The organism is Streptomyces geranii, assembly GCF_002954775.1.
GTDB lineage: Bacteria > Actinomycetota > Actinomycetes > Streptomycetales > Streptomycetaceae > Streptomyces > Streptomyces geranii.
Map to the genome: position 1 here is coordinate 1 of NZ_PJME01000041.1, position 56,927 is coordinate 56,927.

Below are 56,927 nucleotides of genomic sequence, written 5' to 3' on the forward strand. Positions count from 1 at the left end.
GTTTCGGTGGTCATAGCGTGAGGGAAACGCCCGGTTACATTCCGAACCCGGAAGCTAAGCCTTACAGCGCCGATGGTACTGCAGGGGGGACCCTGTGGGAGAGTAGGACACCGCCGAACAAATATTGGGAAAAGCCCCGTACCGGGAAAACGGTACGGGGCTTTTCTGCTTTTCCGGGGTGCTGTCGGGGGACTACCGTGATCCCCATGAGCAGCTTTGTGATTCGCTCCGTGCGGGCTGATGAGTGGCGTGCCGCCAAAGAGCTTCGGCTGGCTGCCCTGCGGGATCCTGTCGCGAATCTCGCCTTCCTGGAGACGTACGAGCAGGCCGTGGGCCGGCCCGACTCCTTCTGGCAGGAGCGGGTTCGCGGTGGGGCCGAGGGGGCGACCGGGGCCCAGCAGATCATCGCCGAGGGGCCCGACGGGGAGTGGGTCGGGGGACTTGTCGTGCTGGTCGAGGAGGCCGGGGCCGTCGACTGGGCCGGGTTCACCGTCGAGAAGAAACAGGGGCACATCGTCGGGGTGTTCATGCTGCCCGAGCACCGGGGGTGCGGGCTCACCGATGTACTCTTCGACGCCGCCCTGGAGTGGGCCTGGGAGGCCGCCGGGGTCGAGCGGGTGCGGTTGATCGTGCATCAGGACAACGCGCGGGCACAGCGCTTCTACCGGCGCGTGGGATTCGTACCCAGTGGGGTCACCGTGCCGCTGCCCGGGAGTTCCGACGACTCCGAGCTTGAGTTCGTGCTGGAGCGGGAGACCGCTTCCTAGGAGCTGGGGCTGCTACGGCTACATCTGTAGGTCGTGGTGGGGCCATCTTGCTCGGAGTTGTTCTCTTGACCGGAGCAGGGCCAGGGTCGGCATGCCCCGGTCCGCTCCGGTGGTGAGGAGTTCCGGGAGCTGGGGGAGGGGGGCGACCGCCGCGACGTCGTCCAGGACGAGGGTGAGTGGTGGGTCGAGGCGACCGGAGGATGACCGTTCGGCCATGCGCCGGCCGCGCTCGACCACGCTTGCGGCCAGTGCCGTCAGGAGGGGCATCGCGCCCGGGTTCGTCCTGGGGTCCTCGATCGGTTCACCGACCACATAGAGCGTGCCCCCTTCGGCGATGAAGGAATCCAGTGCGAGGGCGTCATTTCTGTTCGGTGTGCATGCCTCGCGGATGTTCACCGTCGAGAGTGCGGAGAGGGCTCGGATCGTCAACTCCTGCGCGATGTCCCGGCGTTCGGGGTGCGCGGTGAGGGCGGCTTCGAGTTCGCCGGCGGCGCCGGGGGCTGCCTTGGGGTTGGTGCGGAGGATGCGTACGGCTTCCTGGACGTTGGTGCCCTGCGCCCAGCGGTGTACGTGGCGGATCGTGCGGGCGTCTATGGCGGCGGCGTGCAGGTAGCTGCGTAGGAGTGTTTCCGCGGTTTCCGCTGTTGTCTGGTCGATCTTCGCTGTGGGGCGGACGGGGGTGAGCAGGGCTGTTGCTCTTGCGGCTGCTGTGGGTCTGTCTTCGCAGCCTGTGGTGGGGGGCCAGTGGAGGCGGGCCGGGGTGTCGCAGAGGTGGGTGGGGTCGTAGAGGAGGGTGGGGCCGAGTTTGGCTCGGGCGTCCTTGGTTTCCTGCCAGAGGGTGGGGTTGGAGGTGAGGATCAGGGCGGGGCCCTCTGCGTCCTGGATGGCCTGGGTTGCGGGTTGGGTGCGGGTGTCTTTGGTGCCGAAGAAGAGAGTTTCCCGCCCACCCGCCCGTTTGCTGTCTGCTGCCAAGGCCGACGTCGAGGGTGTTTGTGGCGGAGGAGTTTTCTGGGGGACCTTCTCCGGCTCCCGTTCCGCCTCTACCGGCTCCTCCGTCCGCTGCACCGGCACCTCGTGGCGCGTCGGTGCCGGCGCCGACTTTCTTGCCGCCCGTACCGCCTTCCAGCGGGCCAACGTCCCCAACACGAAGATCGTCAGGACGGACAGGATCATCAACTGGCCGATGAACAGGCCCCAGAAGAGCCCCCAGCCCGACAACTCGCCCGCCGGTGTTCGTGGCCAGGCAGCCGGTACGTCGGTCGGGGCCGTGATCAGGTGGCGCAGGGCCTCCGGGGTGCGGGTGAAGGTGACGCCCGTCGGCCAGGTGCCGTGGGAGAGGAAGCCCGCGATGCCTGTCGCCGCCCACACCAGGACCGTAAGGCCCAGGAGGAAGGCGATCAGGCCGACCAACAGGCCGTCGGAGACGCCGCGTTCGCCTTGTCGCTGGTCGCCCCGACGGCGTTCGTCCGGTCTCATCGTTTCTCACGCCACCGTGGACTCGGAGGAGTCGTCGAGGTCGGCCAAGTGCTGTTCCACGAAGGCCGCCGCGCGTTCCTCGGCCTCCAACTCCGCGGCTCTCAGGGCGTCGTCGGTCAGCTGGAGGTCGCGGTCGCGGGACGACTCCGTCATCGCCCGGTCGGTGAAGACGAGGGCGCGTTCCGTCTCCGTGACCAGGTGTTTGACGACCTGGACGTTGCCGTTCACGTCCCAGACCGCGATGCCGGGGGTGAGAGTCGGGATGATTTCCACCGCCCAGCGCGGTAGGCCGATCACTCTGCCTGTTGCCCTTGCCTCGTCCGCCTTCTGGGCGTAGATCGTTCGGGTTGAGGCCATCTTCAGGATCGCCGCCGCCTCCTTTGCCGCCGCTCCGTCCACCACGTCTGATAGATGGTGGACGACCGCTACGAACGACAGGCCCAGGCGGCGGCCGAACTTCAGCAGGCGCTGGAAGAGTTGGGCGACGAACGGGCTGCTGATGATGTGCCAGGCCTCCTCGACCAGGAAGATGCGCTTCTTCCGGTCGGGGCGGATCCAGGTGTGCTCCAGCCAGACGCCGATGATCGCCATCAGGATCGGCATCGCGATCGAGTTGCGGTCGATGTGCGAGAGGTCGAAGACGATCAGGGGGGCGTCCAGGTCGATGCCGACCGTCGTCGGGCCGTCGAACATGCCTCGTAGGTCGCCGTCGACCAGGCGGTCGATGACCAGGGCCACGTCGAGGCCCCAGGCCCTTACGTCGTCTATGGCGACGTTCATCGCCTCCGCCGACTCCGGTTCGGGGTGGCGGAGTTGCTCGACGATGTCCGTCAGGACGGGCTGGCGGTCGACGATCGTCTCGTTGACGTAGGCGTGCGCCACCTTCAGCGCGAAGCCGGAACGCTCGTCCAGGCCGTGGCCCATCGCGACTTCGATGATCGTGCGGAGCAGGGCCAGTTGGCCTGTTGTGGTGATCGCGGGGTCGAGCGGGTTGAGGCGGATGCCCATGTCCAGGGCGGCCATGGGGTCCAGGCGGATGGGGGTTATCCCCAACTCCTCCGCGATCAGGTTCCATTCGCCGACGCCGTCCTCGCCCTGCGCGTCCAGGACGACCACCTGGCGGTCCCGGAAGCGGAGTTGGCGCAGGACGTACGTCTTCTCCAGGGCAGATTTGCCGTTGCCCGACTCGCCCAGCACCAGCCAGTGCGGGGCCGGGAGTTGCTGCCCGTACAGCTGGAAGGGGTCGTAGATATAACCCTTTCCGGAGTACACCTCGCGGCCGATGATGACGCCGGAGTCGCCGAGGCCGGGGGCGGCGGTGGGGAGGTAGACGGCCTGGGCCTGGCCCGTGGAGGTGCGGACGGGCAGGCGGGTCGTCTCGATCTTGCCGAAGAGGAAGGACGTGAAGGTGTCGGTGAGGGCGGTCAGCGGGTCCCGCATCAGCGCATCAGCCCTACCTTCGGATTCCGGTGGCGAACGGGAGTGTGTTGACGAACGCTCGGTGGTGCTCTCGGTCGCACCACTCCAGCTTCAGGTACGACTTGCCCGCCGACGCCCTTATCGTGCGCTTGTCGCGCGCCAGGGCCTCGGGGGAGCGGGAGGAGACGGTGATGTAGCCGACCAGGTTCACACCGGCCGCGCCGCTCGCGAGGTCCTCGCCGCGCTGGTCGATGCGGTTGTGGGAGGCCACGTCGCGGGGGTCGACCGTGCGGTTCATCTTGGCCGCGCGGCTCGCCTCGGCGTCGTCGTTCGTCTTCTCCGTCAGCATGCGCTCGATGGCCACCTCGGTCGGCTCCAGGTCCATCGTCACCGCCACCGTGCGGATCACGTCCGGGGTGTGGACCAGGAGCGGGGCAAGGAAGTTGACGCCGACCGGGGTCATCGGCCATTCCTTCACCCACGCCGTGGAGTGGCACCAGGGGGCGCGGGTCGACGACTCGCGGGTCTTCGCCTGGAGGTACGTCGCCTCCATGGCGTCCAGTTCGGCCGGCCAGGCGTTGCGCTTCGTCATCGCCTGGATGTGGTCGATCGGGTGGTCCGGGTCGTACATGGAGTGGATCAGGGAGGACAGGCGGCCCTGGCCCAGGGGTTGGCGGACTCGGATGTCCGCCTCCTGCAACCGGGAGCAGATGTCCGTCAGTTCGCGGGCCATCACCACCGCCAGGCCCGCGTCGCGGTCCACCTTCCTGCCGTGCTGGGGGCGGGCCGCGCGGGCCATCGCGTGGGCCTCTGCGGCCAGTTCGCGGTTGAAGTGCATGCAGGCGACCAGATACGCGCGGTGCTGTTCGCTGCTCGTCGACACCATCGACTGCAGCTGCTCGTACGAGTGCTGCAGCCACGGCGGTGACTTCTCGTCGCCGCGTACGGCCACGTCCTTGGCGTGGGCGTCAGGGTCGGCCGGGAGGGTGCGGGCGAGCATCTGGAGGCGGGTGACGAAGCCGTCGCCGTTCGCCACGTGCTTGAGCAGCGTGCCGAAGCGGTCCACCAGGGCTTCCTGGTCCTCGCTGTCGCGCAGGCCGACGCCCGGGCCCTCGATCTCGATCGCGGCAGTCACCGTACGGCGGTCCGCGTGCAGGAGTACGGCGATCTCGTCCGGGCCGAACGGGGCCGCGAGCCAGTTGATGCGGCCGATGCCGGGGGGCGGGCCGATCTCGACCTCGCGGCCGTCGATCTGGGTGCCGGCCTCCATGACGGAGCTGCGGTAGGCGGTGCCCTGGCGGAGGCTGCGCTTGTAACTGCGGTTGATCTCGAACCACTTGTAGATCGTGCGGCGCTTGTACGGGACGTACACCACCGCGAGGGCCAGCATCGGGAAGCCGGTCAGCAGCACGATGCGCAGGGCGAGTACGGGGACGATCAGGCCGCAGACCATGCCGAGGAAGGCGCCCACGATGATGAGCGCGATCTCGCCGGACTCGCGGTTGCGGCCGACGATCGCGTTCGGCCGGGCCCGGCCGATCAGGTACGTACGGCGGGGCGAGATGGCATGGGACACATGGGCCATCTGGGAATCCGTCGTCAACGCCCGTCACCTCCAGGGCGGTTGGATCGGTTGCTGTTGCCGGCGTGCGGGCCGCTGCGCGGTGGGGGTGCGGCGGAGGGGACAGATCCGCCGCCGCCCGAGGGCCGCGAGCTGTGTGCGGCCACGCCGCCGGACGCGGGGTTGGCCGGGCGCGGCGCGGAGGACGACTGGCCGCCGGCTCCGCCGCCGTTGTTGTCGGCCCTGGTGCTGTGGGTCTTGATGCCCTGGGCGACGAGGGTCGCCGGGGAGCTGATGACCGCGGCGGCCTTGCCTTCGGCGCCCTGCATGATGCGGTTGTTGCGGGAGTTGGCGATCTCGTCGCCGAAGCCGGGCACGAAGCGGTAGATCATCGCGCTCGCGAAGATGGCGAGGAGGATGATGGAGAGGCCGGAGACGACCGCCGAGAAGGCGTCCGGGCCGTCGTCGTTCGTGGCCAGCGCGCCCGCGAGGCCGAGCACGATGGCGATCACCGGTTTGACCAGGATGACCGCGATCATGATGCCGGCCCAGCGGCGGACGTGCCCCCACAGGTTCTTGTCGACCAGCCCCGCGTACACGACCGTGCCGAGCAGGGCGCCGACGTACAACAGGGCGGCCCTGATGACCAGTTCGAGCCAGAGGACGCCGGCCGCGAGGATCGACACCATGGAGACCACGATCAGCATGATCGGGCCGCCGCCGATGTCCTCGCCCTTGGCGAGCGCGCCGGAGAAGGTGCCGAAGAACGTGTCGGTCTGGTCGCCCGTCGCGCTCGCCAGGACCTCGGTGACGCCGTCGGTCGCGGAGACGACGGTGTAGAGGATGAGGGGCGTGAAGGCGGAGGCCAGGACGGTCAGCCAGAGGAAGCCGATCGCCTCGGAGATGGCGGTGGTGAGGGGGACGCCCCGCATGGCCCGCTTGGCGACCGCGAGCAGCCACAGCACCAGGGTCAGCACGGTGGACGCGGCGAACACGACCGCGTACTGCTGGAGGAACTTGGTGTTGGTGAAGTCGACGTTGGCGGTGTCCTTCACGGCCTCGCTGAGCTTGTCGACCGTCCAGGAGGCGGCGTCGGCACACCCCTTGGCGAGGGAGGACAGCGGGTCGAGGGTGGAGGTGTTGTTGGTGACCGAGCCGGAGCCGGCGCCCTGCTGGCCCTCGCAGACCGCCTTGGCCGCGTCGGGCAGGAGCGCGCAGTCCGGGTTGCCGGCCGTGGACGAGGCCGACGGTGAGGGCGTGGGGGACGGGGTCGGAGCCGCGTACGCCTGGGTCGCCAGGAGTACGGCGGTCGTCTGTACGGCGGTCAGCGCGCCGGCGAGTTTGAGCACGAGGTAGGGCCTGCCTGACGTGCCTGGCGTGTTACCGGGCATAGGTGAACCCTCCGTACTCGTCGATGGCCTTGCTGATCTCGTCCGAGGCGGCGGCCCTGGAGTCGCCGGGGACCGGGTTGGGGCCGTCCTTCTCCGCGTAGGAGACGACCTTCCAGTCGCCGCCCGACCAGCGCAGGTTGTAGGTCAGCGTGTTCCAGGACGAGGTGACCGGGCTGGTGGAGGTGTCGCCCGCGATGCCGCTCAGGCCGACGTACCAGACCTCGACGGTGGCGGTGGAGTCGCCGTACGCCACGGTCTTCGTGCCGACCGGGGTCACGCGGGAGACGAACGTGCTGCCCTCGGGGGCGTTGCCGTTCGCGTCGAGGCCGAGTCTGGCGAGGAGGCTCGCGGAGTAGGCCTTGTCCAGGGGGCCCTTGAGTTTGGCGGCGGCCTCGGTGGTGAAGAGGGCGTCGACGAGCTTGTCGCGGGTGTCCTTGCGGTACATGCCGGTCGAGCCGAGGGAGACCGCGTAGTTGGCCGCGGCGGACTGGGCGCCCTGCCGGTCGTGCGCGAAGCCGGCGGGGAGGCCCGCGGCCTTCTTCGTGACCGGCTGCTCGCCGGAGGCCGCGGTGGCCGCCGTGTCGGGGCCGCTCGCGCTGCCGGAGCCGGAGCCGCTGCCCGTGGTGGACGAGGAGGACGACGTAGAGGAATCGTCTCCTCCGCGGTTCGCGAAGGCGATGGCGGCGATCAGCAGGACGACCACGCCGACCGCGGTCACCATGCCGCGCGAGGACCTGGTGCGGCGCGCGCCGCCGTAGAGGCCGCCGTTTCCCTGGTCGTGGTAGCGGGTGCGGGTCTGGCCCGTGCCGCCGTAGCCGCCGTCGTCGGGGCGCGCGGAATCGCCGTTGCCCTGGCTGTGTCCGTCACCGAGACTCATCCGGCGTCCGTCCCCTCGACCTTGTGCCGCATCCACGTGTGTCGAATCCACGTGTACGGGGACCCGAACACGTGACAGTACGACGGTAGCCGTGCTGGTTCCCGCGCGGGCGCGGTGTGGTGACTCGACATCAGGGAGACGCAACCTCAGTCGGTGGGCACGACGGGTGGGTGGGTGGTGGGAGGGGAGAACCGGGTTCGCCCGGCGACCGACTGGAGATGCGCCGCGCGCGGGTGGCGTCGGCTACACGGCCATGCCGTACACGATGGTGAAGAGGGTGCCGAGCGAGCCGATGATGAACACGCCCGTCAGGCCCGCGATGATGAGGCCCTTGCCCTGTTCGGCGCTGAAGGTGTCGCGCAGGGCCGTCGCGCCGATGCGCTGTTTCGCCGCCCCCCAGATCGCGATGCCGAGGCACATCAGGATGGCCACGGCCATCACGACCTGGACCATCGTCTTCGCCTCGGTGCCCAGGCTGCCGAAGGGGCCCCAGTCCGGAGCGATCCCGCCGATGATGGTGTTGATGTCGCCTTTTTCGGCCGCAAGCCACTGGTAAGTCACCTAAGTCACCGCCCCTGTCGGGTAGTTCCGCGCGGCCCCTGCCGCAGCGCAGAGGTCAGGCCCATTCTCGCCGACAATGACACTGTCGTATGTCGACTTGAAGTCATTGATTGGCGGGATTCGTACGAATACCTTTATCGTCACTCTGTGTATCACGGCTGGTCACGCCGGGCAATGAAGTAGTAGCGAAACCTGTGGTGTGGTTCCGTCGTTGTGCAACCCCGTGTTCAGTCCCGTTTCTGACGGTCCGTCGCAAGGCCGGGGTCAGGGGCGGTGTCAGGGTCAGGTTATCGCGGACCCCGGACATGGCGACGGGCCGCGGCTGGCAGCCGCGGCCCGTTCCCCAGTGCCCGCCGGTGATCCCCACGACCTCCGGTGGCGTCTCTTTGTGTTGGGTCAGCCGGTGAAGGCGTCCAGGCCCTCCGGGGTTCCCCAGCCGGTCGGGCCGTCGTAGCCCGACTTGGCGGTGCAGTAGTAGCTCGTGGTGCAGGTGCCGTTGTTGCCCGAGGTCACGTCGTTGAGGGCGGAGGTGCCGGCCGCCGCGTAGGGGTAGGAGGCCGGGTAGTCGCTGCTGCCGGGGGTGCCGGCGAGGGCGTAGACGCCCGCGATGATGGGCGCGGAGGCGCTGGTGCCGCCGTAGGTGACCCAGCCGGTGCCGTCGCCGTAGGTGTCGTAGACCGAGACGCCGGTCGCGGGGTCGGCCACGGCGGAGACGTCGGCGATCATGCGCTTGGTGCAGGTCGCGTCGGTCTGCCAGGTGGGCTTCGCGTCGTACGAGGAGCAGCCGGAGCCGGTGCCCTCGGTGCTGCTGGTCTTCCACACGCTCTCGGTCCAGCCGCGGGTGGTGGAGGAGGTGGAGAGCTTGGTGCCGCCGACGGCGGTGACGTAGCGGGAGGCGGCCGGGTACTCGGCGCCGTAGCCCTCGTCGCCCGCGCTGACCGTGATGGCGACGCCGGCGTGCTTGAAGTACGAGGTGTCGTAGGTGGTGTCGGAGGAGGACTCCGAGCCGCCGTAGCTGTTGGAGACGTACTTCGCGCCCAGGGTGACCGCGCGGTTCACGGCCGTGCCGAGGTTGGCCATCGAGGCGGACTTGGCCTCGACGAGCAGGATGTTGCAGTTCGGGCAGATCGCGCTGGCCATGTCGAGGTCGAGCGAGATCTCACCGGCCCAGCCGCTGTCGGCGGTGGGGAGGGAGGTCGTCGAGCCGGTCTGGCTGACCTTGGTGAAGCAGCCGTTGGCGACCGTGCAGGCGGAGAGGCCGTAGTACGAGCGGTACGCGGCGAGGTCGGACGCGGCGTTCGGGTCGTCGTACGCGTCGACGATCGCGATGGTCTCGCCGGAGCCGTTGGAGTCGGCGGCGTCGGTGAGGCCGTAGGCGTCCTGGAGGTCGCTGGGGCCGTAGCCGGTGGGGGTGGCCGAGGTGGCGTTCGGCTTGATGGTCCTGGCGGCCGAGCCCTTGAGCGCGGCCTGCTTCTCCAGGTACGCGGTGGTGCCGCCGGTGACGCGCAGGGCGTTGCAGGACGCGAAGCCCTTCGCGGGGGTCGCGTCGCACTGGTTGGTGTAGCTGACGTGGGCCTTGGCGACCTGTGCGGCGATGGTCTTCGCGGTGACCTTCTGCGGCGCGGGCGCCGCGCTGGCGTGGGCCGCGGTGCCGAGTCCGGCGAGGGCGAGCGCGGCGGTGGCGACGGCCGCGGTGCCTATGCGGCGCCATCTGCCGTGCGTGGACTGGCTGCTGGGGGGTGACGTACGCAACGTACAGCCTCCTGTTAGGGGGTTGGCAGGGGCAGTGCGGGTGGGGGGTGTACCGCCGGTGCGGTTTCCCCGGCGGTGGGTTGGCGGCCCGCCGACGACCCTCGCTTGTTGGGTACGTGACAACAAGATGGGTTGCGGAATCCTGACTTCCGCGTGACTGAAGGGGGGTTGGGGGTTACTGATCGCTTACGGGGTGATGGGTGGGGGGTGGGGGTGGCTTGACTGGGGGCACAGGGGGTTCACAGGTTTCCGGCGACCTCTGCGAAGTGGTCGAACTCGCCCGCCCGTACGCCCAGGACGAAGGCGTGCCACTTGTGGTGGTCGGTGGTGACGACCGTGCCGGGGGTGGTGGTCGAGCGGAGGTGGACCGGGGCGTCCGGGGTTTCGCCGAGGGTGACTTCGATGCCGGGGGGTGTTGTCTTCGGTGGGGGTGTGGACGTCTTGAGGGTGGTGAGGAGGGTGCGGAAGGCGGTGGGGGTGGTGGTGAGTACGGCTCCGGTGGGGTCGGAGGATTCGGTTAGGTGGACTCCGTCGGGGGTGGTGGATATGTGGACGCAGGAGGCGCCCTCGGAGCAGTACGACGACTTCTGCCAGTGCGGAGTCATGGGGATCCGTCCCTTCACAGGTCTCGCATCACGTTGTGGATGAGGTCCCGGGTCTTCTCCGGGGGGAGCGCGAGAGCCTCGATACGGTCGAACAGCGTGCGGTATCTGCGCAATTCCGCGTCGGCGTCCACGAAGGCGAGTCCGTGCGCCTGGTCGAGATAGACGGTGTCCAGTTCCGGCACCGGGCCGTGTGCGTAGTGGATCGACTGTCCCGAGCCCGGGTAGGCGCCGGCGTCGAACGTGATGGCGCGCAGGGTGATGTGGTCCCGGTCGCTCATGTCGAGCAGGTGCTGCAGCTGCTGCCGGGCGACCTTGGCGCCGCCGACCTTCATGCGCAGGGCGGCCTCGTGGGTGATCGCCTCGTACGGGGTCGGTTCGTCCTCGCGGAAGAGGATCGCCTGGCGTTTGATGCGGAACGACAGGCGGTGCTCGATGTCCGGCGGTGGGAGTTCTGTGACCGCCTGGCGGAAGATCTCCAGTGCGTACTCGCGGGTCTGGAGCAGGCCGGGGACGCGGGCAGTGGTGGAGTCCCGCAACGACCGGGCGTGGTGCTCCAGTTCGGCCAGGCTCTTCCAGGTAATGCATTACCTGTCGGTGGCTAGTTTACAGCTGGGCAACCGTTCAACTCCCGCGCGATCCACGCTCACCGGGTATCGGCCGCGCGACCGTACGGACCGTTCTGGACGCGCGCGGGCTCGCGGAAGCCGTCCCCGTTGCCGAACTCGTCGCCTCCGAGCTGCTCACCAACGCCCATCGGCACACCGAGGGGCCCTACGCCCTGCGTATCGTCCAGCTCCGCGAGGCGGACCGGTTCCGGGTGGCCGTCTGGGACACCGATCCGCGGGTGCCGGCCGGGTTCGGGGGTGACGGTGAACCTGTCGGCGTGGCTCCGGAGGACTGTGTGGGCGGGCGGGGGCTGCAGTTGGTGCGGGCCTGTGCGGAGGCGTGGGGGGTGTCCGTGCTGCGGGAGTTGGGGGCCTCGAAGGGCGGGAAGGTGTTGTGGGTGGAGTTTCGGTGGGGTGGCCTGGGGTGATGGTAGGTGGGCGGAGTGTGATGGAAGGGGCGGTATGACGCAGCTCGAACAGCGGCGCAAAGGGGCTCCATGTCCACGTACGGGCGCTGAGGCCGAGGCCGCCGAAAAGGTCGAGGCCGCGACAGGTCTGCGGGTGCAGATCTTGGGAGGAAAGTTCGTGACGTCCCCTACTCCGCGTGGCAAACACGCGGGTGTGGTCAAGCAGTTGCGCCGACAGTTGGAAGCGGCGGCTCTGCCTGACGGACTGGACGTGTATGAGGTGTCCTCGATCGCCCTGCCCGATGATCCGGACGACTACGCGACTCCCGACCTGATCGTGCTGCCCCTCGAATGGGAGGAGGACGACGACTGGCTGGCCGACGCTGCGGACGCCGCACTGGCCGTTGAGGTCATTTCCCAGTCCGAGAAGTCCCGGGACATCAGGGACAAGGCCGATTGGTACGCCGTCGCCCGTGTCCCGTTCTCTTCGTCATCGACCCCAGGAAGGGCACCTGGGCTCTGCACACCCACCCGGACAACGGTGCCTACCGCGATGTGCTGCCGGGCAAGTTCGGGGAGGGGGCGGGCGCGCCGGTAGTGCGGGTAGTACGAGGTGACCTGGAACGGTGTGGTGTGGAGCGGCGGCAGCGATCACGCTCAGGCTCGCCTCACCCGAACATCCCGATGCACACGGCCTGCAGTGGCACCAGGACCCACGCCCCTTTGCGGATGACGTTGCGCAAGCAGCTTTCTTCCCGCTGCTCGAAGTAGTACTCGACAGCCCGAACAATGAGCGCTGGGAGTACCACCCCGAAGAGTGCGCCATCCAGAAAATCCGTACGAGACTCCGCTGAGCGTTGCATTCCCCAGTGCACCGCCAAAATGCCCAGCAGGATGCACCGGAAGGGAAGGTCGGTGAGCATCTTCTTATTGGCGAGGGAAAGCCCGGCAACGCCAATCAACTCGACCACAATGACAACGAACAGGGTAAATTCTGACACGCTGACGACGAACCTTTCTTCAGTGGTCGGATCTGCGGTACGGGGATTCAGGTGGACGGTCGGCAATGGGGTGTGGCAACCGGCGGGGGCTACGAGCGATGGTTCTTTTCCTTTCGGTCCCGGATCTCATTGAAAATATTTCCTCAGAGAAAGCTGAATGCAAGGATTGCGATCGAGGCAGTCAAGAACCCGAAGGTCAGCTTTCATGTCTTCGTCGAAAAGATGGTGTGCATCAATTTCTTCCTCTCCTTTCGAGGGTTACGGATATGGGGCAGAGGCCTGAAGCTCTAAATTTGCTTGCCTGCCTGATTCCTACTGATCCGAGGGTGTGCCGTGAGCCGGACTTGGCGTCTGGTTCCCAGGCCGCGAACGTTCATGTTGCTCCATAGATCCAAATCGCTGCACCCAATCCTGCAAGGACGCATGCCACCTCCGATATTTCTGTGATCAACCTATGTGGCCATTGAATAATTCCCTTGCGTTCCTTATCGTTCGCAGTGCGGAGTTTTTCACGCGAAGCCCTTTGAGGAATTGCTTAGACGCGTCAACTGCCTTGGGTCATTCTTTGCCCCGGCCAGTCGTACTGCTGTCGCAAGCTTGGCACTCATTTGAATCGAGAGTTACTTCATATTCTTGGAAACAATGAGTAGCGCTATAGAGAAGAATGTGAAGCTCCATCCTCCTTTGAGGAGCAGTGCCGCCATTTCCTGACTCCCTATCCAGCCGACACGCACCCCTCCCCAAAGGGAGAAATTAACCACTGCCAAGAGGGCGCAGAGCTTAAAGCCAATCGAAGAAGCGGAAGCCAGAAATTCCATGACACTCCTATTGTCGACGTTCAACTTTATGATTGTCTCGCGATGAAGGTTTTTGAATCCAATCGACGCCAGGCCCAGCGATGCATCATTTTGAATGCATCGCTGGGCCTGCGCTCGAAAATTTCGAGTCGTTGAGAAACCGTCACGGCGCGAAAATGATCTGATTCGCGCTCGGGCTACCAGAGGTGTGGAACTCTGGAAGTCACTGGCTCCCCAAATAGAATGGGATCTTTCCGTACTTCGTATATTTTAGCTTGATGCCCTTTCCGCCGTTCTTCTTGTCGAGCCAGCCGATGTAGGACGCCATGGCCTGAGCGGCACCCCCGACGGCCGCGCCGATAATTGCGACCGCGCCGCCAATCACTTTGCATTGAGGAAGCGGACAGTAGTGGACAACTGCTGCCGCAATTGCAACCACTCCTGTCATCACTCCGACAAGCATTTCGAAGAAATCTACCAACTTCTGCGTGTTCTTGTGATTGATGTATCGCGTACAGGTGGCGATTCCACAGGTTGTCTTATTGAGATTCTTCTTCCGTCCGGAGATGTCATTGAAATTGACCGGATCTCCGGGGTAGAGGTATGGGTTATTGTTTCCGCCGTATACCGGGTCTACCTGAAGGAAACGTCCTGTAGCCGGGTCGTAGGCGCGGGCGCCCATGAGGGTGTAACTGCTGAGTGTTGCCGAGGAGCGCTGGTGGGTGCCCAGCCAGCCGTATGTCGTGGCGGCGGTGGCGTCGAGTACGTTGCCATATTCGTCGTAGTGCTGGACGGTGCTGTTCACGCTGGTGTCCAGCGGCTGCTGGACCATCAGATCGCCGTGGATGTTGGCGAGTTGCAGAATTGTGCCGCCACTGGCCGTGGTGGTCGCGCTCAGTCCGCCTGTGAGGTCGTGCACGTTGCGGCTGACGGTGTCGCCGCTCTTGGTCCAGGTGGGGCTGTCGCTGCCGTCGCCATAGTGGCTGGTTGTCGTGCCGCTGGTGCTCCAGGTGCCGTCGGTGGCCTGAGTCTGGGCGGTCTGGGCGGCAAGGCGTCCGGCTCCGTCGAACTCCCATACCTTGCGGCTGGTGCCGACGGTTTCGGTGCGTAGCAGGTCATTGGTGTAGTAGCCCAGGGTTGTGGCGCCGCTGGTGGTGGTGCGGCCGAACGCGTCGTACACGTAACCGGAGTTCACCAGACGGTCGGCAGAGTCGTACGTGTACGACTTCGTGGCCGTGGCGGCGTCGTCGGTCGTGGTGGCGTCGCAGTCGTCCGAAGTGGCCGTCAGGGCCGTGCGGTTGCTGTTCGCGTCGAAGGTGTAGGCGCGGGTGGTGCAGCCGCTGGCGGTGGTGTCGGTGGCCTGGGTGAGGCGTCCGGCGCTGTCGTAGGTGTAGTCGGACTCGGTGGTGGCGCCGTCGGTCTGGGTGTGGCCCGCCTGTCGTCCGGTGGCCGTGTAGCCGGCGGTGTCGGAGGCGATGGTGGTGCCGTCCGAGGTGGTGTACTCGCGGCCGGTCTCCTGGCCGGTCGGGTCGGTGGCGATGGTCAGGGTGTGGCCGCCGGGCAGAGTCTCGGACGTGAGGGTGCCGTCGGCGTTGTACGTGCCGGTGAAGGCGCCCGCGACCGAGTCGGTCAGTGTCGTGAGGGTGCCGGTGGTGCCGTAGGCGTACGTCACCGTGGACGGGGCCGAGTCGGTCGTCCTCACCGGCCGGTCCAAGGAGTCGTACGAGGTGGTGCTGGTGTTGCCCGCTCCGTCTGTGTAGGTCAGTCGGCGCCCGAGCGCGTCGTAGCCGTACGCGATGGTCTGGCTGTTGGCCGCCCGGGTGGCGATCCATCCGTTGGTGGTGTTGTAGGTGAAGGTGGTGGCGGGGGTAGCCGTGCCCGTGCCACCGGTCACGGTGATGCCGGTCAACCGGCCTGCGGTATCCGCTGTGTTGGTGGTCGTGCGGGTCATGCCGTCGGCCGTTTCCGCCTTGGTCGCGATCTGGCCCCAGCGGTCGTACGTGTACAGCGTGGTGACCGCGGTGTCGGGGTTGGTCCCGCCACCTGTGATCGTTGCGGCCGGAGCCGTCCGGCAGAGCAGCCCGGCCCAGACTGCCGAAGAGCAGGTGCCCGTGGCGTCTGCGCTGTAGTAGGTGTATGCCAGCGTGCCCGCGTCCGAGCCGGACGAGGCGGCGGTGCGGGTGGTGGCCACCCGGCCGGTGCTGTCGTACGTCGTGACCACGGTTCCGGGTTCGCCGCCCGAGATCCCCTTCTCCGCGCCGGTGGCCCAGTGATAGGTGGTGGTCGTCGTGCTGGTGTCGGCGTCGGTGGCGTAGCCGGGGATGGCCGCGCCGGTGACGGCGGAGGTGACCAGGCCGGAGACGACGGCGTCGCTGGTGCGGTTCTCGTCGTAGGTGTACGAGGTGTGCGTGCGCGCCGGGATCGACGTGCCCGCCTCCAGGGTGGACTCGGTGGTGGTGCCGGTGAGTTCCTTGGTGAGGGTGATCTCGTGCAGGGGGCCGTACTCGTCGGTGAGTTGCGTGCCGTCGGCCGTGTACTCCGAGACCGTGGCCAGCAGTTGGGCGCGGTCGGCGGTGGACAGGTCGGTCAGGCCCAGCTCGGCCAGCTCGTCGGCCGCGCCCGAGGACGTTCCGAGCGCCAGCTCGCGGTTGGCTGCGGTCAGTTCGGCGACGGTGTTGCCGTAGTCGTCGTATTCGGTGGTGGTGATGGCGCCGCCGGGTCCGGCCTGGTTGGTTTCCGCGCCGTCCGCGTTGATGTAGGTGATGCTCGCGCGGGTGTACGAGGTGGCTGTCAGGTCGCTGCCGGTGCTGGAGGCGGGGACGGAGTCGGCCGGGAAGATGGCGGTGGCGTCGGTGGGTGCCGCGTCCTGCGCCCATGTGGCGACGGTCGTGGCGTCCATCTGGTAGGGAGCCGTGGTGCCGGAGAGCGGTAGGTCATAGACGACCGTGGTGGCCGCCGTGCCGGACGTGGTGCTCGCGCTGCCCTCGGCCAGGGCGGCGCGGGTGGCCTTCAGGAGCATGCCCGAGCCTGCGGTCAGTGCGGAGCCGGCCTTGCCGTAGGTGAACGTCCAGGGGAGTTCACCGGGCTGGGTGTACGTGGCGATCCGGCCGTCGGTGTCGTAGGTGTACTCCGTCTTCAGCGCGGGGCTGATTCTCGGGTCCCACACCTGACGCAGTTGGCCGGAGGTGTTGTACGTGTACGAGGCGATCGTCTCGGCCGTCGCGGCGGAGGCACCGGGAGTGGTGGCCCACAGCTTGATGGAGGTGACCTGGTCCGCGTAGTCGCCGAGCGCCGAGCTGGTGGCGGTGGTGGCCGTCGCGTAGGTGTACTCCAGGACGCGGCAGCCCTTGGTGGCCGGGGTGGCCTGGCAGGTGGCGGCCGTGACCGCGCCGGTCGGGGAGATCACGTACTTCGGGCGGGCCAGCGTGTTGTTGCCGACCGTGACGGTCTCCGAGGCGACGGTGACCGTGGTGTCGTCGACCGCCGTCGCCGAGGAGGCCAGCGGCCAGGTCGTCGCGGCGGTCGCCGCCTTGGTGAACACCGTGGTGTTGGCGTCGGTGTCGGTGAGGGTGAAGCTCGTTCCGGACAGGGCGCCCGTCAGGGTGAGGGACTCGGCGCCGGTCTCGGGCTGCCAGCCGCCACCGCTGGTCGCGGTGAAGGCGACCGAGCTGCCGTCCGCGGACAGCAGTTCCACCGATGTGTCGGAGGTCTTGCGGATCTGGGTGTGGTCGTTGCCGGACCCGGTGACCGAGGAGGTCCAGCCGGGTCCGAAGATCGCGGACTGGCCCTCGGTGTCCGTGCTGTTGGCGCGCGAGGAGTACGTACGGTCGACGCTCGCGGCGAAGGCCGCGGCGTCCGTGGCCGACAGGGTGTAGTCGCCGGTGAGTTGGTTGACCTGGCCAGGGCCGACCTGGGCGGAGGGGGCGGTACCCGCGTCGCGGTCCAGGGTGACCTCGGCGGTCTGGGAGTAGCCGGTGGTTGTGCCGTCGGTGAAGGCGGCCCGCAGCTCGATCGCGCCGTCCTCGCTGAGCGAGGAGACCGTGTTCCAGACCAGCTTGGTCGCGGTGCCATTGGTGACGGTGACCGGCCAGGCGGAGACGGCGGCACCGGAAGCGGTCACGTCACCCACCGGCACGGTGTGCCAGGAGTCGGTCTCGCCGCGTCGGTACTGCCAGGTCACGCCCGTGTAGGTGGTGAGGCCCTTGGCGGTCAGCGTCGCCCGGCGGGCGGTGGTGTCGCCGTCGGCCGGGGAGAGGATCGCCGCTCCGTCCGCGCCGACGCCGAAGCTGTAGGCGGTGGTTGTGGTGGAGAGGTTGCCGCCGGAGTCGACCGTGCGGGCGTACAGCGTGTGCCAGCCGTTCGCCGGGTCGATGCTGACGGTCTGCGCGTCGCCCCCGGTGCCGTTGGTGGTGTCCAGCTTCTTGTTCGGGAGGCTGCTGTTGTCCAGGCCCCAGTGGTAGCCGGCGCCGTCGGACGAGGAGGCGTCGATGGTGCAGGAAACCGCCGAACTCGCCCTCGCCGTCCAGCCGTTCTCCGTGTACGTGTCACAGCTGACCGTGGGGGCGGCGGGCAGGCCGGTGTTCGTCACGAACGTGGTGTAGCCGGTCCAGGAGCCGTAGTCGGTGCCGTCGTAGGCGCGCACCCGGTAGCGCAGGTGCTTGTCCGCCGGGAGCGCGTTCGCCGAGGGGACGGCCAGTTTGGCCGCGGAGCCCGAGGTCACCGACGAGCTGGTCGCGGTGTACGTGTAGGTGGTGTCCGCGTACGCCGGGTCCGCCGTGATCTCGAACTGGCCCCTGGTGGCGGAGCCGTCGGGGTCGGTCACCTTCGCCGAGAGGGTTGGCGTGAGTGAGGTGACGTACCGGCTGCCGTTGTAGGAGTTGACCTGCGACGGGGCTATCGCCGCCGAACCCGGCTTCGCCGGGTAGGAGTTGTAGGTGACCGTCAGCTTCGGGGCGTAGCCGGTGGTGGTGTAGTTGGCGGAGCGGAAGCGGCGCCAGGTGGTGGAGTCGGTTTCGCTGGTGCCGTAGACCATGAGGCCGTAGTTGGGGCTGCCGTCGGCCCAGGCCTGGACGATGGTGTCGATGTCCCAGTTCGACCAGGCCGCCGCACAGTCCGAGGAGTAGCCGCGCGGCACCAGGTTGTTCACCGCGCCGGTCCCGGTCGACGACGGACGGGTGTCCCACGTCAACGAGGTCGACGACCAGGAGGACGTGATACGGCGGACCGTGGTGCCCGCCCCCTCCCGCGAACACGTCGAGGACCAGTACGAGTACAGGGCGAAGTTGGTGTCGGTGATGTGCTTCCCGGTGAACTTCGACACGTCGAACTTCAGGTACGAACGTGCCTTGTCCGTACCGGCGTTGTACGTACCCGACTTCAGCTCCTGCGAGGAGACCTGCGAGTCGGGGTAGGTCGGGGTCTGGATCCAGGTGTCCGTGGTCACCGCGAGGGTGGACGTCGGGTCCACCGTCACCGGGTAGGTGAGATCGGGGTCGGCGAGGAAGTCGGCGTCCGGGGTCAGGACCAGCGTCTGTCCGCCGTCGGCGGCCGACTCGATCGTCGTGGCGACCGGTGCCTGGTGGTCCGATTCCCCTGAGGAGTCGTTCCTGCCGGAGTCCCACATCATGGGTGCGGGTGCCTCGGCGACCAGCTTGCCGTCGCTGTCCTTCAGCAGCAGGTGCCCCGACTCGGCCTGGGACAGCGCCAGTCCGTCCAGGTACAGCGGGATGCGGTACGACACCGCGCTGTCCGGTGCCTGGTCGAGGATGACGTTCTGGGAGAAGCCCTGCGCCAGCGCGCTCACCGTCAGGGTCTGGCCGTCGCCCAGGTCGTAGGAGGCGGTGTTGTCCGTGACCGTCGGGGTCGGGAGTCTGTCCTCCCAGCCCATCCCGAAGGACGTCTCCCCCTTCGACACCGACGCCAGCGCTGTGTCCCCTCCGTCGGACACAGTGATGTCGGCGGCTGTGGCCTCCGGGGTCAGACTGGAGCCGGTGTCCGACAGCGACGTGTCGATGTCCTTCCAGGTTCCGTTCCGTTCCACCCGGACCGGGCCGGCGAACGTCTCCGTCTGCAACTCCCCCGACGGCAGCGCGTACGTCGTCGAATCCGCCGCCCGCTCCGACAGCACCTCGATCCTGCGGCCCTGCAGACGGGCCATCAGCAACGCCGCAGCCGTCGAGTCCGCGGACGACGCGGCCGAACCCGTCTCGTCCGCGGCTGCCGAGACGCCGGCGGTTCCCGTGTCGGCGGCGAACACCGCGCCCGACTCCAGAGACACCAGCGCCGTCTCCGCCGCCAGCACCGCGGCGACCGCCAGCGCGGTTCGTCTCAGCGAGCCAAGTGGCCGTCTCCTCCGTCCCCTTGAACTCGGGACCTGTCTCCCCGTAAGCCTCAAAATCCACCCCTGTGATCAGACCGTCACGCCGAGTGCGTCATGGGTGCGGAATTACACCGGGGGGAGCTGTGAATGACATATGGAGAAGTTTTTGCTGTTACCGCAAGGTGACCCGGAGTTGCGGCAGTCCGGCTTGACGTCCCGTATCGCCGTGCGCATTCAGGGCGCCCGGCTGCTGAACCTGCCTGTATATCCGTCCAAATCGGTCGGATCGCCTGCCGCGCATATGCCGCTGCCTCCGTTGTCGCGTGGGGGTTGTGATGAAGTTGTGATGCGGGTGTGTGTCGGCCGGGAAACGGTGCCAGGAGTTTCTTTCTTTTGGGAGGGACAGTGTCGGGGTGATGAAACGCCCCACTCGTCCCCCCGGCAACCGGCGGCACGCGCTGCTTGTCGTCGTCGCGCTGCTCGCCGTCACCTCCGTCTCCGGGGCGGGGCCCGGGAGTGCGGCCTCGGGGGTCCTCGGTGGGGCCGCCGTCGCGCAGGCGGCTCCTGCCGCTCCCTCGGTGCCTCGTGGTGCTCGTGTCGGGGCCCTGTTCAACGGGGATCTGGAGGGTGGGCACTTCTGTACCGCTTCTGTCGTGCGCAGTGGTGGGCGGGATCTGGTTCTCACCGCCGCGCACTGTCTGAGCGGGGACGGGGACACCGACGTCGTCTTCGTGCCCGGGTATCGGGACGGGCGGGCGCCGTACGGGGTGTGGCGGGTGGTCAGGACCTTTGTGCCCAGGGCCTGGAGTGATCGGGCCGATGAGGACAGCGACTTCGCCTTTGCCCGGCTCGCCGCCGGGAGGGGTGGGCGGGAGGTTCAGGATGTTGTGGGGGGCAATGTCCTTGTCACGGGGAGAGGGACCGGGGTCAGTGATCTCGTTGTCACCGGGTATCCCAATGTTCGTGAGTCGCCTCTTACCTGTGTCAATCGGCCTACCGTGCACAGTTCCACGCAGCAGCGCATCGAGTGTCCCGACTTCACCGACGGGACCAGTGGGAGTCCCTGGGTGGACGGGGCGGGGGATGTCGTGGGGGTGCTCGGGGGGTTCCAGCAGGGTGGGGCCACCGATGACGTGTCCTACAGCGCCGTGCTGGGGAGTGCGGCTGCCGCTCTGTATCGGGAGGCCGCCGGCGCTTCTTGAACGCTTCCTGAAGTGCGGCGCGTTTCGTCATGATCACCCTGTGGATCGGGTAGCCCCCTTACACTGACGTGGGCGTAATCCCTGGCGGTGAGGGGCGGTTGACGGTGCGTAAGGCATGGATCGTGGCGAGTGTTGCCGTCGGGGGCACCCTCAGCTTCGTGATGCTGCTCGTCGTCGGGGTCTATCTCGTCGCCGGGAACGTCGCCGGTGGGGTCGGCGGCGGGAGCGTCGCGCTCGCCAAGGGGGCCGTGCCGGCCGCCTATTCGGCGCTCGTGCAGAAGTGGGGCAATCTGTGCCCCGCCATCAATCCCGCGCTGCTCGCCGCTCAGCTGTACCAGGAGAGCGGATTCAATCCGAATGCGAAGAGTCCGGCAAAGGCGGAAGGGATAGCGCAATTCATCCCCGGCACCTGGGCCACGCACGGAATCGACGGCGACGGTGACGGCGACCGGGATGTGTGGGATCCGAATGACGCGATTCCGTCGGCCGCTTCGTACGACTGCGAGCTGGCTTCGTATGTCAAGGACGCGCCCGGGGACCCGACGCACAACATGCTCGCCGCCTACAACGCGGGGGCGTACGCCGTCATCAAATACGGGGGTGTGCCGCCGTATGCGGAGACGCAGAACTATGTGAAGACCATCACCACGCTGCAGGTCAGCTTTGCCGCGCCTGTGGGGCGCGTCGACCCCTCCGAGCAGGCCGCCGCGGCGATCACGTACGCCCAGGGGAAGCTCGGTACGCCCTACCTGTGGGGCGGTACCGGTACCGCTGAGCAGGGCGGACGCTTCGACTGCTCCGGGCTCACGCAGGCCGCGTACGAGAGTGTCGGGATCGAGCTGCCGCGGGTCGCCAACGACCAGTACAACGCCGGGCCGCACCCTTCCCGGGCCGAGCTGCTGCCGGGGGATCTGGTGTTCTTCTCCGACGACCTCACCAACTCCCGGGCCATCCGGCATGTCGGGATTTATGTGGGTGGCGGTTACATGATTGACGCTCCGCGTACCGGTGCGGTCATTCGGTTCGATCCCATCGACACCCCCGATTACTTCGGGGCGACCCGGGTGACCGAAGATGGCGCGAAAGCGTTGCCCACGGCCGTGTGAGCGCAGTGTGAAACCATCCCCTGAGCTGCGGCGATGTATCTCTCTTCGATAACGTCTGCGTGATCATTCGGTGGAGAGTGGAACGTATTAACGGAGACCGTGCGTTCCTGTTGCAGTAGCGGAATCGCTGTCGGTCACTCGTGTCACGTCTGTCAGGCGTGCCGTCGGCGGCAGTGGAATGTGGAAGTGACGACGAAGGGGCCGCAGCGCCATGGCTGGACTCGCCGAATCCGGGTCGAACCCCGACGTCGACCTGCTCTACGACATCAACGGCCTGGCCAAGGACGCGCCCCGGTGGTTCGACCGGGTGGTCGGGGTGGTGGGCGAGTACGGGTTGCTCGCCGCCATGGCACTGCTGATCGTGTGCTGCTGGTGGAGCGTCCGGCGGCGGGACGGGGACGCGGCGGCCGTGTCCGTCGCCGCGCTGGTCTGGGCGCCGCTCGCCGCGGCGGTCGCCGTGCTGGTGAACATTCCCATACGGGGGTTCGTGGAGCGGCCCCGTCCCTTTCTGGATCATCAGGGGCTTGAGGTCCTGGTCTCCGGGAAGACCGACTACTCCTTCGTGAGCGATCACGCGACGATCACCATGGCGATGGGGGTCGGGCTGTTCGTGGCGAACCGGAGGTTCGGCCTGGTGGGGATAGGGATCGCGCTGCTGGAGGGCTTCTGCCGCGTGTACATGGGGGTGCACTACCCGACGGACGTGGTCGGCGGGTTCGCGCTCGGGACCGCGGTCGCGTTGCTGCTGTCGCCGGTCGCGATGGCGCTGCTCACGCCGGTCACCCGGGCGATCGAGAGGTCAGGGCGGGCCGGGGCGCTGATCCGGGCCCGCGGGGACCGGTCCGGGTCCGGGTCGGGACCGGAGTCCGACAGCGGTGCCGGTGCGGTGGTCCCGGGGTCCCGGGCGGGTGCCGAGGCGCGGGACCTGGCCGCGTAGCGGCAGCGCGTCCGTCGCACGTACCGCACGCATCGCGCCCGCTACCCGCGCTCACCCCTACAGCGCCTGCGGGTACGTGAACACCCTGCTCGGGTCGTACTCGTGCTTCAGCTTCGTCAGGCGCGTCGCCGCGTCCCCGTAATACGCCTTGCGCCAGTTCCTCAGCGTCGGGTCCGTGTAGTTCTGGTAGGCGGCGCCCGAGGCGTACGGGGACATCGCGTTGTGGGCCGAGGTGAGCCAGGACTGTGCCGTCGTCCCCGTCGTGCCCGCCCGCCACGACACGATGTACTGGGCCAGCATCCTGGAGCGGCGGTGCACGAACGCCGTCGCCGTCGGTGAGACCCGGTTCACCGCGCCGCCCAGTGCCGTGAACGCGATGCTGCCCGAGCCGCCCCGCACCGAGGTCAGCTGGGTGAGGAGCGTCTGGATGCCCGCGGCCGACAGCGAGCGGTCGTAGAAGTCCGAGCGGGCCGCGTACGTCTCCCGGCCCAGGGCGCCCTGCGGGGAGCGGCCCGGGGTTGAGCCCGGGAGGTGGCACTGGGCGTCCGTCGCGAAGGACGAGCAGCCCGCGTACACCTCCATCGCCTCCTCGTACGAACGCCGCTTCAGCGAGACGCTCGTCGCCGGGGAACCGATTCTGTCCGCCAGGCGGTCCACCGCGTTCTGCAGTTCCGTGTATGTGCCCAGGGAGAACGCCGAGATCGAGATCGTCGGGGTGCCGCCCGCCGCGTTCGCCACGTGCAGGGCGGACCAGATCTCGTCCGGCTGGGTCGGGCCCCACTCCTGCCAGGCCTTCATCACCGCCGCCGCCTTCCGCCACGGCCACGACAGGTACGCCGCCACCGCCTGCGGGGCCGGGTGGGTGCGGAAGTGCAGTTCCGTGACGACGCCGAAGTTGCCGTTGCCCGCGCCCCGCAGGGCCCAGAAGAGGTCCTTGTTCGTGGTCGCGTTCGCCGTCAGTTGTCGGCCGTCCGCCGTGATCAGGGTCGCCTGGGTGAGGCTGTCGCAGGTCAGGCCGTACGCCCTCGACACCACGCCGTGGCCGCCGCCCAGCGTCAGGCCCGACACTCCGACCGTCGGGCACGAGCCCGCCGGGATCGTGACGCCCTTCGCCGTCAGGGCTCGGTAGACGTCGATCAGTTTTGAGCCCGCTCCGACCACCGTCGTGCCGCTTGATGTCCGGATTTTGTTCAGTTTCGATACGTCGATGATCAGGCGGCCGTTGCCCGAGGACCAGCCCGCGTACGAGTGGCCGCCGTTGCGGATCGCCACGGGGACCGAGTGGGCGCGGGCGTACGCGAGTGCCGTGCGGATGTCGTCCGGATGGGCCACGTACGCCACCGCGGCCGGTTTCAGGCCGTCGAAGCGGGTGTTGTAGAGCTGGCGGGCCGCCGGCCAGGAGGCGTCGCCCGGGCGGATCAGCGGGCCGTCCAGGTCGCGGCCCAGGGCCGTCCAGTTGGCGGGGGTCGAGGCGCTCGTGGTCGTCAGGGCGGTCGTCGACGCCGGGGCCGCGGAGTTCCCCTTCTTCGTGTCCGCGCCCGCGCCCGTGCACGCCGCCGTCGTCATCGTCGCCAGGGCGGCCATGCCGCCTTCCATGAACGTCCGCCGCCGCATGGTGCTCCTCCTCGGGTCCCGGGGGTCTCGATTCCTCCGTTTGAGCCCGCGTTGGCTCCCGTCGAACGAGACGGGTTCCATGGATCGTGGGTTCCATCGTCGGACGTGTTCGCGAGAGGGAGTGGAAGGATGGGTTCCGGTCCGTTTCCTGGTCCCTACCGCATCGGCCGAACCGCCGGGGGCGTTCCTCCGGTCGGGACCCACACGTGTTCTCCCCGTGAGCATTCCGTGACCTCACCGCACCGACCGCAGGGGTTCACCCTCCGTTTACCTGCGCCCGTAGGTGGCTTCACCTGATCTGCCTAATTTCGGCCCTACCCGGTGCTCGGTGTGCCTCCACGGACGCCTGAGCGCCACCCACTCTTCGTTACCTCGCACGCCGCCGGATTCAGGACGGCGGCTTCTGGAAGGAACTCCCGACAGTGAAGCTTCAGCGCATGAACCGGCGGGCCCTCACCCTCGGTGCTCTCGCCGTCTCCGGCGCCCTGGCCCTCACGGCGTGCGGCTCCGACGACACCGGCACGAGCACGAGCGCCAGCGACGGGGCCTCGACCGCCGCGAACAGCTCCATCAAGTGTGACGACGCCAAGGGCCAGCTGCTCGCCGACGGCTCCTCCGCGCAGAAGAACGCGATCGACGCGTGGGTCAAGAGCTTCACCGCGGCCTGCTCCGGCGTGCAGATCAACTACAAGGGCGGCGGCTCGGGCGCCGGCGTCACCGCGTTCACGCAGGGCACGGTCGCCTTCGCCGGTTCCGACTCCGCGCTGAAGCCCGACGAGGTCACCGCCTCCAAGTCGGTCTGCACCGGCGGCACCGCGATCGACCTCCCGGCCGTCGGCGGCGCCATCGCGCTCGCCTACAACCTCCCGGGTGTCGACAACCTGGTCCTGGACGCGCCCACCCTCGCCAAGATCTTCAACAGCAAGATCACGACCTGGGACGACGCCGCCATCAAGGCGCTGAACCCGGACGCGAAGCTCCCCAGCACCAAGATCCAGGCCTTCCACCGCTCCGAGGACTCCGGCACCACGGACAACCTCACCAAGTACCTGATCGCCACCGCTCCGTCGGACTGGCCCTACGAGGGCGGCAAGGCCTGGCAGGCCAAGGGCGGCCAGGCGGCCTCCGGCTCCGCGGGCATCGCCGCGCAGGTCAAGCAGACCGAGGGCGCGATCGGCTACATGGAGCAGTCGTACGCCAAGGACCTGACCTCGGTCGCCATCGACACCGGCGCCAGCGCCCCGGTCAAGCCGTCCTCCGACGGTGCCACCAAGGCCATCGCCGCCGCCCAGGTCGTCGGCACCGGCAACGACTACTCGCTCAAGCTCGACTACAAGACCACGGCCGACGGCGCCTACCCGATCACCCTGGTCACGTACGAGATCGTCTGCGACAAGGGCAACAAGTCGGACACCCTGCCCGCCACGAAGGCCTTCCTCCGCTACATCACCAGCGAAGAGGGCCAGGGCATCCTGAGCGGTATCGACTACGCCCCGATCCCGGCCGAGATCATCGCCAAGGTTCGTACGACCGTCGAGAGCCTGGCCTGACCTGAAGTGTGTGGCCGGGGTCCGGCGCCCAGCTCGTAGCCGCTGGGCCGGCCCCGGCCACACCGTCCGGTGCACCGCCGCCAGGAGCCGCATCCCCGGGTGCGGCCCCGCAGACCGGAGAACCCGATGGACATAACCACCAAGAACGCAGACACCCCGCCTCCCGCCCCCCAGCCGACCCAGGTCGAGCAGAAGCGCGCGGCCCGTGGCGCCACCCGACCCGGTGACCGGATCTTCCTCGGTCTCTCCCGCGGCTCGGGCATCCTGCTGCTGGCGATCATGGCAGCGATCGCGATCTTCCTGACCTATCGCGCGACCCTCGCGATCAGCAAGGACGACGGCAACTTCCTCACCACCTTCGAGTGGAACACCAACGTCACCCCGCCGAAGTTCGGCATCGCGGTCCTGGCCTTCGGCACGATCGTCTCCTCGATCGTCGCCATGGTCATCGCGGTCCCGGTCGCCGTCGCCATCGCGCTGTTCCTCACGCACTACGCCCCGCGCAAGCTGAGCGGCCCCATCGCGTACGTGATCGACCTGCTCGCCGCGGTGCCGTCCATCGTGTACGGCCTGTGGGGCGCGCTGATCCTCGTACCGAACATGAACGGCCTCTTCGGCTGGCTGAACGACTACCTCGGCTGGACCGGGGTCTTCTCCTGGGAAGAGGGCGCTCCGCGCTCGATGCTGACCGTGGGCATCCTGCTCGCGATCATGATCCTGCCGGTCATCACCAACGTCAGCCGTGAGGTCTTCCGGCAGACGCCGCGGATGAACGAGGAGGCCGCGCTGGCCCTCGGCGCCACCCGCTGGGAGGTCATCCGCATGTCGGTGCTGCCCTTCGGGCGCTCCGGGGTGATCTCCGCGTCGATGCTCGGCCTCGGCCGCGCGCTGGGCGAGACGATGGCCGTCGCCACCGTCCTCTCCCCGAGCTTCCTCATCGAGACCAGCCTGCTCGACCCGGGCGGCGGCACCTTCGCGCAGAACATCGCCGCCAAGTTCGGCGAGGCGAACGAGTTCGGCCGTGACGCGCTCATCGCCTCCGGTCTCGTCCTGTTCGTCATCACCTTGGTGGTCAACGGCGCCGCCCGCGCGATCATCGCCCGCCGCGCCGAGTACTCGGGGGCCAACGCATGAGCACCGTCGTAGCCCAGAAGCCCAAGGGCTCCCTCCAGGGCGCCCGCCTTCCCAAGTGGTTCCCGTACGCCCTCGCCGGCGGGTCGGTCGCCCTCGGGATCGGCATCAGCCTGGCCGCCGGTCTGGACAGCAACATCCAGTGGGGCCTGATCGCCGCGATCCTCTTCGTCGTCGGTACGTACGTCATCGCCACGCGCGTCGAGGGCAAGCGGCAGGCCAAGGACCGGATCGCGACCTCGCTGGTCTGGGTCGCCTTCCTGCTCGCCGTCGTACCGCTGGTCTCCCTGGTCTGGACGACCGTCGCGCGCGGTGTGAAGGTCCTCGACGGCTACTTCCTGTCCCACTCGATGGGTGTCGTCGCCGACAGCGAGCCGGGCGGTGGCATCTACCACGCCATCATCGGCAGCCTGGAGCAGGTCGGTCTGGCCACCGCGATGGGCGCGCCGATCGGCGTCCTCACCGCGATCTACCTGGTCGAGTACGGCCGCGGCAAGCTCGCCAAGGCGGTCACGTTCTTCGTGGACGTCATGACGGGCATCCCGTCGATCGTCGCGGGCCTCTTCATCCTCAGCATCATGCTGCAGTTCGAGATGCAGCCCTTCGGCTTCGCGGGCTCGCTGGCCCTGGCCATCCTGATGATGCCGGTGGTCGTCCGCTCGACGGAGGAGATGCTGAAGCTCGTACCGAACGAGCTGCGTGAGGCCTCCCTCGCGCTCGGCATCCCGAAGTGGCGCACCATCCTGAAGGTGGTCCTGCCGACCGCCATCGGCGGCATCACCACCGGCATCATGCTGGCGGTGGCCCGTATCGCCGGTGAGACGGCGCCGGTGCTGCTGCTGGTCTTCGGCAACCCTTTCATCAACAACAACCCCTTCGAGGGTGCGCAGGCCTCGCTTCCGCTGTACATCTATCAGCAGTACAGCGGCGGCACGGACGCTTCGTACGACCGGGCCTGGGCGGCGTCGCTCACGCTGATCGCCTTCGTGATGATCCTCAACCTCGGTGCCCGCGGTATCGCCCGCTGGAAGGCACCGAAGACAGGTCGCTGACGCGGCCATACGACAGCGACCTGTAGCCGGTCGCCCCGGCGGCCGGCTGACCCCTCGAAAGAAGCAGTGATATCCAATGGCCAAGCGAATCGACGTAAGCGGCCTCAGCGCCTACTACGGCTCCTTCCGCGCGATCGAGGACATCTCGATGACGGTCGAGCCGCGCTCGGTGACGGCCTTCATCGGCCCCTCCGGCTGCGGCAAGTCCACCTTCCTGCGCACCCTGAACCGCATGCACGAGGTCACCCCCGGCGGGCGGGTCGACGGCAAGGTCATGCTCGACGACGAGAACCTGTACGGCGCCGGGGTCGACCCGGTGGCGGTGCGGCGTGAGGTCGGCATGGTCTTCCAGCGGCCGAACCCCTTCCCGACGATGTCGGTGTACGACAACGTGGCGGCTGGGCTGCGGCTGAACGGCTCGTACAAGAAGTCCGAGCTGAGCGATGTCGTGGAGAAGTCGCTGAAGGGCGCGAACCTCTGGAACGAGGTCAAGGACCGTCTCAACAAGCCCGGTTCGGGTCTTTCGGGCGGTCAGCAGCAGCGGCTGTGCATCGCGCGGGCGATTGCCGTCGAGCCGAAGGTGCTGCTGATGGACGAGCCGTGCTCGGCCCTCGACCCGATCTCGACGCTCGCGATCGAGGACCTGATCGGTGAGCTGAAGGAACGGTTCACGATCGTCATCGTGACGCACAACATGCAGCAGGCGGCGCGTGTCTCGGACAAGACGGCGTTCTTCAACCTCGCGGCGGTCGGGCAGCCCGGCAAGCTGATCGAGATCGACGACACGGAGCGGATCTTCTCCAACCCGTCGGTGCAGGCGACCGAGGACTACATCTCGGGCCGCTTCGGCTAGACCGGCCGCGCCCGGGCTGTTCCCGGCTCGCTTCAAGACCCCTCGCGGTGCTGCATGGCGGTGCCACCGCGAGGTCGAATAGGGCCCGCCCCTGGATTCGCTCCGGGGCGGGCCCGTTCGTGTGCCCTGTGCGGGTGCCTCGCCTGGCTCGGCTCAGCGGTGGAGGTAGGCCCAGGTGTTCGTGCCCACGACGCCGTCCGCGCCGCCCGGGACACCCCAGTAGGCCTGGAAGTCCCTGACCGCGGTCTCGGTCAGCGGGCCGAACTCGCCGTCGACGGCGACGTACGGGTACCCCCAGTACTGCAGGAGGCACTGCAGATGCCGTACGGCGTTGCCTACGCTGCCCCTCCTCAGGGTGGGGTGGGAGCTGGAGTAGGGGCAGCCGTGTTCGTTCTGGATGGTCACCGGCGCCGTGGTGGCCTTGGTGGGGGTGGTCGCCGTACTGGTTGCGAAGGCGGCGGTACTGCCCGCTGTCACGAGCGAGGCCGCGAGGACGAGCGGGGTCATCGCCCGCAGTGTTCTACGCATGACGGTGCTCCTCGTTGTTGGCGTGATCAGCCGTTCCCGGTACGGATCCCGGCTGACCTGAACGAGTGTTCCGGTGCGCGGCGCGCTCTGTCACGCTCCTTTGAAGCAGGTGAAGAGTCGCAGATGGCAGGGCGAAGGGACGGGGATGGTCCGTTTCCATTTCACCGCCGAGGATCTCGCCAGGACCCGGGTGGTGGCAGTACCGCACTCCCTGTGGGAAATAGCCTCCAGCCTGCACAGATTCCAGACCAGGAAAGGGCGTTGGGCGTTCGCGGAGTGGCACCGTACGGCGTCCGCCCGGCTGCACGGGACCGAGCTGGGGCGGGCCGTCAGGAACGTGCTGCTGCCGCTCTTCCCCCGCGCGAGCTACTTCCCGGACTTCCTCACCCCCACGGAGGGGTCCGAGGGCCTCGGCCACGGCCTTGAGGCCGTCCTGGCCACCCCGCCGGCCCAGGTGACCCGGGAGATCACGCTGCTCTCCGCCGCGGCGGGCGCTCCGGACTGGGCCCCGCAGCTCGCCGGCGCCGAGCTGCGGGGCCAGGTCGTCGAGCTGCTCCGCGCGTACTACCAGGCGGTCATCACGCCGTACGAGGAGCGGATGCGGGAGTGCCTCGAAGCGGAGCGGGTCCGGCATGCGAGAACCCTGCTCGACCACGGGGTCGAGGGCCTGCTCGGCAGCCTGACGCCGGCCGTGCGCTGGAGACATCCCGTCCTGGAGTTCGACGGCGGCACCGAACGGGACGTCCAGCTGAACGGCCGCGGACTGCTCCTGGTCCCCTCCTACTTCTGCTGGGGCACACCGGTCGCCCTGGTCGACCCGGGCCTCCCGCCGGTCCTGATGTACCCCCTCCACCACGAACCGGCCACCGCGCACAACGTTGTCGAGGACCGCACCGGCCCACCGCTGGCGGCCCTCCTGGGCCACACCCGCTCGGTCATCCTGCGCGCCACGGCGACAGGCGCCACCACGACAGAGGCGGCCCGCTACGCCGGAGTCTCCGCCGGAACGGCCACCCACCACACGACGGTCCTACGGGACACGGGCCTGATCACCAGCCACCGCCGAGCCAACACCGTCCTGCACACCCTGACCCCGCTCGGGGCGTCCCTGCTGAGAAGGGAGCGGGGACGAAACACGTCGCCGTGAGCGCAGCGGACACGCGACGGTCAGCGCACGGCGCCCGCGGGCCACAGCACCCGTACGGGGACGCCGTTGCGCTCGGCGTAGGCGACGACGTCGGCTGTTCCGCCGTATCCCCGGGCCGGCTTCCCGTCCCAGACGGCGAGCAGCTCGTCGACCAGGCCGACAAGGATCTCGCTGCCCGCCTGATGCGCCTCCGAGGTGGACTCGACCAGACCGGTCTCGTGGACGTGGGAGGCCTTCGCCAGCAGGGTGTCGTACGTGGCGTGGTGCCACTCGGGGAGGTTCTCGCGGTATTCGGCGGCCGGGATGACGACCTCCAGGTGTCCTCCGTGCTCCAACACCACCTCCGCGAACCAGGCGTCGGGACCGTCGGCGACGCACGAGACGGCGAGCAGTTCCGCGACGTCGTAGGCGCGCACCGCCTCGCCCAGCATCGCCCGGACACGTTCCTCTGTCTCCGCGTCGAGCCCGCGGTGGCCTGTGATTCCGACCCGCACCCTGAACCTCCTACAGGTAGACGCCGTGCAACTGCTCGTCGAAGTGCCGCACCGGCTTGGGCGGCGCGGTGGTGGTGAGGGTACGGCGCAGGGTGCGCGCCCGCTCCACGATCCGCCCCGACCGGTACTTGAGCCCGGTCTCCAGCGCACGGGAGGCGAGGGCGAACGCCGCGTCCACCCGTCCTCCGGCGAGGTGGCCGGAGGCAATGTCGAGCACCAGGAGCGCACGCTGTTTTTCGTGGCCGGTGGCGAGTGCCCCGGTGTCCTCGGACAACACCCAGTCGGCGAGGCCGAGTTGTGCGCCGCACGCCACCCGGGCTGCGGCCACCTTCGTCTCGGTGAAGCTGAACACCCAGGGCCACGGCGGGGGTTCCTGTCCGTCCAGGGTGGCGACGGCGGCCCGCGACGCGGTCAGGGACCGGTCGGCCCGGCGCCGGTCCCCAGCCGCCGCGTGTGCCAGGGCCTCCACGCTGGACAGCCACGAATCCGCGACGGCGAGGCGCTGTTCGCCCAGCGCGCGACGTGCTCTCGCCGCGAGATTCAGCGCCTGGACGCCGTTGCCCGCGTGCGCCTCGAACTGGGCGAGGCTGCCGGTCTGATAGGCGGTCAGTAACGGGTTGCCTGCCGCTTGCGCGGCCCTGATGGCGGCGCCGTACCACGTGCGGGCGCTGCCGTTGTCGCCCATGTCCCACGCCAACCAGCCGGCCAGGCTCGCCGCCTCACTGCCGACGGCCGCCAGTCGGGGGCGCTGGTCGGCATGCGCGTCGCGGGTGATGGCCTGGATCAGGCGCATGTGCGCTTTGACGGACTCCTCCAGATCCCTGGCCGAGGTGGAGCCGTCGAGGCGCCGATACGCGGACGTACTCAGCCGAAGCGCCGCCGCCTGCTCGCCTGCCGTGTCGCCCGGGTCAGGGAGTGCGGCCAGTGCAGGGGTAGCGGCCACGGCCGCAGCCCCGCCGAGGAATCGGCGTCGGTCCACGTCAGACTCGTCTTTCGCGTGTGTCCGGTGGTGGCCGTCGGCAAGCCCGACAAGGTTCGGCGGGATCGCCAGATGCGCGGCAGCCGCCGCCAGAATGTCTGTGCTGTAGGCCGTGGTTCCCTTCGCTTCCAGACGGGACACAGCGGACTGGCTCATGCCGAGGGCCTGGCCCAAGGCCGCCTGCGTCATCCCTCGGTCGGAGCGGACGAGTTCGATCACCCGTCCGTAGTCCCCAGCCCGTGAAGCCTCCCGCACCGGCCCTGTCCGGAAGTCCACGGCTGCCCCCACGTTACGAGTCTCTGCGGCTCAGGGCTCCTACCCGTACCCGCCCAGCGCATAGTCGTATGCGGGTGCCGCATGGGCGATGGTCGCATGCCGCAGGTGATCGTTCACTGGGTGTCAGTACAACGTCCCCTCCCTTTACGGGAGTTCGGGCACATGTGCGACCGGTACGCCCCTGGATTCCTGTCAGAGGCGTACCGCACCCCCACCCGTCGGCGAGCGAAGGCCGCGATATGGCGATGACCCAGACCAGTACCGACAGGCGGCCCGCTCTCCTGCCCACCGCCTCCCACGATTCCACCAGACGGAGCGTCGGCCTGGGCGGGGCGTCGTGACCATGACGGCCGTACAACCTATCCCGGTCGGTGCGCCGGGCTACACCACTTCGTTGCTGTGCAAGCCGGAATCAGCAGGTACGGCCCGGCGGCTGGTGGTCGCGTCGCTGAGCACTTGGGGTCTCGGCGACCTGGCCGACGTGGGTCGGTTGGTCGTCTCCGAACTGGTCTCCAACTCCGTTCGGCACACGTCCTGCCGCCTCATCAAGGTCTCCGTCCGACGGATGGGAGTGGACCGCGTACGCATCGGCGTGACCGACAAGTCCTGTCGGCTACCGGAGTTGGGCGCAGGCAACAGCGGCCACGAGGGCGGCCGGGGGCTGCTCCTGGTCGAGGTGATGGCGGACCGGTGGGGGTACGACAAATACCGCTGGGGCAAGACCGTCTGGGCCGAGCTGGTCGTCGTGAAGGACGACGAGGTCACGTCATGAGGCAGCTCGGCGGCAGTCGATCCCCACCTGGCACGCCGAAGGGTGCGCGAGCGTCGCCGCCTGTGAGCTGGACGTAGATCCCTCGCGCCAGCTCCTGGGCGTGCTGCTGCCGGACGACTGCGCCCCTGTCAGATCCCCGGATTTCCGCCCGGCCTATCCATCAGCAAAACAACGAGTTCCCCGTCGACACCCTCAGCACACCATCCACACCTACGGAGGCACACATGTACGCCCACTCCGACCGGCTCCCCACCGGGACACCACTGCCCAATGGTGTCAGTACTCCCCTGCCGTGGGGACTGCGGCGCATGATCCCGTACCCGGCCATGGCCCCGTCGTACGCCCGCGTCGAACTGGACCCCGTCACCCAGACCGGCCGGTACTTCGACACGGCCGGGCAGCCGATGATGATGCCCGGCCACGGCACGAGCACCGGCACCAACCCCGCCACCAACACCGGTAACCCCTCCGACGGTTCAGGTGGTGGCGGAAACGGCGGCGGTGACCAGGACACGGGGAACGACAGCGACCAGTGACACACAAGGGTCCGGTTCTGGTCGTCACCAACATGGACGACCCCACGACCGACCTGGTGATCGAGGAACTGCACGGCCGGGGCGTCCCGGTCGTGCGGTTCGACTCCGGGGACTTCCCCGCCACCCTGTCGTTCGCGGCCACCATCACCGGCGAGGGCGTCGAAGGCACGCTGACCACGCCCACCCGCACAGCGGACCTGTCCCGCGTTCGCTCCCTCTACTACCGCCGCCCCTCCGGATTCACGTTCCCCCACCTGGACGAACAGACGGCCCGTTTCGCCGTCACGCAGGCCCGCTACGGCCTCGGCGTAGTCCTGGCGTCCCTGCCCGGATGCCTGTACGTGAACCACCCCCACCGCATCGGCGACGCCGAGTTCAAACCGGCCGGGCTCGACGTCGCCGTACGCGCCGGGTTCCGGGTCCCGCCCACCCTCATCACCTCCGACCCCGACGCGGCTCGCTCGTTCATCAAGGCCTGCGGACCCGTCGTCCACAAGCCGCTGTCGACTCCGCTGTACCGCAACGACGAAGGGGTCTCCTGCACGGTCGAGGTGCTGGAGGCCGCCGCCGAGGAAATCGACGATGCCGTGGCCGGTACCGCTCACCTCTTCCAGTCCCGCGTGGAGAAATCCGCGGACGTCCGGGTCACGGTCATGGGCGACCAGGTGTTCGCGGTCCGTATCGACTCCGGTCTCCTCGACTGGCGCACCGACTACAGCAGGCTCACCTACACCGTGGTCCAGCCGCCGCCCGGCACAACCGAGGCCCTTCACACCTACCTCGCCCACTTCGGGCTCGTGTTCGGCGCTTTCGACTTCGCAGTGGGCCGCGACGGGACATGGTGGTTCCTGGAATGCAACAGCTCCGGACAGTGGGCGTGGCTGGAGCCGGAGACCGGGTTGCCCATGACGGCGACGATGGCGGATCTCCTCGAAAGGAAGACGACGTGACCGACGACCAGGAGCTGAGGCATCGGCTGGCCCGGCAGCTCTCCCAGAGCCTCCACCTGCGTACCGGCCCATGGCTGGCGGCCGTCGAAGCCGTGCCCCGGCACGAGTTCCTGCGCGGCGGGTTCTTCGACCGGGTGGCGGGACCGGGCCCGACCGCGTGGCGGCCGGTCATGCCCGACTCCCCGCAGTGGCTGAGCCGTTGCTACGAAGACGAGTCCCTCGTGACCCAGATCGCCGGGACCATCGTGCCCACAGACATCCGGGGCGAGATCCTGCGGGCGCCCACGTCGTCCTCCACCATGCCCGGCCTGGTCGTGCGGATGTGGGAAGACCTCCAGGTCGACGACGCCCACCAGGTCCTCGAAATCGGCACGGGGACCGGCTACTCCACCGCCCTCGCCTGTCACCGTCTCGGGGACGACCGGGTGACCTCCGTCGAGGTCGACGAAGGAGTCTCGGGCCGGGCGCGCGCCGCCCTCGGCCGGCTCGGCCACCGTCCGAACCTGGTCGTGGGTGACGGGCTTCTCGGCCACAAGGACGGCGGCCCCTACGACCGGGTCATCGCCACGTGCGGGATCACCACCGTCCCCGCCGAGTGGCTCGCCCAGACCCGTCCCGGCGGCATCATCCTCGCCACGGTGAGCGGCTGGCTCTACTCCTCGGAACTCGCCCGGTTGATCGTGCACGACGACGGCACCGCCACAGGTCACTTCCTCAGCGGGCAGATCTCGTTCATGCTTGCCCGACCACAGAGCCCGCCGCCCCTCGGGACCCTGCCCGACCTGGACACGGGCAGCCAACGCCCCGCACGCCTTGGCGCTGACATCCTGGACGACTGGAACACCCGCTTCGTCGCCCAGCTCGCCGCACCCCGCGCCCAGCGCGTCACCCTTGACCGTGACGGCCGGGAGGAACATGTCCTGATCGACGTCGAGGCCGAAGCGTGGGCCGTCCTCCACCAGGACCGCGACGGCTGGGTGGTGCGTCAGGGCGGCCCCACCCTGCTGTGGGACGCCATCGAGGAGCACGTCACCCGTTGGCGCCGGGACGGATCCCCGTCGTTGGATCGCTTCGGCATCACCGTCACCCCCGAGGGGCAGACGGTCACCTGGCCCGGCACCTGACCCACTCCACCGAGGCCCCTGCCTGCCTCGCACACTGCTGGTGAATCCCGGCGTCCGTGACTACGCGGCCCGCACCACCCCGTCGGGGCTGTGCGGGCCGCGGTCGTGTTGCGGTGTGGGGGCGGGCGGGCCCTGCTGCTTCGTGTCCGTCCGCCCCCGTGCGGGTCAGGCGCCGATGTCGGAGTCCCGGGCCGCTCGGATCAGTTCGATCGCGTCTGCCGGGCGGATGAAGCCCGCGGCTGTGGACCGGGCCGTGCTGGTTGTCCACCTTGTGACGAACTCGGTGTGGGTGGGGTACAGAGCGGCCAGTTTCTCCGCGCTGAACGGGGTGGTCGTGCCGAAGAGGAAGCAGGCCGCTCCTCCGGACTGGCCCAGGCCGGAGAGGGTGGCCAGCGGGGTGTCCACCTGTGGGGTGCGGATGCCGCCCTCCACGTTGCCGTGGGTGTCCAGGACGAAGGCGGGGGTCGGGCCCGACGTGTCCACCTGGAGGCGGGGTGCTCGGGCAGGGGGGATGCCCGTGGTCGCCCAGCGGTTCAGGGCGTACTGGGCGGTGTCCAGGACGTAGTGCGCCGGACCGGCGTTGACCGGGGAGGCGCAGCCGGTTCGGGTCGGGGGAGTGAGCAGGGCGTTCAGGTTCTGGAGACCTGCGGCGCCGCTGCCGTCGTCGCGGGGGCCGATGGAGAGGTAGGCGTCGGCGTGCGAGGTGCCGGCCACCTCCCAGAGCCGCAGGCGGGGGGTGTCGTCCTGGCGGGCGGCCAGGGAGCCGAGCGCCAGTACGTCGGTCTCGGCCTGGACGACGAGTACCGGTGCGTCGAGGTCGGTGCGGAGGGGGACCACGGAGGGGGTCGGGACGTTCGGCTGGGGTGCCTGGGACAGGGGGGCGCCGGTGCCGCTGCGGCTGTGGACCAGGAAGCCGTCGTAGACGGAGACCAGGGGGTGGACGGCGTTGATGTACGTGGTGAGGCGGAACGCGGACTGCGACTCGCCGTTGGCCAGCACGGTGCGCGGGCGCAGCCCGTCGAGGACGGTGGCTGCGGAGTCCCGTACGGCCTGGCCGGCCTGTGAGTAGATGTCGTAGGAGTAACTGTCACCCGGGTGGGACATGGCCGTGTAGCGGACCGGGTCGGCGGCCTTGGTGGCGTTCGCCCCTGCGGCCTGCGCGGAGACGCCGACCCAGGCGAAGCCCTCCCGGATCAGTTCGTTGTGGGTGTAGATCCACTCCGGGGCCGCGTCCACCCCGGCGGTGACGTTCAGCCACTCCACCACGACGGTGCCGTTGAACCGGGCGGGGTCGGCGGGGCGGTTCACGACCACGCGGGTGGTGTACGGGGCCGTGCTCGCGGGGGCGACCTGCCAGCGGCCGTCGGGTGTGAGGGGGGCCTCGGGTGCGTAGGCGGCGGCGGTGCCCGAGACGAGGTACTCGGACTGGGTGTAGCCGACGGTGCCCAGGTCGAACGCCGTCGTTCCGTAGAGGACGGGGCTGCCGTTGCCGCCAGTCACCGGGCCGGTGACGGTGGGCGCGGCTGCCGTGGTTGCGGTGGAGGGCGGCTGCGCGGTGGCTGTGGGGGTGGCTGCGAGCAGGAAGAGGGGGGTCGACGCCGCCAGTGCGAGGCACCTGCGGACGGCTTTCACCCACCTTAACTTCATGTGCATGACATCTCCTGGGAGGAGTCCGGGAGCGGGGTTCCCGGACTGGGTGCCCAGACGGTAACGTTATTGGGCATCCCTGTAAATGACGTTCTCGTTTTTCGGTATCGGTATGTTGCGTACGGTCGGCGGACCTACAGGAACGCCAGCCGGACGACCCCGTACCCCGCCGCCGCCACCCCCGCCGCCGCCGGCATCGTGATGAACCAGCCCAGGACGATGTTCTTGGCGACCCCCCACCGCACGGCCTTCACCCGCTTCGTCGCGCCCACGCCCATGATCGCCGAGGTGATCACATGGGTCGTGGAGACCGGGGTCTTGAAGAGGTACGCCGTGATGAACATGATCGACGCGCCCGTCGTCTCCGCCGCGAAGCCCTGGGGCGGGTCCAGCTCGATGATCTTGCGGCCCATGGTGCGCATGATGCGCCAGCCGCCCGCGTACGTGCCCAGGGACAGGGTCACCGCGCAGGCGATCTTGACCCAGACCGGGATCGGGTCGCCGTAGTCCTCCACGTCCGCGATGACCAGGGCCATCACCACGATGCCCATCGTCTTCTGGGCGTCCTGGAGGCCGTGGCCGAGGGCCATGCCCGCCGCCGACACCGTCTGCGCGATGCGGAAGCCGCGCTTCGCCTTGCTCGGGTTCGCCCGGCGGAAGATCCACATGATCGCCGTCATCACCAGGTAGCCCGCCAGCAGGCCCACCAGCGGGGAGACGAACATCGGGATGACGACCTTGTCCAGGACGCCGGACCAGTAGACCTTCGTACCGCCCGCCAGGGCCGCGCCCACCATGCCGCCGAACAGCGCGTGCGAGGAGGAGGACGGGAGGCCGAAGTACCAGGTGACCAGGTTCCAGGTGATCGCGCCGACCAGCGCCGCGAACAGGATCGCCATGCCCGAGGAGCCCTTGGGCGTCTCGATCAGGCCCTCGCTCACCGTCTTCGCGACGCCGTTGCCCAGGAACGCGCCCAGCAGGTTCATCGCGGCGGCCATCGCCAGGGCCGCCCGGGGGGTCAGGGCGCGGGTGGAAACGGATGTGGCGATGGCGTTCGCCGAGTCGTGAAAGCCGTTCGTGTACGTGAATCCGAGCGCGACCCCGATGGTCACGATCAGTGCGAAGGTGTCCATGTAGAGGTCAGGACTCCTTGACCGCGATGGTCTCCACCGTGTTCGCCACGTGCTCGAAGGCGTCCGCCGCCTCCTCAAGCACATCCACGATCTGCTTGAGCTTCAGCACCTCGATCGCGTCGTACTTGCCGTTGAACAGGTGTGCAAGAAGCTTTCTGTGGATCTGGTCCGCCTGGTTCTCCAGCCGGTTCACCTCGATCCAGTACTCCGTGAGGTTGTCCATCGTGCGGAGGTTCGGCATGGCCTCCGCCGTCAGCTCCGCCGCCCGCGCCAGCACCTCGATCTGCTGCTCGACGCCCTTGGGCAGCTCCTCCACGTTGTAGAGGACGACCAGGTCGACGGCCTCCTCCATGAAGTCCATGATGTCGTCCAGGGACGATGCGAGCGCGTAGATGTCCTCGCGGTCGAAGGGCGTGATGAACGAGGAGTTCAGCTGGTGGAAGATCGCGTGTGTGGCGTCGTCACCGGCGTGTTCGGCGGCCCGCATACGCTCTGCGATCTCGGCCCGGCCGGAGGCGTCCGCCCCGAGCAGTTCCATGAGGAGCCGCGAGCCCGTGACGATGTTGTCCGCGGAGGCGGCGAACATGTCGTAGAAGCTCGTCTCCCTGGGGGTCAGACGAAATCGCACTTGGGGTCCTCGGAGTCCTTCGGGTTCGGTCAGGCTGATGCTAGGCGCAACATCCGGCCACGGCTAACGGGTCGACAACGGGTCGTCCCCCAGTGTCGCCCATCGGACCGCGGGGACTGCACAGTGGTCTATACCCAGCTGTGCACCCCTTCGTACACCTGGCCCTGTACCCAGCAAAGTTGGTTACCATATACCCGGCAGGGGTATATGGGCGCTTTTGTGTCCCAGGTGTGTCCAACGGGAGGATCACGCGATGACGACCGACGTCGTGCACGGGTACCACAAGCAGAAGGACGAGCACCTGAAGCGGCTGCGCCGGATCGAGGGGCAGATCCGCGGGCTCCAGCGGATGGTCGACGAGGACGTCTACTGCATCGACATACTCACCCAGGTCTCCGCGTCCACCAAGGCCCTGCAGTCCTTCGCGCTCCAGCTCCTGGAGGAGCACCTGCGCCACTGCGTCGCGGACGCGGCCCTCAAGGGCGGTACGGAGATCGACGCGAAGGTGGAGGAGGCGACCAAGGCGATCGGGCGCCTGCTGCGCACCTGACCCACCCCGCGCTGCCGTCCCGTCCGGCTCCGGCGGTTTTCAGCCAGCCGACGTGACCTTGCGCCCCTCGCGTTCCTCCGCCACCTTCAGCACCCGGTCGATGCTCTCCAGGCTGAGCCGCTCACCGGCAGCCGCCGAGGCCGCGATGATCAGTTCTCCGCACAGCTCGATCTCGGCGAGGGCCACGTGGTCCTGAACTGCCGTACCGCCGACCGGAGCCACGTGCATCACCTCTTCTCTGCTGTCCCGCTTCCTAGAGTAGGCAGCGGTCTACACAACGCGCATGGCACGGACGGGCTAGTCCTTGCGCTACGGCGGACGCAGCCGGGGCGGTCCGGGTTGCCCGCCCCGGCTCACCTTCCCCTATTTCCGGACGCCAGTCCCGCCGTTTCCCCAGTCCCGCAGTTTCCCCGGTCCGGCCGTCCCGCCGGTCTCACTCCTCGGCGATCCGGCCCGCGTAGATGTCCGCGGGCCTCGGCAGTCGTACGAGCACGGGGGCCCCGAAGTCGTAAAGCAGCGTCGTCGAGGCGACCGCGACGGTGCTCTTGTGCTGGCCGTTGACGAAGCTGAAGCGGTGCAGCAGCTTGCGGATACGGCCCTCGTCGTCGAGGTACGCCTCGAACGGGACCTCGGCCGTGGCGAACCCTTTCGCCGCCGCTCCCAGCGGGCCCCTGTTGCCCGGCGAGGCGTTCTTCGAGGCCTCGGCGAGGTCGGCGGTGCCCCGGTAGTGTCGTACCTCGGTGCCGGCGACCCGGGTCCGGCCGACGTAGGTCGCCTCGCGCGTCCCGCGCAGGACCTCGGCGGCGGCGAAGGGGTCGGTGGCGCCGCCCGTCACCAGGTTGCCGTCGGACAGGGTCGCCGTGTCCACCCGTACCCATTTGTCGGCGGGCACGCCCGCGCCCCGGTTCTTCATGAACAGGGCGCCGGGGGCGAGGAGTTCGGTGATCGGGCGGTGCGGACTGGCTCCCGCCGGGTCCTGCGGGAGCATCACCGTCAGGCGGCCGAGCTGCTTGCCGTAGTCGTAGACGCCCTCGCCCCGGATGGTGACCCGGGTGCCGCCGGTGGCCATCTCCATGGAGGTGGTGGTCCGGGAGGTGCCCGCGTCGACCAGGGTTCCGGCGGCGCGGTGCAGGACCCGTACCGCGTCGGTCCTCGGGCGGGCGTCCGCGGTGGCCGGGTCCCCGAGGGCCGCCTCGCCGCCGCCCGTGCAGCCGGTGGCGCAGATCAGGAGGCCTGTCGTCACGGCGGCCCTGCCGACCGCCCCGCCCGCTCGCCAGTGCCGCCGCCGGTCCATCGCCGCCCACCCCCATGCCGGGCCGCCGGTGCACGGCCCCTGTCGTTCCGCTTAACGAGGGGTGGGGGAGGTTGTCACGCGTATACCGGTCCTTTGCCTGGGGGTGGGTACCGTTGTTCGTGTGGCGCAGCAGGAACGAAGCGAACCCTCCCGGTTTCCCGAAGAACACTCCGTTTCCATGGTGGAGCACGGCCCTTTTTGCTTCGCCAGATGCGTCTGCGGCTGGCGCGGGCCGGCCCGGCGGGCCCGCAGCATGGCCCGTACGGACGGCAAGGGGCACCACCAGGCGGACCGGCCCTAGCTCTGGCCTGGCTCTGGCCTGGCTCTGGTTCTAGCTCTGGTTCTGGCGGCTTCGCAGGGTCAGGAGTTCGTCGATCAGGTCCCTGTCGCGGGGCTGGGTCAGGCGTTCGCGGGCCTCGGCCGGGGGGAGCCAGAGGATCAGGTCGACCTCGTCGTTCGGGGCGAAGGTGCCCGACACCGCCTCCGCCTCCCAGTAACTCACCTGCTTGGGGCGGCCGTTGACGTCGTAGTGGGTGGGGGTGAGGGGTGCGCCGGGGGCGGCCTCGTAGCCCGTCTCCTCCTCGACCTCGCGCAGCGCGGCGGCGAGGGTCTCCTCGTCGTGCTTCAGCCGGCCCTTGGGGTGCGACCAGTCGTCGTACTTCGGGCGGTGGACCAGGCAGATCTCCAGGCCGCCGTCCACCGGAGAGCGGCGCCACAGGACGCAGCCCGCCGCGAATACGGGGTGTTCGTCGGCCGAGGTCACCTCGTGCTCATCGCCTTCCGCTCCCAGGACTGCTGGAACGCGAACCTCGCCGCCTCGACCTCGTGGCGCTGGTCGGCGTGGAGCACGCCGAGGGCGTACGCCGTCGCGGGGGCGATGCGCGGGGTGCGGGCCGCCGCCGCTGCCGCCGCCGCGGCCTCGGAGGCGTCGCGGTGGCGGTTGAGCGCCGTGCCCGCCGTCAGCATGCGCAGGTCCACGCGGGCCTCGTCGCCGTCCAGGACCTCGTGCGCGTAACGGCGCAGGCGCAGGAGGAGGCGGACGTGGTGCCAGGGGGCGTCCTGGGGGTGCGGGGCGGGGTCCGGGGAGAGGCCGTGGATGAGGGCCTCGGCGTTGTAGGGGTGGCCGGCGGTGAGGAGGGGGAGGGCGTTGACGGCGTCGCAGAGGCGTTCGTCCGCTGCGGCGGCGAGGATGCGCAGGTCGAGGGTGGCGCCGGAAGCCGCGGGGGTCAGGGGGACCTCGCTGGCCAGCACCGCCACGTTGTCCGCCACGGCGTGGAAGCGGCTTGAGCCCAGGGCTTGCAGGGCCGCGGAGTGGGCTCGGGTGCGGGCGAGGGTGAGCTGCCGTTCGAGCAGGGCGCCTGCCTTCGCGGCGCCCACGGTGAGGTTGCCGCGGTCGGGGGTCGCGGGGTGGGCCGAGGGGCCGGTGGTGCCGGGTTCCCCTCGCTTCAGGACGGCATCCGCCCTGGCGGAACGACTCCCCACGGCGGGGCTGGTCCGGCTGCTTGAGGCGGAGGCGGCTCGGCTGCCCGGTGCGGAGCGGGTGCCCGTGTCGGAGCCGCCACGGCTGTCCGCGACGGAGCCAGGTCGGCTGCCGTCGCCGAACCCGGCCCTGCCGTCCGCTGCGGAGCCCAGTCGGCCGCCCGGGGCGGAGCCGGTCCGGCTGCCGTCGGCGGCCCTGGCCCGGTTGTCCGCTGGTGAGCCCGTTCGGTTGCCTTCGGCGGAACCGGCCTGGCTGCCACCTGCGGCCCCGGCCTGGCTGTCCCCTGCGGAGCCGGTCCGGCTGCCGTCGGCGAAGCCGGACCCGCTGTCCGAGGCGTACCCGCCCCGGGCGTCCGAGGCAGAGCCGCTCCGGCTGCCAGCACTGCCTCCGGCCCGGCTGTCTGCAGTGGACCCTGTCCTGCCGTCCGTACCGACTCCGGCCCGGTCGTCCGTAGCGGACCCTGTCCTGCCGTCCGCACTGCCTCCGGCCCGGCTGTCCGCAGCGGACCCGGCCTGGCGGTCCGTACCGACTCCGGCCCGGCTGTCCGCAGTGGACCCTGCCCTGCCGTCCGTACTGCCTCCGGCCCGGTCGTCTGCAGCGGACCCGGCCTTACGGTCCGTACCGCCTCCGGCCCGGCTGTCCGCAGCGGACCCTGCCCTGCCGGCCTTGCCGACGGCTGCCCGGCTGCCCGTACCGCCGCCCGCCCAGCCGTCCACGGCGAAGCCGGTTCTGCCGCTCACGGCCGAGCCCCCGCCGCCGCCCTGTGCCGGGAGCGGGACCGTGCCCGAGAGGCGTTGCAGGGCCAGTAGCAGGCGTTCCAGGCGGGAGGCGTAGGCGTGTTCCCTTGCCAAGGTGCCTGACAGCCAGGCCAGTTCGGGGTGCATCGTCTCCGACCATGTGGGGTCGAGGAGCGGGCGGAAGGTGTGGAGGGTGCCCGTGATGCGGCGGGCCGCGTGGCGCAGGGCGCGGGCCGCGTCCACGGGGTCCTCCCCGGCGCTCGTGCCGGTCTCCCTGTGCAGGCGCAGGGCGCGGAGGAACTCCGTCGCCTGCGCCTGCAGGTAGTCCGCCAGCGCGTCGGCGGTCACGGGTCCGGCCGTCGTGGGGTCGGTCGGGTCAAGGTGTTGCTGTGCCACGCCTGCGCCTCCGGGCGTCTATGAGCATCTCCTGGACGTTGCGCAGAGGGTGCCCCTCCGCGTCCGTCGCGTGCCGGGTCCACTCGCCGTCCGGGCCCAGGTGCCAGGACTGTGTGGTGTCGGACATACCGGTTTCGAGCATCCGGTTGATCGAGGCCCGGTGGGCCGGGTCGGTGACCCTGACCAGTGCCTCGATACGGCGGTCGAGGTTGCGGTGCATCATGTCGGCGCTGCCGAACCACACCTCGGGCTCGCCGCCGTTGCCGAAGACGAAGACCCGGGAGTGTTCGAGGAAGCGGCCGAGTACGGAACGGACTCGAATGTTCTCGGACAGGCCAGGGACCCCTGGGCGTACCGCGCAGATGCCGCGCACCCAGACGTCGCACGGGACGCCCGCCTGGGAGGCGCGGTACAGCGCGTCGATGATCGCCTCGTCCACCATCGAGTTGACCTTGATACGGACGTACGCGGGACGTCCGGCACGGTGGTGCTGGACCTCCTTGTTGATCCGTGAGATCAGGCCGTCGCGCAGCGACTTGGGGGCCACCAGGAGGCGGCGGTAGGTCTCGCGGCGGGAGTAGCCGGACAGCCGGTTGAAGAGGTCCGAGAGGTCCGCGCCGACCTGCTGGTCCGCCGTCAGGAGGCCCAGGTCCTCGTACAGGCGGGCCGTCTTCGGGTGGTAGTTGCCGGTGCCGACGTGGGAGTAGCGGCGCAGCGTGTCGCCCTCCTGGCGGACCACCAGGGACAGCTTGCAGTGGGTCTTGAGGCCGACGAGGCCGTACACGACATGGCAGCCGGACTCCTCCAGCTTGCGCGCCCACTTGATGTTCGCCTGCTCGTCGAAGCGGGCCTTGATCTCGACCAGGACGAGGACCTGCTTGCCCGCCTCCGCCGCCTCGATGAGCGCGTCCACGATCGGGGAGTCGCCGGAGGTGCGGTACAGGGTCTGCTTGATGGCGAGGACGTCGTCGTCGCCCGCCGCCTGCTCCAGGAACGCCTGGACCGAGGTCGAGAAGCTGTCGTACGGGTGGTGCAGGAGCACGTCCCGTTCGCGCAGGGCGGCGAAGATGTCCGGCGCGGACGACGACTCGACCTCGGCCAGATCGCGGTGGGTGCCCGCGATGAACTTGGGGAACTTCAGCTCGGGCCGGTCGAGGGAGGAGATGCCGAAGAGGCCGGTGAGGTCGAGGGGGCCGGGCAGCGGGTACACCTCCGCCTCGGTGATCTTCAGTTCGCGTACGAGCAGGTCGAGGACGTAACGGTCGATGGACTCCTCGACCTCCAGGCGCACCGGCGGGCCGAAGCGGCGCCGCATCAGTTCCTTCTCCAGGGCCTGGAGGAGGTTCTCGGCGTCGTCCTCCTCGACCTCCAGGTCCTCGTTGCGGGTGAGGCGGAAGGCGTGGTGCTCCAGCACCTCCATGCCGGGGAACAGCTCTTCGAGGTGCGCGGCGATGACGTCCTCGATGGGCACGTACCGGCTCGGCGAGGCCTCCAGGAAGCGGGAGAGCAGCGGCGGGACCTTGACGCGCGCGAAGTGGCGGTGTCCGCTCACCGGGTTCCGTACGACGACCGCGAGGTTCAGGGAGAGGCCCGAGATGTACGGGAAGGGGTGCGCGGGGTCGACGGCCAGCGGGGTCAGCACCGGGAAGATCTGGTGGCGGAAGAGGGTGAACAGGCGGGCCTGCTCCTTCTCCGTCAGCTCGGCCCAGCGGACCAGGTGCACGCCCTCCTCGGCGAGCGCCGGGGCGACGTCCTCCTGGTAGCAGGCGGCGTGCCGGGCCATCAGCTCGCGGGAGCGGGCCCAGATCATCTCCAGCACCTCGCGGGGCTGGAGGCCGGAGGCGGAGCGGGTGGCGACGCCGGTGGCTATGCGGCGCTTGAGGCCGGCCACCCGGACCATGAAGAACTCGTCCAGGTTGCTGGCGAAGATCGCGAGGAAATTAGCCCGTTCGAGGAGCGGGGTGTTCGGGTCCTCGGCCAGTTCGAGCACCCGCTCGTTGAACGCGAGCCAGCTGCGCTCCCGGTCGAGGAAGCGGCCCTGCGGCAGCAGTTCGCCGTCGTAGGGTGCCTCCTCGTACTCGTCGAGGTCGGCGTCGATGTCCGGCTCCAGGTCGGAGACCACGGCCGACACCGTGTGCGGGCGGTGGGAGGTCAGGGAACCGACGGACGGCTGCGCGTGCTGTACCTGCGACTGGGCGTTTGGCTGGCTCATGACCCCATTGTTCCGCGCCCGGCCCGGGACGGGCGCGTCGGAACGCGCGGGCGGGAGCGCGGCCGGGACCGGCTGGGCCGCTCCGGTCCCCTGGATGCCCTCTGGGGGCGGTGAAGGCTCAGGCACGGCGGGCGTCATTGGGTGAGCGTCGCAAGCCTGGCTGAATCACTGGTTACGGGGACATGACGTGCGGGATATCGGGGGGCGGCTCGCAGGTGTGACCGGTGGGGCGGGCGGGGGTACGGACGGGGTGCGCGTATGCCCCTTCTCCCCGGTGGAAGGGGCATACGCGAGCCTGTGTCGCCGCGTCCTCAGGCCGTGCGGCGGCGCAGCAGCCAGAAGGCGGCGGCCGTCGCGGCGGCGGTGACGGCGAGGACGATGCCGGTCTCCATGAGCTGGAGGGGCCAGAAGTGGGAGGAGGGGTGGTAGTCGCGGTAGTAGCCGACGACGTCACGGGCGGCGCGGCACTCGTCGTAGGCGCAGTACGGGTCCGGGACGCGGGACCCGCTGGAGGTGATGACACCGTCGCCGACGACCATGCCGGTCGACTGCTGCGGGTAGCCGGTCTTCCGGGTCAGGGTCTCGGCCGGCCACAGGTGCGGGCGCAGGCTGCTGATGACGCTCGCGAGGGTCAGCAGGGCCACGACGGCGATGCCGAGGGCGGGCAGCGAGCGCCGTGCGAGCAGGCCCGCGAGGGCGCCCACGGCCAGGCCGAGCAGGGCGTACGCGGTGGCGAGGGTGCCGTTGGCGACGAAGTAGCTGCTCTGGTTCCACTCCCAGGTGCCCGCCGACCCCCACAGCTCGCTGTGCCTGTCCCACATCAGGCGGTGCAGGAGGGTGAGGAGGACGGTTCCGGTGACGAGCAGCGCGGCCGGTACGGCGAGCTTGGCGGCGAGCCAGCGGGTCGGCGTCACCGACTGCGTCCAGGCCAGCTGAGCGGTGTCTCTCTCCAGTTCACGGCCGATCAGGGAGCCGCCCGCCCAGGCGGCGGCGAACAGGGGGACGAGACCGATCAGGCGTCTGGCGACGGACTCGGCGAAGCCGAGCTGGGCGCGTTCGGTCCCGGAGTAGTCGCAGGCCTGTTCCACGACCCTCTCGCGGCAGCCGGACCTGCTGAACGTGCCGAAGGCCGCGTCGAGCGCGAATCCATAGATCCACAGCAGCGCACAGGCGGCCACGGCGACGTACAGCAGCCAGAACCGGAGTGCCGGGCGATGCAGGCGGAGCGTGACCCGGACGAGACCCTGGAGGGCAAAGGCGCGCCCGGGTCTTTCGAGGGCCGCGGGTGCGGTCTTGACGGTCATGCGGCGGCTCCCGAACGGCGCTTGAGGAGGGCGAAGGCGACGAGTACGGCCGCTGCCGCGAGGGCGAGGAGGATGCCCGTCTCGACCAGCTGGAGGGGCCAGAAGTGCGAGGCCGGGTGGTAGTCGAGGTAGACACCGGCGACGTCGTTGCGGGCGACGCACGAGGCCTTGCCGTCGCAGAACAGGTCGGGGAGGCGGGCGCCGGTGGAGGTGTAGGAGCCCCTGCCGACCCACATGTTGCCGATGTCGTCGAACCCGGTGGCGCTCTTCCGGGTCTCGGCCGGCCACAGGTGCGGACGCAGGTTCTGGAAGAGCCGCAGGACGATGCCGGTGCCGACGAGGGCGATGCCCAGGGCGGGCAGCGAGCGGCGCACGATCATGCCCACGAGGGCACCGAGGGCCAGGCCCAGCAGGGCGTAGGCGGTGGCGAGGGTGCCGTGCAGCTCGAAGATCCCGGTGTCGTACCAGTTCCAGCTGTCCTGCCGCAGTTCGGGAGTGGCCGCCCACATCGCGCGGTGCAGCAGGGTGAGCGGGAGGATGCCCGCGACGATCAGTACGGCGGGTACGGCGAGCTTGGCGGCGAGCCAGCGGGCCGGGGTCACGGACTGGGTCCAGGCCAGCCGGGCGGTGCCGTCCTCCAGTTCGCGGCCGATGAGCGAGGCGCCCGCCCACGCGGCGATCAGGATCGGGGCGACGGTGAGGAGGGCGCTGCCGAGGCCGACGCCCGCATCCCAGCGGGCTCCGTGCGGGCCCAGCGTGTCGCAGCCGAGGTCGGGCATGACGCTGTCACGGCAGCCCGACCTGGCCAGCTCGTCCATGGCCGCGTTCGCGCCCGGCCCGTACGTCCACAGGATCACCCCGGCGGTCACGGCGACGTACAGCAGCCAGAACCAGAGGGCGGAGCGGTGGACGCGCAGCAGGGCCCAGGTGAGGCCACTGGGGCGGAGGGCGCCGCGTCTCGCGGGTGGCGCGAGTGCGGTCGTGGCGGTCATACGGCGGCCTCCACCGGCTCGGCCGGGTCGTCGGCGTCGTCGGAGTCCAGGTGCAGCGACGGCGCCTCCGGGGAGCGGAGGTGGGCCAGGACCAGTTCCTCCAGGGTGGGGGTCGTCCGCTGCCAGGTTCCGGCGAGGCGGCCCCCGGGGCGTATCAGGGCGGTGGTCTGACGGCCCGTCGTGCGGGACTCGATCACCGTGTGGCCGTCGAGGTCGGCGGCCGGGCCGGTGACCAGGGTGTGGGCGGTGAGCAGGTCGTCCAGCGGGCCTGCGAGGCGGACCCGGCCCGAGCCGATGAGCAGGACGTGGTCGCAGGAGCCCTCCAGCTCGGCCACGACGTGCGAGGACATGACAACCGTGGTGCCGTGCTCGGCGGCGTCGGCCATCAGCGTGCCCATCAGCTCGTGCCGGGCGAGCGGGTCCAGGTCGGCCATCGGCTCGTCCAGGAGCAGCAGTTCGGGCCGCTTGCCGAGGGCGAGGGCGAGCGCGACCCGGGTGCGCTGACCGCCCGAGAGGACGCGGATCTTGGCGTCGAGGTCGAGGGCGCCGTCGGCGACGACCCGCTCGGCGACGGCCCTGTCCCAGCGCCGGGGGTTCATCTCCCGGCCCCAGCGGAGGGTTTCGGCGACGGTGAGCTGAGGGTGCAGGGGCTTGTCCTGGGCGACGTACGCCATGCGCTCGCGCGCCGCCGCCGGGCTGGTGCCCAGGACGGTGAGCGTGCCCTCGGTGGGCCTGAGCAGACCGGCCGCGTGGGCCAGCAGCGTCGACTTGCCCGCGCCGTTGGGCCCGACGACCGCGCAGACGCGCCCGGCCGGCAGCCGGAACGCGCACTCGCGCAGCGCCCAGCCCTTCCGCCGGCCGAACCGCTTGCCCAGCCCGGCCGCCGCCATGGCGGTGTCGCTCATCCCTGGTCCCCCTTGAAATGCGTGTCGAGTACGGAGTTGAACAGCGCCGCCACGTCGTCCCGTTCGAGCCCGGCCGCGCGGGCCCGGTCGGCCCAGTCGGCCAGTTCGGCGCCGAACGGGGAGTCCGCCGGGGCCGCCCCCAGCGACTTCCGGACGAAGGTGCCGAGACCCCGCCGGGCCTCGACCAGGCCCTCGCGCTCCAGCTCGCGGTAGGCCTTCAGGACGGTGTTCGGGTTGATGGCGGTGGCCGCCACGACCTCGCGGGCCGTGGGCAGCTTGTCGCCGGGCTCCAACAGGCCCAGGCGCAGGGCCTGTTTGGTCTGCTGGACGATCTGGAGATAGGTGGCGACGCCGGTGCGCCTGTCGATGCGGTACTCGACCACGCGTACAACCACCCTTTCACTAATTGAGTAGTGAAAGGGTGAACCAAGAGAGGGGGCGGTGTCAAGATCACCGCCCCCTGGGATCAACAGGTGGACTTGTAGGGCGAGTCGAGGGTCAGGACTCGGTGCGGTACATGAGGTCCGTCTCGTGGGTCGCGAAGCCGAGCCGCTCGTACAGCTTCACCGCCGCCGTGTTGTCCGCGTCGACGTACAGCATCGCCGTGGGCAGCCCGCGTTCCGCGAGGTGGCGCAGGCCGATCGTCGTCAGCGCCCGGCCGAGGCCGCCGCCCTGGGACCCCGGGCGCAGGCCGATGACGTAGACCTCGCCGAGGCCCTCCGCCGCGTGCGTCTTCGTCCAGTGGAAGCCGATGAGTTCGCCCTCGCGGAAGGCCAGGAAGAAACCCTCCGGGTCGAACCAGTCCTCGCCCTTGCGGTCGTCGAGGTCGCGCTGGGTCAGCGAGCCCTGTTCGGGGTGGTGGGAGAACGCGGCGGCGTTCACCGCGAGCCAGGCCGCGTCGTCCGCGCTGGGGACGAAGGTCCGTACCGTCACGTCCGCCGGGAGCTTGGGCTCGGGCAGGTCCAGGTCGGTCAACGGGCGGCGCAGCTGGCGCAGTTCGCGGAAGAGGGCGAGGCCGAGGACCTGGGCGAGGTGCCGGGCGGCGGAGTGGCCGCCGTGCGCCCAGACGCGCAGCCGCTTGCCGGAGGCGGCCAACAGGGCCGAGCCCAGGGCCCGTCCGTGGCCGTGGCCGCGCTGCGCCGGGTGGACGACCAGTTCGGCGGCCGGGGCCTCGATCGGGTCGGTGTCCTCCAGCTGGGCGTAGCCCGCGAGTTCGCCGCCGACGGTGAGCAGGAAGTGCGACACACCCTCGCGGGCGCCCCCGCGCAGCTGCAGCCGCCCCTGCTCGGACACCGCCTGCTGGCCGTCGGTCCTGGCGGCGTCCGCGAGCAGCGCGAGTACGGCGTCGGCCTGCTCGGAGGTGAGTGCGGCCAGGGTGTCGATGGAACGAGACAGGCCGGAGGGGACGGGGGGCGCGGTGTCGTCGCTGGTCATGGCTACGAGGGTAAGGCCTGCCCGATTCATGGTGAATCTCCCGGGGAGGCAACCGTTCCGTAACCCTGAACCCCTGTCGCGCTACGCGCGTTGACCCTAGGCTGCGCCGGGACGGGACTGAATTCTCACGTTCTTCTTACGTCCGCTCGTGGACTTTCCTTCCTCTCCTCTTACGAACTTCAGGGGGGCACATGCCAGCCACACCCCAGCCGTACCACCGCCGCAGACGCCGTACGCGGGCCCTGCTCGCCGGCGCCGCCGGGCTCGTCACGGTCGGCGCCCTCGCCGCCGCGGCCCTTCCCGCCAACGCCGGTGACAGCTCGTCCAAGTCCGCAGGCAAGGGCCACAGCAAGCCGAGCCGCTACCAGGACGTGCAGCTGCTGTCCTTCAACGACCTGCACGGCAACCTGGAGCCGCCGTCCGGCTCCTCCGGCCGGGTCACCGAGCTCCAGGCCGACGGCACCACGAAGACGATCGACGCGGGCGGTGTCGAGTACCTCGCCACACACCTGCGCACGGCGCGCGGCGACAACCCGTACTCGATCACGGCGGCCGGCGGCGACATGGTCGGTGCCTCCCCGCTGATCTCGGGCCTCTTCCACGACGAGCCCACCATCGAGGCGCTCAACGGCCTCGACCTCGATGTCACCGCGGTCGGCAACCACGAGTTCGACGAGGGCGCCAAGGAACTGGGCCGTCTGCAGAACGGCGGCTGTCACCCGACCGACGGCTGCTACGTCAAGGGCAAGAAGTTCAAGGGTGCCGACTTCCCCTACCTCGCGGCGAACGTGCTCGACGAGAAGACCAAGAAGCCGATCCTCAAGCCCTACTGGGTGTGGAAGAACAACGGCGTCAAGATCGGCTTCATCGGCGTGACGCTTGAGGACACCCCCGGTGTCGTCTCCGCCGAGGGCGTGAAGGGCCTCAAGTTCAAGGACGAGGTCGAGACGATCAACAAGTACGCCAAGGAGCTGGAGAAGCAGGGCGTCAAGTCGGTCGTCGCGCTGATCCACGAGGGCGGGCTGCCCGCCTCGACGGCCTACAACTACAACTGTGACGCGGCGGGCGGCGGTTCCGGCATCTCCGGTCCGATCGTCGACATCGCGAAGAACATCACCCCGAAGGTCGACGCGCTGGTCACCGGCCACACGCACGCCGCGTACGCCTGCACGATCCCGGACCCGTCCGGCAAGCCGCGCACGGTCACCTCGGCCGCGTCCTTCGGCCGCCTCTACACGGACACCACGCTGACGTACGACCGCTGGACGGGTGACATTGCCCGTACGGCCGTCCGCTCGGCGAACCACGTGGTGACCCGGACCGTCGCCAAGGCCGCGGACATGACCGACCTGATCGCCCGCTGGAACACCCTCGCGGCGCCCATCGGCAACCGCGCGATCGGCTACATCTCCGGCGACGTCAACAGCACCGGCACCGAGTCCCCGATGGGCGACCTGATCGCCGACGCGCAGCTCGCGCACGGCAAGAAGCTCGACCCGGAGACCGACCTCGCGCTGATGAACCCGGGCGGTATCCGCGCGGGCCTGACGTACGCGGCCAAGGGCACGGAAGGGGACGGCGTCGTCACCTACGCCGAGGGCTTCACGGTCCAGCCGTTCTCCAACACGGTGAACCTGCAGAACTTCACCGGCGCCCAGCTGATCTCCGTACTCCAGGAGCAGGTCAGCGGCACCAACGCGGCTGCGCCGAAGGTGCTCCAGGTGTCCTCCGGGCTCACCTACACCCTCGACCTGACGAAGACGGGCGCGGCGCGGATCGTGCTCGACTCCGTCAAGCTCAACGGTGCGGCGATCGACCCGGCGGCCACCTACCGCGTCGCGACGAACAGCTTCCTCGCGGGCGGCGGCGACGGCTTCCCGACGCTGGGCCAGGGCACGAACGACCTCGTCGGCTCGGACGACCTGGCGGCACTGGCGGAGTACCTGACCGCCAACTCGACGGCCACGACGCCGATCGCGCCGCCGGCGGCGAACCGGATCACGGTCGTGCAGTAGCGGTTTCACCAGAGGGGCCCAAGGCTTTTCGCCTTGGGCCCCTCTGTCATGCCCGTAATAAGACCTGTGTGAATTGCGGTTCGGTTCCTTTCGGGCCCTGAAAATCGGTCTCAGCTGCAATTAATCGAGGTCTAAGCGGAATTGGCTCTTTTCTCCTGTCGGGCCCCGTAATGTTTTCCATGTCGAAAGCAAACGGCAACGACAGAAGGAGCAAACCATGAGCTTCAAGAAGATCGCCCCGGTCAAGCAGGTACGCAAGCCCGTCCCGGCGCCGAAGAAGGCCACGCCGAAGAAGGTCACTCCCAGGCGTCGGCCGGTCGCCCATAAGGACTGACACAGCCAAGAGCAAACCGCAAACAGCTTACTCACAACCCGGGAGGGAATTCCTATGAGCTTCCACAAGATCGCCCCCGTCAAGAAGGCCGCAAAGCCCGCCGCCCCCGCGCCGAAGAAGAAGGCTCCGGCGAAGCCGGCGCCCAAGAAGGTGCAGCGTCGCCCGGTCGGGCACCAGCGCTGAGACCTGCTGTGAGGCGGGGCCACCGGACAGGTGGCCCCGCCTCAGGCATGTGAGGAAAAGAAAAGGGGAGTTGATGATGAGGGAAGTCCGGGAGGCATTCCGCCGGTTCTGGCCGCTCACGCGCGGGGACCGGAAATGGCTGGTGGCGATCGTCGCGTGCGTCATCGTGTCCGCGCTGGCCGAGACCGCCGCCATTCTGCTGTTCGCGGAGCTGACGGACAACGCCCTTGAGGCCGGTTCGCTCTCCGCCTTCTGGGGCCCGGCCGGCGCCTGGCTGGCCGTCGCCGTGCTCGGCGCGCTCGTCGGTTACGCGGGCAACTCGCTCGCCACCTGGACCGCCGAGAGATTCGTACTGCGGCTCCGGGCCGGTGTCTTCCGCCACGTCCAGGATCTCCCTCCCGACTTCTTCCAGAAGCACCGCCAGGGCGACCTGGTGGAACGCCTCACCGGTGACGTCGAAGCCATCGAGCAGCTGGTCGTGTCCGGGGTCGTCGGCACCGTCTCCGCCGCCTTCTCGGCCCTCTTCTACTCCGCCGCCGCCCTCTGGCTGCGCTGGGACCTCGCCCTCGTCACCTTCTTCCTGGCCCCCCTCTTCCTCCTCGCCGCCCGCCGCTTCGCCGGCCGTATCCGCACGGCGAGCCAGGACGAACGGGTCGCCGACGGTGCGATCACCTCGGTGGTGGAGGAGTCCCTCGGCAACATCGTCCTCACCCAGGCCTACAACCGCCGCCGCGACGAGGAGAAGCGGCTCGACCGCGAGGCCCGCGCCTGGCTGCGGGCGAGTGTGCGCGGGGCGCGGCTGAGCGAGATGTACGAGCAGTTCGTCGAGGTCGTAGAGACGCTGTGCGTGCTGACCGTGATCGGCCTCGGTGTGTGGGAGATCTCCGCCGGGCGCATGTCCCTGGGCGCGCTGCTCGCCTTCGCCGCCTTCGTCGGCTACCTCTACCCGCCGATCCGCAGCCTCGGCCAGCTCGGCCTGACCCTGACGGCGGCGACCGCGGGCGCGGAACGCCTCGGCGAACTCCTCGACGCCGAACCGGCGGTCACCGACCCGGCCGAGCCGGTCGCGCAGTGGCCGGTACGCGGGTGGGTCAGCGTCCACGGCGCCTCCTTCACCTACCCCGGCACGGACCGCGAGTCGTTGCGCGAGGTGACCTTCACGGCCGCCCCCGGCGAGCTGGTCCTGATCACCGGGGCGAGCGGCGCCGGAAAATCGACCCTCTCGAAACTCCTCACCCGCTTCTACGACCCGACAGCGGGCGTGATCTGCCTGGACGGCGTCCCGCTGACCGACGTACCCCTCACCTTCCTGCGCGAGAACGTGGCCCTGCTGCCGCAGGAGACGCTGATCCTGCACGGCTCGATCCGCGAGAACATCGAGTGCGGGCGCCCCGGCGCGAGCGACGCGGAGATCGAGGCGGCGGCCCGGGCGGCAGACGCCCACGACTTCGTCACCGCGCTCCCCGAGGGGTACGGGACGCGGATCGCCCCCGGCACGGCCACGCTCTCCGGCGGGCAGTTGCAGCGGATCGCGATAGCGCGGGCGATGCTGCGCGCCGCACCCGTACTGGTCCTCGACGAACCGACCGCCGGCCTGGACTCGATCGCAGCCCGCCGCATCGTCCCGGCGCTGCGCCGGCTGATGACGGGCCGTACGACCATCATGATCACCCACGATCTGAGCCTGGCCCCGGACGCGGACCGCGTCCTGGTCGTCGACGGAGGCCGCCTCGCGGAGACGGGCACGCACGACGAACTGATGGCGCGGGGCGGGGTGTACGCACGGCTGGCGGCACCGTCGCCGGGGTCGCTGGGGGCCTCCTACCGTACGGAGGAGACGCTGACGTTGGCCCTGAGGGTGTAGCCCAACCCGCGCACGGTGTGGATGAGCCGGGGTTCGCCCCGGCTCTCCAGCTTGCGGCGCAGGTACATGACGTACACATCAAGGGTGTTGGAGGTGGGCTCGAAGTCGAAGCCCCAGACGTCCTTGAGGATCTGCACCCGGCCGAGGACCAGGCCCGGCCGCCGCAGCAGGTATTCGAGCAGGGCGAACTCGGTCTTGGTGAGGTCGAGTCGGCGGTCCGCGCGGGTCACCGTCCGGGTCCTCGGGTCCAGTCGGAGATCCTCGAAGCTGAGACCGGCGAGCGGCGAGGGCCGGGGCTCGCGTTGGGGGCTCCGGCGCAGTAACGCCCTTACCCGCGCGAGGAGTTCCTCGACGGCGAAGGGCTTCATCAGGTAGTCGTCGGCGCCGTTGTCGAGGGCGACGATTCGGTCGCCGACGGCGTTCCGCCCGGTGATCATCAGGATGGGGACCGTACACCCGGAGGCCCGCAGCCGCCGGGTCGCGGCCAGCCCGTCGAGACCGGGCATGGTGACGTCCATGAGCACGAGGTCGGGTGCGGTGTCGGGTTCGGCGACGAAGGCGAGGGCCGCGCGGCCGTCCCCGACGAGGACGGTCTCGTACCCCTCGAACCTGAGCACCCGGTCGAGCCCCTCACGTACGGCCGCGTCGTCATCGGCCAGCAGGATCTTCCGCGTCATCTCAATACGGTCTGACGACGCGCTGTGCTGTGGCTGGCAGGTGGTTATGCGTTGGCTACCGTTCGGGCGCAGCGCCAGTGGAGGAAGGCCGCGAGAAGGGCGAAGGCGGCCAGCGGGATCCACAGCAGCAGGAGGAGGATCGGTGGATCGTCCGTCGTGATCGCCAGTGCCAGGCAGAGCAGGAAGGTGCCCAGGAACACGAAGAGCGTGCCGACGGACGCCCGCTCCCAGGCCTTGCGGTGCCCGGTCCGCCGCAGGATGTGCGCCTCGGTCGCCGGGCGGGGCTCCCAGTCCGTGCCCCGGTACCGGGCGGCGACGGCTCGCAGATCGTCGACCTCGGCCGGTGGGTCGTCCAACTGCCAGTCGTCGACGTGCGGGAGGAGGAAACGCCGGCCCTCGGTGTCGTACAGGAAGACCAGCCACTTGCGCCCGTAGGCGGGCGCCTTGGGGACCGGCTGGGCCCGGAAGTCGTAGATGTCGGGCCAGGCCCAGCGGCGTTCGATCAGCGCCCCGCGCACCGAGACCCCGTGCGAGTCGACCAGCGTGTGCCCGCGGCGCGTGTACACGATCCACCGCGCGAGGACTGCCACGAGGATCGCCAGGAGCACGGCCCTCGCCCAGTCGAACCCGCTCGGCCGGACGAGCTGGGACAGACAGAACACCGTCATGCCGCCCAGGTAGAGGAGCTGCCCTCGGGGCGCCTTCCGGCGCTTCCGGTACTCCCGCTCGATCCCGCCACCGCCGTGACCGCCGTGACCGCCGACGTCCCCGCTCATCGACCCTCCCCAGAGCCTGCAATGGGGTGATCGTAGAGCGGGGACCTGTGCACGTCAGGAGGCGGACGGTGTCCAGTCGCCCAGCCAGTCCGCGACCTCCTGGCCGGTGGCCTGGGCGTCGGTCAGCTGGGGGCGGTCGGTGCTCGCGGCGCCCGCGCCCGCGCCGGTGTTCTTGTACTCGGCGAAGCGGTCGTCCTTCCAGGAGAAGCCGCCCATGTCGGACCAGGGGGTGGTTCTGATCGCCGCGCTCAGGGTCGTGTTGCGGACCGTGGTCTGCGGGTCGAGGGTCGCGTCGCCGCCCGCGTGCCAGTTGCGGCCGAGGTAGAAGCTGCGGTCCGAGACGTCGCCGTTCACCGTGGAGTTGGCGATCAGGATGCCCTTGCGGTTCGCGGCGGTGCTGGGGGCCGTGACATAGCCGGCCGAGGTGCCGTTCCAGCGCTTCTTCAGGGTGATGACCGACTTGTCGATCACGGCGGTGGCCCGGCCGAAGATGAAGTCGGTGTTGCCGACGACGTAGGAGTTGGTGATGTAGACGCGGCCCAGCTTCTCCTTGGCCGCGGTGTCCACCAGCAGGGTG

48 protein-coding genes, 1 rRNA gene and 3 pseudogenes (1 of these 52 running past the window's edge) are annotated in these 56,927 nt (G+C 69.3%); 19 read left to right on the top strand and 33 right to left on the bottom strand.

Annotated elements, in window-relative coordinates:
• Positions 1-2 precede the first annotated feature (2 nt).
• Together rrf and CW359_RS33830 are read left to right on the top strand one after the other, a co-directional pair.
• Positions 3-119: ribosomal RNA gene (gene rrf / locus CW359_RS33825) — 5S ribosomal RNA — on the top strand.
• Between the two features lie 87 nt (positions 120-206).
• Positions 207-767, top strand: coding sequence for a GNAT family N-acetyltransferase (locus tag CW359_RS33830; protein ID WP_105974106.1), 561 nt, complete (start codon positions 207-209; stop codon positions 765-767).
• Positions 768-785: 18 nt separating this feature from the next.
• Here the strand turns inward: CW359_RS33830 and CW359_RS33835 are convergent, their stop codons facing one another.
• The 9 genes from CW359_RS33835 to CW359_RS33875 all read right to left on the bottom strand — a co-directional run bounded on the left by CW359_RS33835 (position 786) and on the right by CW359_RS33875 (position 10,990).
• A complete protein-coding gene (locus CW359_RS33835) occupies positions 786-2,243 on the bottom strand; it encodes a TraM recognition domain-containing protein (protein WP_105974036.1) in 1,458 nt (485 codons plus the stop codon).
• Between the two features lie 6 nt (positions 2,244-2,249).
• On the bottom strand, positions 2,250-3,683 hold the full coding sequence (locus CW359_RS33840) for an ATP-binding protein (RefSeq protein WP_105974037.1): 1,434 nt from the start codon (positions 3,681-3,683) through the stop codon (positions 2,250-2,252).
• A 13-nt stretch (positions 3,684-3,696) separates the two neighbouring features.
• Positions 3,697-5,247 (bottom strand): SCO6880 family protein, encoded by a 1,551-nt coding sequence (locus CW359_RS33845; RefSeq protein ID WP_408647550.1) that lies wholly within the window; start codon positions 5,245-5,247, stop codon positions 3,697-3,699.
• A gap of 14 nt (positions 5,248-5,261) precedes the next feature.
• A complete protein-coding gene (locus CW359_RS33850; RefSeq protein WP_157968695.1) occupies positions 5,262-6,614 on the bottom strand; it encodes a hypothetical protein in 1,353 nt (450 codons plus the stop codon).
• On the bottom strand, positions 6,604-7,491 hold the full coding sequence (locus CW359_RS33855) for a DUF8175 domain-containg protein (RefSeq protein WP_105974040.1): 888 nt from the start codon (positions 7,489-7,491) through the stop codon (positions 6,604-6,606). The genes CW359_RS33850 and CW359_RS33855 overlap by 11 nt, the downstream gene beginning before the upstream one ends.
• A 243-nt stretch (positions 7,492-7,734) precedes the next feature.
• On the bottom strand, positions 7,735-8,052 hold the full coding sequence (locus CW359_RS33860; protein WP_105974041.1) for a hypothetical protein: 318 nt from the start codon (positions 8,050-8,052) through the stop codon (positions 7,735-7,737).
• A gap of 396 nt (positions 8,053-8,448) precedes the next feature.
• Positions 8,449-9,804 (bottom strand): S53 family peptidase, encoded by a 1,356-nt coding sequence (locus CW359_RS33865; RefSeq protein ID WP_105974042.1) that lies wholly within the window; start codon positions 9,802-9,804, stop codon positions 8,449-8,451.
• A gap of 239 nt (positions 9,805-10,043) precedes the next feature.
• Positions 10,044-10,409: a DUF397 domain-containing protein gene (locus tag CW359_RS47195; protein WP_105974043.1), complete on the bottom strand. Its 366-nt coding sequence runs from the start codon at positions 10,407-10,409 to the stop codon at positions 10,044-10,046.
• 14 nt (positions 10,410-10,423) lie between these two features.
• Positions 10,424-10,990 carry a DUF5753 domain-containing protein gene (locus tag CW359_RS33875; RefSeq protein WP_332875009.1) on the bottom strand — a complete coding sequence of 189 codons (567 nt, stop codon included), beginning with the start codon at positions 10,988-10,990 and terminating at the stop codon, positions 10,424-10,426.
• A 486-nt stretch (positions 10,991-11,476) separates the two neighbouring features.
• Between CW359_RS33875 and CW359_RS33885 the strand changes: the two genes are divergently transcribed.
• Positions 11,477-12,019, top strand: coding sequence for a Uma2 family endonuclease (locus CW359_RS33885; RefSeq protein ID WP_232838727.1), 543 nt, complete (start codon positions 11,477-11,479; stop codon positions 12,017-12,019).
• Between the two features lie 70 nt (positions 12,020-12,089).
• Here the strand turns inward: CW359_RS33885 and CW359_RS46070 are convergent, their stop codons facing one another.
• Positions 12,090-12,422, bottom strand: a complete 333-nt coding sequence (locus tag CW359_RS46070; RefSeq protein ID WP_198655499.1) for a hypothetical protein — start codon at positions 12,420-12,422, stop codon at positions 12,090-12,092.
• A 1,020-nt stretch (positions 12,423-13,442) separates the two neighbouring features.
• Positions 13,443-19,496, bottom strand: a complete 6,054-nt coding sequence (locus CW359_RS33890) for a DNRLRE domain-containing protein (protein WP_232838728.1) — start codon at positions 19,494-19,496, stop codon at positions 13,443-13,445.
• 458 nt (positions 19,497-19,954) lie between these two features.
• On the opposite strand from CW359_RS33890, the gene CW359_RS33895 reads away from it, so the two are divergent.
• From CW359_RS33895 to CW359_RS33905, 3 genes are all read left to right on the top strand, one after another.
• Positions 19,955-20,740: a trypsin-like serine peptidase gene (locus tag CW359_RS33895; RefSeq protein WP_105974046.1), complete on the top strand. Its 786-nt coding sequence runs from the start codon at positions 19,955-19,957 to the stop codon at positions 20,738-20,740.
• Between the two features lie 98 nt (positions 20,741-20,838).
• Entirely contained in the window at positions 20,839-21,846 is a 1,008-nt protein-coding gene (locus tag CW359_RS33900; protein ID WP_232838732.1) for a C40 family peptidase, read from the top strand.
• A 211-nt stretch (positions 21,847-22,057) separates the two neighbouring features.
• Complete coding sequence (locus CW359_RS33905) at positions 22,058-22,783, top strand: phosphatase PAP2 family protein (protein ID WP_105974047.1); 726 nt, start codon at positions 22,058-22,060, stop codon at positions 22,781-22,783.
• 57 nt (positions 22,784-22,840) lie between these two features.
• Here CW359_RS33905 and CW359_RS33910 read toward each other — a convergent pair whose 3' ends face one another.
• Positions 22,841-24,397 (bottom strand): FAD-binding oxidoreductase, encoded by a 1,557-nt coding sequence (locus tag CW359_RS33910; protein ID WP_105974048.1) that lies wholly within the window; start codon positions 24,395-24,397, stop codon positions 22,841-22,843.
• A 422-nt stretch (positions 24,398-24,819) separates the two neighbouring features.
• On the opposite strand from CW359_RS33910, the gene pstS reads away from it, so the two are divergent.
• From pstS to pstB, 4 genes are all read left to right on the top strand, one after another.
• The gene (pstS, locus tag CW359_RS33915) at positions 24,820-25,947 is read left to right on the top strand and encodes a phosphate ABC transporter substrate-binding protein PstS (RefSeq protein ID WP_105974049.1); all 1,128 of its coding nucleotides are present in this window, start codon (positions 24,820-24,822) and stop codon (positions 25,945-25,947) included.
• A 126-nt stretch (positions 25,948-26,073) separates the two neighbouring features.
• A complete protein-coding gene (gene pstC, locus CW359_RS33920) occupies positions 26,074-27,081 on the top strand; it encodes a phosphate ABC transporter permease subunit PstC (RefSeq protein ID WP_105974050.1) in 1,008 nt (335 codons plus the stop codon).
• On the top strand, positions 27,078-28,130 hold the full coding sequence (pstA, locus tag CW359_RS33925; RefSeq protein ID WP_105974051.1) for a phosphate ABC transporter permease PstA: 1,053 nt from the start codon (positions 27,078-27,080) through the stop codon (positions 28,128-28,130). Before pstC ends, pstA begins: the two co-directional genes overlap by 4 nt.
• A gap of 76 nt (positions 28,131-28,206) precedes the next feature.
• The gene (gene pstB / locus CW359_RS33930) at positions 28,207-28,983 is read left to right on the top strand and encodes a phosphate ABC transporter ATP-binding protein PstB (protein WP_105974052.1); all 777 of its coding nucleotides are present in this window, start codon (positions 28,207-28,209) and stop codon (positions 28,981-28,983) included.
• Positions 28,984-29,136: 153 nt separating this feature from the next.
• Here pstB and CW359_RS33935 read toward each other — a convergent pair whose 3' ends face one another.
• Entirely contained in the window at positions 29,137-29,511 is a 375-nt protein-coding gene (locus CW359_RS33935; protein ID WP_232838729.1) for a peptidoglycan-binding domain-containing protein, read from the bottom strand.
• A 145-nt stretch (positions 29,512-29,656) separates the two neighbouring features.
• On the opposite strand from CW359_RS33935, the gene CW359_RS33940 reads away from it, so the two are divergent.
• Positions 29,657-30,658: a DUF5937 family protein gene (locus tag CW359_RS33940; protein ID WP_105974054.1), complete on the top strand. Its 1,002-nt coding sequence runs from the start codon at positions 29,657-29,659 to the stop codon at positions 30,656-30,658.
• A 20-nt stretch (positions 30,659-30,678) separates the two neighbouring features.
• Here CW359_RS33940 and CW359_RS33945 read toward each other — a convergent pair whose 3' ends face one another.
• The 3 genes and pseudogenes from CW359_RS33945 to CW359_RS46825 form a co-directional block, all read right to left on the bottom strand.
• On the bottom strand, positions 30,679-31,152 hold the full coding sequence (locus tag CW359_RS33945) for a hypothetical protein (protein ID WP_105974055.1): 474 nt from the start codon (positions 31,150-31,152) through the stop codon (positions 30,679-30,681).
• A 10-nt stretch (positions 31,153-31,162) separates the two neighbouring features.
• Positions 31,163-32,131 carry an NsdA family TPR-like regulatory protein gene (locus tag CW359_RS33950; RefSeq protein WP_232838733.1) on the bottom strand — a complete coding sequence of 323 codons (969 nt, stop codon included), beginning with the start codon at positions 32,129-32,131 and terminating at the stop codon, positions 31,163-31,165.
• A gap of 108 nt (positions 32,132-32,239) precedes the next feature.
• A pseudogene (locus CW359_RS46825) lies at positions 32,240-32,320 on the bottom strand (helix-turn-helix domain-containing protein); the annotation flags it as partial.
• Between the two features lie 430 nt (positions 32,321-32,750).
• Between CW359_RS46825 and CW359_RS33955 the strand changes: the two are divergent.
• The 4 genes from CW359_RS33955 to tgmC all read left to right on the top strand — a co-directional run bounded on the left by CW359_RS33955 (position 32,751) and on the right by tgmC (position 35,789).
• Complete coding sequence (locus CW359_RS33955; RefSeq protein ID WP_105974108.1) at positions 32,751-33,179, top strand: ATP-binding protein; 429 nt, start codon at positions 32,751-32,753, stop codon at positions 33,177-33,179.
• A 224-nt stretch (positions 33,180-33,403) separates the two neighbouring features.
• On the top strand, positions 33,404-33,715 hold the full coding sequence (gene tgmA, locus CW359_RS33960) for a putative ATP-grasp-modified RiPP (RefSeq protein ID WP_105974057.1): 312 nt from the start codon (positions 33,404-33,406) through the stop codon (positions 33,713-33,715).
• Complete coding sequence (gene tgmB / locus CW359_RS33965; protein WP_105974058.1) at positions 33,712-34,665, top strand: ATP-grasp ribosomal peptide maturase; 954 nt, start codon at positions 33,712-33,714, stop codon at positions 34,663-34,665. Before tgmA ends, tgmB begins: the two co-directional genes overlap by 4 nt.
• Complete coding sequence (gene tgmC, locus CW359_RS33970) at positions 34,662-35,789, top strand: ATP-grasp peptide maturase system methyltransferase (protein WP_105974059.1); 1,128 nt, start codon at positions 34,662-34,664, stop codon at positions 35,787-35,789. The genes tgmB and tgmC overlap by 4 nt, the downstream gene beginning before the upstream one ends.
• A gap of 165 nt (positions 35,790-35,954) precedes the next feature.
• Here the strand turns inward: tgmC and CW359_RS33975 are convergent, their stop codons facing one another.
• The 3 genes from CW359_RS33975 to CW359_RS33985 form a co-directional block, all read right to left on the bottom strand.
• Complete coding sequence (locus CW359_RS33975; protein WP_232838730.1) at positions 35,955-37,442, bottom strand: alpha/beta hydrolase domain-containing protein; 1,488 nt, start codon at positions 37,440-37,442, stop codon at positions 35,955-35,957.
• A gap of 128 nt (positions 37,443-37,570) precedes the next feature.
• Positions 37,571-38,569 carry an inorganic phosphate transporter gene (locus CW359_RS33980; RefSeq protein ID WP_105974060.1) on the bottom strand — a complete coding sequence of 333 codons (999 nt, stop codon included), beginning with the start codon at positions 38,567-38,569 and terminating at the stop codon, positions 37,571-37,573.
• 7 nt (positions 38,570-38,576) lie between these two features.
• Positions 38,577-39,197: a DUF47 domain-containing protein gene (locus CW359_RS33985; RefSeq protein WP_105974061.1), complete on the bottom strand. Its 621-nt coding sequence runs from the start codon at positions 39,195-39,197 to the stop codon at positions 38,577-38,579.
• 253 nt (positions 39,198-39,450) lie between these two features.
• Here CW359_RS33985 and CW359_RS33990 point away from each other — a divergent pair, with 253 nt between their 5' ends.
• The gene (locus CW359_RS33990) at positions 39,451-39,747 is read left to right on the top strand and encodes a metal-sensitive transcriptional regulator (protein WP_105974062.1); all 297 of its coding nucleotides are present in this window, start codon (positions 39,451-39,453) and stop codon (positions 39,745-39,747) included.
• Between the two features lie 39 nt (positions 39,748-39,786).
• Here the strand turns inward: CW359_RS33990 and CW359_RS33995 are convergent, their stop codons facing one another.
• The 11 genes and pseudogenes from CW359_RS33995 to mshD form a co-directional block, all read right to left on the bottom strand.
• On the bottom strand, positions 39,787-39,975 hold the full coding sequence (locus tag CW359_RS33995; protein WP_105974063.1) for a hypothetical protein: 189 nt from the start codon (positions 39,973-39,975) through the stop codon (positions 39,787-39,789).
• Between the two features lie 205 nt (positions 39,976-40,180).
• Positions 40,181-41,041 (bottom strand): SCO4651 family lipoprotein, encoded by an 861-nt coding sequence (locus CW359_RS34000; RefSeq protein WP_105974064.1) that lies wholly within the window; start codon positions 41,039-41,041, stop codon positions 40,181-40,183.
• 331 nt (positions 41,042-41,372) lie between these two features.
• Positions 41,373-41,804, bottom strand: a complete 432-nt coding sequence (locus CW359_RS34005) for an NUDIX hydrolase (RefSeq protein WP_105974065.1) — start codon at positions 41,802-41,804, stop codon at positions 41,373-41,375.
• Positions 41,801-42,445, bottom strand: a pseudogene (locus CW359_RS34010) (CHAD domain-containing protein); the annotation flags it as partial. The gene CW359_RS34005 and the pseudogene CW359_RS34010, both read right to left, overlap by 4 nt.
• Before the next feature lie 708 nt (positions 42,446-43,153).
• Positions 43,154-43,654: pseudogene (locus tag CW359_RS34015) on the bottom strand (CHAD domain-containing protein); the annotation flags it as partial.
• Positions 43,635-45,866: an RNA degradosome polyphosphate kinase gene (locus tag CW359_RS34020; protein ID WP_198655498.1), complete on the bottom strand. Its 2,232-nt coding sequence runs from the start codon at positions 45,864-45,866 to the stop codon at positions 43,635-43,637. The pseudogene CW359_RS34015 and the gene CW359_RS34020, both read right to left, overlap by 20 nt.
• 311 nt (positions 45,867-46,177) lie before the next feature.
• On the bottom strand, positions 46,178-47,170 hold the full coding sequence (locus CW359_RS34025) for an ABC transporter permease (RefSeq protein ID WP_105974066.1): 993 nt from the start codon (positions 47,168-47,170) through the stop codon (positions 46,178-46,180).
• Positions 47,167-48,162: a cbb3-type cytochrome c oxidase subunit 3 gene (locus tag CW359_RS34030; protein WP_105974067.1), complete on the bottom strand. Its 996-nt coding sequence runs from the start codon at positions 48,160-48,162 to the stop codon at positions 47,167-47,169. Before CW359_RS34030 ends, CW359_RS34025 begins: the two co-directional genes overlap by 4 nt.
• On the bottom strand, positions 48,159-49,067 hold the full coding sequence (locus tag CW359_RS34035; protein ID WP_105974068.1) for an ABC transporter ATP-binding protein: 909 nt from the start codon (positions 49,065-49,067) through the stop codon (positions 48,159-48,161). The genes CW359_RS34030 and CW359_RS34035 overlap by 4 nt, the downstream gene beginning before the upstream one ends.
• Complete coding sequence (locus CW359_RS34040) at positions 49,064-49,450, bottom strand: GntR family transcriptional regulator (RefSeq protein WP_105974069.1); 387 nt, start codon at positions 49,448-49,450, stop codon at positions 49,064-49,066. The genes CW359_RS34035 and CW359_RS34040 overlap by 4 nt, the downstream gene beginning before the upstream one ends.
• 115 nt (positions 49,451-49,565) lie before the next feature.
• On the bottom strand, positions 49,566-50,501 hold the full coding sequence (mshD, locus tag CW359_RS34045) for a mycothiol synthase (RefSeq protein ID WP_105974070.1): 936 nt from the start codon (positions 50,499-50,501) through the stop codon (positions 49,566-49,568).
• Positions 50,502-50,692: 191 nt separating this feature from the next.
• Between mshD and CW359_RS34050 the strand changes: the two genes are divergently transcribed.
• The 3 genes from CW359_RS34050 to CW359_RS34055 all read left to right on the top strand — a co-directional run bounded on the left by CW359_RS34050 (position 50,693) and on the right by CW359_RS34055 (position 54,897).
• Complete coding sequence (locus tag CW359_RS34050; protein ID WP_105974071.1) at positions 50,693-52,516, top strand: bifunctional metallophosphatase/5'-nucleotidase; 1,824 nt, start codon at positions 50,693-50,695, stop codon at positions 52,514-52,516.
• Positions 52,517-52,904: 388 nt separating this feature from the next.
• On the top strand, positions 52,905-53,033 hold the full coding sequence (locus tag CW359_RS47200; RefSeq protein WP_269805618.1) for a hypothetical protein: 129 nt from the start codon (positions 52,905-52,907) through the stop codon (positions 53,031-53,033).
• 76 nt (positions 53,034-53,109) lie between these two features.
• The gene (locus tag CW359_RS34055; protein WP_105974111.1) at positions 53,110-54,897 is read left to right on the top strand and encodes an ABC transporter ATP-binding protein; all 1,788 of its coding nucleotides are present in this window, start codon (positions 53,110-53,112) and stop codon (positions 54,895-54,897) included.
• Here the strand turns inward: CW359_RS34055 and CW359_RS34060 are convergent.
• The 3 genes in view from CW359_RS34060 to CW359_RS34070 are tightly spaced (at most 54 nt apart) and all read right to left on the bottom strand, a layout consistent with a single transcriptional unit that may run on beyond the window.
• On the bottom strand, positions 54,855-55,574 hold the full coding sequence (locus tag CW359_RS34060) for a response regulator transcription factor (protein ID WP_105974072.1): 720 nt from the start codon (positions 55,572-55,574) through the stop codon (positions 54,855-54,857). The two genes, CW359_RS34055 and CW359_RS34060, sit on opposite strands and share 43 nt — an antisense overlap.
• Positions 55,575-55,618: 44 nt before the next feature.
• Positions 55,619-56,350, bottom strand: a complete 732-nt coding sequence (locus tag CW359_RS34065; RefSeq protein ID WP_105974073.1) for a PH domain-containing protein — start codon at positions 56,348-56,350, stop codon at positions 55,619-55,621.
• Positions 56,351-56,404: 54 nt separating this feature from the next.
• Positions 56,405-56,927 carry the final stretch of a pectinesterase family protein gene (locus CW359_RS34070; protein WP_105974074.1) on the bottom strand. It continues 1,586 nt past the right edge of the window, so the window shows 523 of its 2,109 coding nt (coding positions 1,587-2,109); its start codon lies beyond the right edge, outside the window; the stop codon is at positions 56,405-56,407.

Excerpts from the sequence above, each read along its gene's own strand:
- CW359_RS33895 (WP_105974046.1), top strand. The coding sequence starts at position 19,955 with ATGAAACGCCCCACTCGTCCCCCCGGCAACCGGCGGCACGCGCTGCTT.
- CW359_RS33830 (WP_105974106.1), top strand. The coding sequence starts at position 207 with ATGAGCAGCTTTGTGATTCGCTCCGTGCGGGCTGATGAGTGGCGTGCC.
- CW359_RS33885 (WP_232838727.1), top strand. The coding sequence starts at position 11,477 with ATGACGCAGCTCGAACAGCGGCGCAAAGGGGCTCCATGTCCACGTACG.
- CW359_RS33980 (WP_105974060.1), bottom strand. The coding sequence starts at position 38,569 with ATGGACACCTTCGCACTGATCGTGACCATCGGGGTCGCGCTCGGATTC.
- CW359_RS34025 (WP_105974066.1), bottom strand. The coding sequence starts at position 47,170 with ATGACCGTCAAGACCGCACCCGCGGCCCTCGAAAGACCCGGGCGCGCC.
- CW359_RS33940 (WP_105974054.1), top strand. The coding sequence starts at position 29,657 with ATGGTCCGTTTCCATTTCACCGCCGAGGATCTCGCCAGGACCCGGGTG.
- pstC (WP_105974050.1), top strand. The coding sequence starts at position 26,074 with ATGGACATAACCACCAAGAACGCAGACACCCCGCCTCCCGCCCCCCAG.
- mshD (WP_105974070.1), bottom strand. The coding sequence starts at position 50,501 with ATGACCAGCGACGACACCGCGCCCCCCGTCCCCTCCGGCCTGTCTCGT.
- CW359_RS34065 (WP_105974073.1), bottom strand. The coding sequence starts at position 56,350 with ATGAGCGGGGACGTCGGCGGTCACGGCGGTCACGGCGGTGGCGGGATC.
- pstA (WP_105974051.1), top strand. The coding sequence starts at position 27,078 with ATGAGCACCGTCGTAGCCCAGAAGCCCAAGGGCTCCCTCCAGGGCGCC.
- CW359_RS33855 (WP_105974040.1), bottom strand. The coding sequence starts at position 7,491 with ATGAGTCTCGGTGACGGACACAGCCAGGGCAACGGCGATTCCGCGCGC.
- CW359_RS34050 (WP_105974071.1), top strand. The coding sequence starts at position 50,693 with ATGCCAGCCACACCCCAGCCGTACCACCGCCGCAGACGCCGTACGCGG.
- CW359_RS34035 (WP_105974068.1), bottom strand. The coding sequence starts at position 49,067 with ATGAGCGACACCGCCATGGCGGCGGCCGGGCTGGGCAAGCGGTTCGGC.
- CW359_RS33935 (WP_232838729.1), bottom strand. The coding sequence starts at position 29,511 with ATGCGTAGAACACTGCGGGCGATGACCCCGCTCGTCCTCGCGGCCTCG.
- CW359_RS34055 (WP_105974111.1), top strand. The coding sequence starts at position 53,110 with ATGAGGGAAGTCCGGGAGGCATTCCGCCGGTTCTGGCCGCTCACGCGC.
- CW359_RS34020 (WP_198655498.1), bottom strand. The coding sequence starts at position 45,866 with ATGAGCCAGCCAAACGCCCAGTCGCAGGTACAGCACGCGCAGCCGTCC.
- CW359_RS34060 (WP_105974072.1), bottom strand. The coding sequence starts at position 55,574 with ATGACGCGGAAGATCCTGCTGGCCGATGACGACGCGGCCGTACGTGAG.
- CW359_RS33840 (WP_105974037.1), bottom strand. The coding sequence starts at position 3,683 with ATGCGGGACCCGCTGACCGCCCTCACCGACACCTTCACGTCCTTCCTC.
- pstB (WP_105974052.1), top strand. The coding sequence starts at position 28,207 with ATGGCCAAGCGAATCGACGTAAGCGGCCTCAGCGCCTACTACGGCTCC.
- CW359_RS34000 (WP_105974064.1), bottom strand. The coding sequence starts at position 41,041 with ATGGACCGGCGGCGGCACTGGCGAGCGGGCGGGGCGGTCGGCAGGGCC.
- CW359_RS47200 (WP_269805618.1), top strand. The coding sequence starts at position 52,905 with ATGAGCTTCCACAAGATCGCCCCCGTCAAGAAGGCCGCAAAGCCCGCC.
- CW359_RS33995 (WP_105974063.1), bottom strand. The coding sequence starts at position 39,975 with ATGCACGTGGCTCCGGTCGGCGGTACGGCAGTTCAGGACCACGTGGCC.
- CW359_RS34030 (WP_105974067.1), bottom strand. The coding sequence starts at position 48,162 with ATGACCGCCACGACCGCACTCGCGCCACCCGCGAGACGCGGCGCCCTC.
- CW359_RS33990 (WP_105974062.1), top strand. The coding sequence starts at position 39,451 with ATGACGACCGACGTCGTGCACGGGTACCACAAGCAGAAGGACGAGCAC.
- CW359_RS33850 (WP_157968695.1), bottom strand. The coding sequence starts at position 6,614 with ATGCCCGGTAACACGCCAGGCACGTCAGGCAGGCCCTACCTCGTGCTC.
- CW359_RS33910 (WP_105974048.1), bottom strand. The coding sequence starts at position 24,397 with ATGCGGCGGCGGACGTTCATGGAAGGCGGCATGGCCGCCCTGGCGACG.
- CW359_RS33905 (WP_105974047.1), top strand. The coding sequence starts at position 22,058 with ATGGCTGGACTCGCCGAATCCGGGTCGAACCCCGACGTCGACCTGCTC.
- CW359_RS33955 (WP_105974108.1), top strand. The coding sequence starts at position 32,751 with ATGACGGCCGTACAACCTATCCCGGTCGGTGCGCCGGGCTACACCACT.
- CW359_RS33845 (WP_408647550.1), bottom strand. The coding sequence starts at position 5,247 with ATGGCCCATGTGTCCCATGCCATCTCGCCCCGCCGTACGTACCTGATC.
- CW359_RS47195 (WP_105974043.1), bottom strand. The coding sequence starts at position 10,409 with ATGACTCCGCACTGGCAGAAGTCGTCGTACTGCTCCGAGGGCGCCTCC.
- tgmA (WP_105974057.1), top strand. The coding sequence starts at position 33,404 with ATGTACGCCCACTCCGACCGGCTCCCCACCGGGACACCACTGCCCAAT.
- CW359_RS33975 (WP_232838730.1), bottom strand. The coding sequence starts at position 37,442 with ATGCACATGAAGTTAAGGTGGGTGAAAGCCGTCCGCAGGTGCCTCGCA.
- CW359_RS33835 (WP_105974036.1), bottom strand. The coding sequence starts at position 2,243 with ATGAGACCGGACGAACGCCGTCGGGGCGACCAGCGACAAGGCGAACGC.